The organism is Mycobacterium sp. NGS57 (assembly GCF_059812405.1).
Genome location: NZ_JCALCP010000001.1, coordinates 278997 through 332847 on the forward strand (window position 1 = coordinate 278997; position 53851 = coordinate 332847).

Annotated in this window: 60 protein-coding genes, 4 tRNA genes and 4 pseudogenes (2 of these 68 only partly in view); 37 read left to right on the forward strand and 31 right to left on the reverse strand. The window is 68.9% G+C overall.

Going from position 1 to position 53851, the window contains the following annotated elements:
- From AC5Y43_RS01425 to AC5Y43_RS01435, 3 genes are all read right to left on the reverse strand, one after another.
- Window positions 1–33 carry the 5' portion of an iron-dependent transcriptional repressor DtxR gene (locus tag AC5Y43_RS01425; RefSeq protein WP_499968547.1) on the reverse strand. It extends 663 nt beyond the left edge of the window, so the window shows 33 of its 696 coding nt (coding positions 1–33); its start codon is at window positions 31–33; its stop codon lies beyond the left edge, outside the window.
- A 133-nt stretch (window positions 34–166) separates the two neighbouring features.
- Window positions 167–1138 (reverse strand): sigma-70 family RNA polymerase sigma factor SigB, encoded by a 972-nt coding sequence (gene sigB / locus AC5Y43_RS01430; RefSeq protein ID WP_499968549.1) that lies wholly within the window; start codon window positions 1136–1138, stop codon window positions 167–169.
- A 150-nt stretch (window positions 1139–1288) separates the two neighbouring features.
- Window positions 1289–1726 (reverse strand): DUF3099 domain-containing protein, encoded by a 438-nt coding sequence (locus tag AC5Y43_RS01435; RefSeq protein ID WP_499968551.1) that lies wholly within the window; start codon window positions 1724–1726, stop codon window positions 1289–1291.
- 45 nt (window positions 1727–1771) lie between these two features.
- On the opposite strand from AC5Y43_RS01435, the gene AC5Y43_RS01440 reads away from it, so the two are divergent.
- Complete coding sequence (locus tag AC5Y43_RS01440; protein WP_499968553.1) at window positions 1772–2011, forward strand: DUF3039 domain-containing protein; 240 nt, start codon at window positions 1772–1774, stop codon at window positions 2009–2011.
- On the opposite strand, the gene AC5Y43_RS01445 is transcribed toward AC5Y43_RS01440, so the two are convergent.
- Window positions 2012–2962, reverse strand: coding sequence for a YihY/virulence factor BrkB family protein (locus tag AC5Y43_RS01445; RefSeq protein WP_499968555.1), 951 nt, complete (start codon window positions 2960–2962; stop codon window positions 2012–2014).
- A 64-nt stretch (window positions 2963–3026) separates the two neighbouring features.
- Window positions 3027–3212, reverse strand: a complete 186-nt coding sequence (locus AC5Y43_RS01450; protein ID WP_499968557.1) for a DUF7455 domain-containing protein — start codon at window positions 3210–3212, stop codon at window positions 3027–3029.
- A gap of 122 nt (window positions 3213–3334) precedes the next feature.
- On the opposite strand from AC5Y43_RS01450, the gene AC5Y43_RS01455 reads away from it, so the two are divergent.
- The gene (locus tag AC5Y43_RS01455; RefSeq protein WP_499968559.1) at window positions 3335–3712 is read left to right on the forward strand and encodes a DUF952 domain-containing protein; all 378 of its coding nucleotides are present in this window, start codon (window positions 3335–3337) and stop codon (window positions 3710–3712) included.
- Here the strand turns inward: AC5Y43_RS01455 and AC5Y43_RS01460 are convergent.
- From AC5Y43_RS01460 to AC5Y43_RS01475, 4 genes and pseudogenes are all read right to left on the reverse strand, one after another.
- Window positions 3652–4068, reverse strand: a complete 417-nt coding sequence (locus AC5Y43_RS01460; protein ID WP_499968561.1) for a RidA family protein — start codon at window positions 4066–4068, stop codon at window positions 3652–3654. The genes AC5Y43_RS01455 and AC5Y43_RS01460 overlap by 61 nt on opposite strands.
- A 137-nt stretch (window positions 4069–4205) precedes the next feature.
- The gene (locus tag AC5Y43_RS01465; protein ID WP_499968563.1) at window positions 4206–4499 is read right to left on the reverse strand and encodes a WhiB family transcriptional regulator; all 294 of its coding nucleotides are present in this window, start codon (window positions 4497–4499) and stop codon (window positions 4206–4208) included.
- A 269-nt stretch (window positions 4500–4768) separates the two neighbouring features.
- Window positions 4769–6006, reverse strand: a pseudogene (arsB, locus tag AC5Y43_RS01470) (ACR3 family arsenite efflux transporter); the annotation flags it as partial.
- Window positions 6003–6443: an ArsI/CadI family heavy metal resistance metalloenzyme gene (locus AC5Y43_RS01475; RefSeq protein ID WP_499968566.1), complete on the reverse strand. Its 441-nt coding sequence runs from the start codon at window positions 6441–6443 to the stop codon at window positions 6003–6005. The gene AC5Y43_RS01475 and the pseudogene arsB, both read right to left, overlap by 4 nt.
- 100 nt (window positions 6444–6543) lie before the next feature.
- Here AC5Y43_RS01475 and AC5Y43_RS01480 point away from each other — a divergent pair, with 100 nt between their 5' ends.
- Window positions 6544–6930: an Rv2640c family ArsR-like transcriptional regulator gene (locus AC5Y43_RS01480; protein WP_499968568.1), complete on the forward strand. Its 387-nt coding sequence runs from the start codon at window positions 6544–6546 to the stop codon at window positions 6928–6930.
- A gap of 27 nt (window positions 6931–6957) precedes the next feature.
- Here AC5Y43_RS01480 and AC5Y43_RS01485 read toward each other — a convergent pair whose 3' ends face one another.
- Window positions 6958–8505 (reverse strand): RNA polymerase sigma factor, encoded by a 1548-nt coding sequence (locus AC5Y43_RS01485; protein ID WP_499968571.1) that lies wholly within the window; start codon window positions 8503–8505, stop codon window positions 6958–6960.
- Window positions 8506–8682: 177 nt separating this feature from the next.
- Complete coding sequence (gene ppgK, locus AC5Y43_RS01490; RefSeq protein ID WP_499968573.1) at window positions 8683–9477, reverse strand: polyphosphate--glucose phosphotransferase; 795 nt, start codon at window positions 9475–9477, stop codon at window positions 8683–8685.
- Between the two features lie 65 nt (window positions 9478–9542).
- Here ppgK and AC5Y43_RS01495 point away from each other — a divergent pair, with 65 nt between their 5' ends.
- Complete coding sequence (locus AC5Y43_RS01495) at window positions 9543–10409, forward strand: inositol monophosphatase family protein (RefSeq protein WP_499968575.1); 867 nt, start codon at window positions 9543–9545, stop codon at window positions 10407–10409.
- A 5-nt stretch (window positions 10410–10414) separates the two neighbouring features.
- Here AC5Y43_RS01495 and cei read toward each other — a convergent pair whose 3' ends face one another.
- A complete protein-coding gene (gene cei, locus AC5Y43_RS01500; RefSeq protein WP_499968577.1) occupies window positions 10415–11092 on the reverse strand; it encodes an envelope integrity protein Cei in 678 nt (225 codons plus the stop codon).
- Window positions 11093–11273: 181 nt separating this feature from the next.
- Between cei and AC5Y43_RS01505 the strand changes: the two genes are divergently transcribed.
- The gene (locus AC5Y43_RS01505; protein ID WP_036468275.1) at window positions 11274–11576 is read left to right on the forward strand and encodes a DUF4193 domain-containing protein; all 303 of its coding nucleotides are present in this window, start codon (window positions 11274–11276) and stop codon (window positions 11574–11576) included.
- 4 nt (window positions 11577–11580) lie between these two features.
- Here AC5Y43_RS01505 and AC5Y43_RS01510 read toward each other — a convergent pair whose 3' ends face one another.
- A complete protein-coding gene (locus tag AC5Y43_RS01510) occupies window positions 11581–12057 on the reverse strand; it encodes a DUF3093 domain-containing protein (protein ID WP_499968580.1) in 477 nt (158 codons plus the stop codon).
- Window positions 12058–12082: 25 nt separating this feature from the next.
- Between AC5Y43_RS01510 and dut the strand changes: the two genes are divergently transcribed.
- The 3 genes and pseudogenes from dut to AC5Y43_RS01525 all read left to right on the forward strand — a co-directional run bounded on the left by dut (window position 12083) and on the right by AC5Y43_RS01525 (window position 13356).
- Window positions 12083–12559, forward strand: a complete 477-nt coding sequence (dut, locus tag AC5Y43_RS01515) for a dUTP diphosphatase (RefSeq protein WP_499968582.1) — start codon at window positions 12083–12085, stop codon at window positions 12557–12559.
- Window positions 12560–12561: 2 nt separating this feature from the next.
- Window positions 12562–12630: pseudogene (locus AC5Y43_RS01520) on the forward strand (16S rRNA (guanine(966)-N(2))-methyltransferase RsmD); the annotation flags it as partial.
- The gene (locus AC5Y43_RS01525) at window positions 12631–13356 is read left to right on the forward strand and encodes a DUF3710 domain-containing protein (protein WP_499969360.1); all 726 of its coding nucleotides are present in this window, start codon (window positions 12631–12633) and stop codon (window positions 13354–13356) included. It begins immediately after the preceding pseudogene.
- Between the two features lie 73 nt (window positions 13357–13429).
- Here AC5Y43_RS01525 and AC5Y43_RS01530 read toward each other — a convergent pair whose 3' ends face one another.
- Window positions 13430–14128 (reverse strand): alpha/beta hydrolase, encoded by a 699-nt coding sequence (locus AC5Y43_RS01530; protein ID WP_499968584.1) that lies wholly within the window; start codon window positions 14126–14128, stop codon window positions 13430–13432.
- Window positions 14129–14263: 135 nt separating this feature from the next.
- Here AC5Y43_RS01530 and AC5Y43_RS01535 point away from each other — a divergent pair, with 135 nt between their 5' ends.
- Window positions 14264–14632 carry an OB-fold nucleic acid binding domain-containing protein gene (locus AC5Y43_RS01535; RefSeq protein ID WP_499968586.1) on the forward strand — a complete coding sequence of 123 codons (369 nt, stop codon included), beginning with the start codon at window positions 14264–14266 and terminating at the stop codon, window positions 14630–14632.
- 10 nt (window positions 14633–14642) lie between these two features.
- A complete protein-coding gene (locus AC5Y43_RS01540) occupies window positions 14643–15275 on the forward strand; it encodes a DUF3159 domain-containing protein (protein WP_499968588.1) in 633 nt (210 codons plus the stop codon).
- On the opposite strand, the gene AC5Y43_RS01545 is transcribed toward AC5Y43_RS01540, so the two are convergent.
- A complete protein-coding gene (locus AC5Y43_RS01545; protein ID WP_499968590.1) occupies window positions 15272–15943 on the reverse strand; it encodes a potassium channel family protein in 672 nt (223 codons plus the stop codon). The genes AC5Y43_RS01540 and AC5Y43_RS01545 overlap by 4 nt on opposite strands.
- Window positions 15940–16626, reverse strand: a complete 687-nt coding sequence (locus tag AC5Y43_RS01550; protein ID WP_499968592.1) for a potassium channel family protein — start codon at window positions 16624–16626, stop codon at window positions 15940–15942. Before AC5Y43_RS01550 ends, AC5Y43_RS01545 begins: the two co-directional genes overlap by 4 nt.
- Window positions 16627–16753: 127 nt before the next feature.
- Here AC5Y43_RS01550 and AC5Y43_RS01555 point away from each other — a divergent pair, with 127 nt between their 5' ends.
- From AC5Y43_RS01555 to dxs, 4 genes are all read left to right on the forward strand, one after another.
- Window positions 16754–18748 (forward strand): APC family permease, encoded by a 1995-nt coding sequence (locus tag AC5Y43_RS01555; protein ID WP_499968594.1) that lies wholly within the window; start codon window positions 16754–16756, stop codon window positions 18746–18748.
- A complete protein-coding gene (locus tag AC5Y43_RS01560) occupies window positions 18745–19932 on the forward strand; it encodes a class I SAM-dependent RNA methyltransferase (protein ID WP_499968596.1) in 1188 nt (395 codons plus the stop codon). Before AC5Y43_RS01555 ends, AC5Y43_RS01560 begins: the two co-directional genes overlap by 4 nt.
- A gap of 63 nt (window positions 19933–19995) precedes the next feature.
- A complete protein-coding gene (locus tag AC5Y43_RS01565; RefSeq protein WP_499968599.1) occupies window positions 19996–21543 on the forward strand; it encodes a cation:proton antiporter domain-containing protein in 1548 nt (515 codons plus the stop codon).
- 57 nt (window positions 21544–21600) lie between these two features.
- A complete protein-coding gene (gene dxs, locus AC5Y43_RS01570) occupies window positions 21601–23523 on the forward strand; it encodes a 1-deoxy-D-xylulose-5-phosphate synthase (protein ID WP_499968601.1) in 1923 nt (640 codons plus the stop codon).
- A gap of 58 nt (window positions 23524–23581) precedes the next feature.
- On the opposite strand, the gene AC5Y43_RS01575 is transcribed toward dxs, so the two are convergent.
- The 3 genes from AC5Y43_RS01575 to AC5Y43_RS01585 all read right to left on the reverse strand — a co-directional run bounded on the left by AC5Y43_RS01575 (window position 23582) and on the right by AC5Y43_RS01585 (window position 26377).
- Entirely contained in the window at window positions 23582–24871 is a 1290-nt protein-coding gene (locus tag AC5Y43_RS01575; RefSeq protein ID WP_499968603.1) for a ribonuclease D, read from the reverse strand.
- 1 nt (window position 24872) lies between these two features.
- Entirely contained in the window at window positions 24873–25409 is a 537-nt protein-coding gene (locus AC5Y43_RS01580; protein WP_499969362.1) for a DUF3000 domain-containing protein, read from the reverse strand.
- A gap of 164 nt (window positions 25410–25573) precedes the next feature.
- Complete coding sequence (locus AC5Y43_RS01585; RefSeq protein ID WP_499969366.1) at window positions 25574–26377, reverse strand: enoyl-CoA hydratase/isomerase family protein; 804 nt, start codon at window positions 26375–26377, stop codon at window positions 25574–25576.
- 40 nt (window positions 26378–26417) lie between these two features.
- On the opposite strand from AC5Y43_RS01585, the gene hemE reads away from it, so the two are divergent.
- Genes hemE through AC5Y43_RS01605 form a run of 4 tightly spaced genes read left to right on the forward strand, consistent with a single transcriptional unit; the run spans window position 26418 to window position 30290 of the window.
- Complete coding sequence (hemE, locus tag AC5Y43_RS01590; RefSeq protein ID WP_499968605.1) at window positions 26418–27491, forward strand: uroporphyrinogen decarboxylase; 1074 nt, start codon at window positions 26418–26420, stop codon at window positions 27489–27491.
- On the forward strand, window positions 27488–28843 hold the full coding sequence (locus tag AC5Y43_RS01595) for a protoporphyrinogen oxidase (RefSeq protein ID WP_499968607.1): 1356 nt from the start codon (window positions 27488–27490) through the stop codon (window positions 28841–28843). The genes hemE and AC5Y43_RS01595 overlap by 4 nt, the downstream gene beginning before the upstream one ends.
- A 5-nt stretch (window positions 28844–28848) precedes the next feature.
- Window positions 28849–29544 carry a hydrogen peroxide-dependent heme synthase gene (hemQ, locus tag AC5Y43_RS01600; RefSeq protein WP_499968611.1) on the forward strand — a complete coding sequence of 232 codons (696 nt, stop codon included), beginning with the start codon at window positions 28849–28851 and terminating at the stop codon, window positions 29542–29544.
- The gene (locus AC5Y43_RS01605) at window positions 29541–30290 is read left to right on the forward strand and encodes a class I SAM-dependent methyltransferase (RefSeq protein WP_499968613.1); all 750 of its coding nucleotides are present in this window, start codon (window positions 29541–29543) and stop codon (window positions 30288–30290) included. The genes hemQ and AC5Y43_RS01605 overlap by 4 nt, the downstream gene beginning before the upstream one ends.
- A gap of 71 nt (window positions 30291–30361) precedes the next feature.
- Here the strand turns inward: AC5Y43_RS01605 and msrB are convergent, their stop codons facing one another.
- The 4 genes from msrB to AC5Y43_RS01625 form a co-directional block, all read right to left on the reverse strand.
- Complete coding sequence (gene msrB / locus AC5Y43_RS01610; RefSeq protein ID WP_499968615.1) at window positions 30362–30766, reverse strand: peptide-methionine (R)-S-oxide reductase MsrB; 405 nt, start codon at window positions 30764–30766, stop codon at window positions 30362–30364.
- 91 nt (window positions 30767–30857) lie between these two features.
- Window positions 30858–32180 carry an arabinofuranan 3-O-arabinosyltransferase gene (gene aftC / locus AC5Y43_RS01615; RefSeq protein WP_499968618.1) on the reverse strand — a complete coding sequence of 441 codons (1323 nt, stop codon included), beginning with the start codon at window positions 32178–32180 and terminating at the stop codon, window positions 30858–30860.
- Between the two features lie 22 nt (window positions 32181–32202).
- Window positions 32203–33774: an alpha/beta fold hydrolase gene (locus tag AC5Y43_RS01620; protein ID WP_499969369.1), complete on the reverse strand. Its 1572-nt coding sequence runs from the start codon at window positions 33772–33774 to the stop codon at window positions 32203–32205.
- Window positions 33771–34514 carry a pyrimidine reductase family protein gene (locus tag AC5Y43_RS01625; protein ID WP_499968620.1) on the reverse strand — a complete coding sequence of 248 codons (744 nt, stop codon included), beginning with the start codon at window positions 34512–34514 and terminating at the stop codon, window positions 33771–33773. Before AC5Y43_RS01625 ends, AC5Y43_RS01620 begins: the two co-directional genes overlap by 4 nt.
- Here AC5Y43_RS01625 and zapE point away from each other — a divergent pair.
- Window positions 34513–35590, forward strand: a pseudogene (zapE, locus tag AC5Y43_RS01630) (cell division protein ZapE). The gene AC5Y43_RS01625 and the pseudogene zapE overlap by 2 nt on opposite strands.
- Here zapE and AC5Y43_RS01635 read toward each other — a convergent pair.
- The 3 genes and pseudogenes from AC5Y43_RS01635 to AC5Y43_RS01645 all read right to left on the reverse strand — a co-directional run.
- Window positions 35574–36038 (reverse strand): annotated as a pseudogene (locus tag AC5Y43_RS01635) (GNAT family N-acetyltransferase); the annotation flags it as partial. The pseudogenes zapE and AC5Y43_RS01635 sit on opposite strands and share 17 nt — an antisense overlap.
- Window positions 36035–36562: a hypothetical protein gene (locus tag AC5Y43_RS01640; RefSeq protein WP_499968622.1), complete on the reverse strand. Its 528-nt coding sequence runs from the start codon at window positions 36560–36562 to the stop codon at window positions 36035–36037. The gene AC5Y43_RS01640 and the pseudogene AC5Y43_RS01635, both read right to left, overlap by 4 nt.
- Window positions 36563–36583: 21 nt before the next feature.
- Window positions 36584–37306, reverse strand: a complete 723-nt coding sequence (locus AC5Y43_RS01645; RefSeq protein WP_499968625.1) for a Clp protease N-terminal domain-containing protein — start codon at window positions 37304–37306, stop codon at window positions 36584–36586.
- Between the two features lie 98 nt (window positions 37307–37404).
- Between AC5Y43_RS01645 and AC5Y43_RS01650 the strand changes: the two genes are divergently transcribed.
- On the forward strand, window positions 37405–37716 hold the full coding sequence (locus tag AC5Y43_RS01650) for a DUF732 domain-containing protein (protein WP_499968627.1): 312 nt from the start codon (window positions 37405–37407) through the stop codon (window positions 37714–37716).
- A 68-nt stretch (window positions 37717–37784) separates the two neighbouring features.
- Here the strand turns inward: AC5Y43_RS01650 and AC5Y43_RS01655 are convergent, their stop codons facing one another.
- Window positions 37785–38720 (reverse strand): cation diffusion facilitator family transporter, encoded by a 936-nt coding sequence (locus AC5Y43_RS01655; protein ID WP_499968629.1) that lies wholly within the window; start codon window positions 38718–38720, stop codon window positions 37785–37787.
- Window positions 38721–38773: 53 nt separating this feature from the next.
- Here AC5Y43_RS01655 and AC5Y43_RS01660 point away from each other — a divergent pair, with 53 nt between their 5' ends.
- The 9 genes from AC5Y43_RS01660 to AC5Y43_RS01700 all read left to right on the forward strand — a co-directional run bounded on the left by AC5Y43_RS01660 (window position 38774) and on the right by AC5Y43_RS01700 (window position 45475).
- Window positions 38774–39943, forward strand: coding sequence for a glycosyltransferase (locus AC5Y43_RS01660; RefSeq protein ID WP_499968631.1), 1170 nt, complete (start codon window positions 38774–38776; stop codon window positions 39941–39943).
- 108 nt (window positions 39944–40051) lie between these two features.
- On the forward strand, window positions 40052–40546 hold the full coding sequence (locus AC5Y43_RS01665; protein ID WP_499968633.1) for an Rv2253 family sensor-like surface protein: 495 nt from the start codon (window positions 40052–40054) through the stop codon (window positions 40544–40546).
- A gap of 87 nt (window positions 40547–40633) precedes the next feature.
- Window positions 40634–40933, forward strand: a complete 300-nt coding sequence (locus tag AC5Y43_RS01670) for a hypothetical protein (protein ID WP_499968635.1) — start codon at window positions 40634–40636, stop codon at window positions 40931–40933.
- Window positions 40934–41065: 132 nt separating this feature from the next.
- Window positions 41066–41395 carry a hypothetical protein gene (locus AC5Y43_RS01675; RefSeq protein WP_499968637.1) on the forward strand — a complete coding sequence of 110 codons (330 nt, stop codon included), beginning with the start codon at window positions 41066–41068 and terminating at the stop codon, window positions 41393–41395.
- Window positions 41396–41606: 211 nt separating this feature from the next.
- Window positions 41607–41984 (forward strand): hypothetical protein, encoded by a 378-nt coding sequence (locus tag AC5Y43_RS01680; protein WP_499968639.1) that lies wholly within the window; start codon window positions 41607–41609, stop codon window positions 41982–41984.
- A gap of 516 nt (window positions 41985–42500) precedes the next feature.
- Window positions 42501–43625 carry a tyrosine-type recombinase/integrase gene (locus AC5Y43_RS01685; protein ID WP_499968641.1) on the forward strand — a complete coding sequence of 375 codons (1125 nt, stop codon included), beginning with the start codon at window positions 42501–42503 and terminating at the stop codon, window positions 43623–43625.
- A 49-nt stretch (window positions 43626–43674) separates the two neighbouring features.
- Window positions 43675–44127 carry a hypothetical protein gene (locus AC5Y43_RS01690; protein WP_499968643.1) on the forward strand — a complete coding sequence of 151 codons (453 nt, stop codon included), beginning with the start codon at window positions 43675–43677 and terminating at the stop codon, window positions 44125–44127.
- A gap of 116 nt (window positions 44128–44243) precedes the next feature.
- The gene (locus tag AC5Y43_RS01695; protein ID WP_499968645.1) at window positions 44244–45014 is read left to right on the forward strand and encodes an alpha/beta fold hydrolase; all 771 of its coding nucleotides are present in this window, start codon (window positions 44244–44246) and stop codon (window positions 45012–45014) included.
- 203 nt (window positions 45015–45217) lie between these two features.
- Window positions 45218–45475, forward strand: coding sequence for a hypothetical protein (locus AC5Y43_RS01700; RefSeq protein ID WP_499968647.1), 258 nt, complete (start codon window positions 45218–45220; stop codon window positions 45473–45475).
- Here AC5Y43_RS01700 and AC5Y43_RS01705 read toward each other — a convergent pair.
- From AC5Y43_RS01705 to AC5Y43_RS01715, 3 genes are all read right to left on the reverse strand, one after another.
- A tRNA-Val gene (locus AC5Y43_RS01705) sits at window positions 45454–45528 on the reverse strand. The two genes, AC5Y43_RS01700 and AC5Y43_RS01705, sit on opposite strands and share 22 nt — an antisense overlap.
- A gap of 16 nt (window positions 45529–45544) precedes the next feature.
- Window positions 45545–45618: transfer RNA gene (locus AC5Y43_RS01710), tRNA-Cys, on the reverse strand.
- Between the two features lie 29 nt (window positions 45619–45647).
- A tRNA-Gly gene (locus tag AC5Y43_RS01715) sits at window positions 45648–45720 on the reverse strand.
- 177 nt (window positions 45721–45897) lie between these two features.
- Between AC5Y43_RS01715 and AC5Y43_RS01720 the strand changes: the two genes are divergently transcribed.
- The 7 genes from AC5Y43_RS01720 to AC5Y43_RS01750 all read left to right on the forward strand — a co-directional run bounded on the left by AC5Y43_RS01720 (window position 45898) and on the right by AC5Y43_RS01750 (window position 52010).
- A tRNA-Val gene (locus AC5Y43_RS01720) sits at window positions 45898–45969 on the forward strand.
- 175 nt (window positions 45970–46144) lie between these two features.
- Complete coding sequence (locus AC5Y43_RS01725) at window positions 46145–46489, forward strand: hypothetical protein (RefSeq protein ID WP_499968649.1); 345 nt, start codon at window positions 46145–46147, stop codon at window positions 46487–46489.
- A 50-nt stretch (window positions 46490–46539) separates the two neighbouring features.
- A complete protein-coding gene (locus tag AC5Y43_RS01730; protein WP_499968652.1) occupies window positions 46540–47679 on the forward strand; it encodes a hypothetical protein in 1140 nt (379 codons plus the stop codon).
- Entirely contained in the window at window positions 47676–50042 is a 2367-nt protein-coding gene (locus tag AC5Y43_RS01735; RefSeq protein WP_499968654.1) for a lanthionine synthetase LanC family protein, read from the forward strand. The genes AC5Y43_RS01730 and AC5Y43_RS01735 overlap by 4 nt, the downstream gene beginning before the upstream one ends.
- 64 nt (window positions 50043–50106) lie before the next feature.
- Complete coding sequence (locus AC5Y43_RS01740) at window positions 50107–50826, forward strand: GNAT family N-acetyltransferase (protein ID WP_499968655.1); 720 nt, start codon at window positions 50107–50109, stop codon at window positions 50824–50826.
- A gap of 26 nt (window positions 50827–50852) precedes the next feature.
- Window positions 50853–51146, forward strand: coding sequence for a hypothetical protein (locus AC5Y43_RS01745; protein ID WP_499968658.1), 294 nt, complete (start codon window positions 50853–50855; stop codon window positions 51144–51146).
- A 36-nt stretch (window positions 51147–51182) separates the two neighbouring features.
- Window positions 51183–52010 (forward strand): enoyl-CoA hydratase/isomerase family protein, encoded by an 828-nt coding sequence (locus AC5Y43_RS01750; protein WP_499968662.1) that lies wholly within the window; start codon window positions 51183–51185, stop codon window positions 52008–52010.
- 3 nt (window positions 52011–52013) lie between these two features.
- Here the strand turns inward: AC5Y43_RS01750 and AC5Y43_RS01755 are convergent, their stop codons facing one another.
- A complete protein-coding gene (locus AC5Y43_RS01755) occupies window positions 52014–53540 on the reverse strand; it encodes an AMP-binding protein (protein ID WP_499968663.1) in 1527 nt (508 codons plus the stop codon).
- An 82-nt stretch (window positions 53541–53622) separates the two neighbouring features.
- Between AC5Y43_RS01755 and AC5Y43_RS01760 the strand changes: the two genes are divergently transcribed.
- Window positions 53623–53851: the start of an SDR family NAD(P)-dependent oxidoreductase gene (locus AC5Y43_RS01760; protein ID WP_499968664.1), read on the forward strand. Its footprint extends 569 nt past the window's final position; the window shows 229 of its 798 coding nt (coding positions 1–229); its start codon is at window positions 53623–53625; the stop codon falls past the right edge of the window.

The window sequence follows — 53851 nt, forward strand, 5'->3', positions numbered from 1 at the left end:
GTACATCTCGGTGGTATCAACCAGCTCGTTCATCCAGCACCCTCCATTGACGCTGAGTCTACTTGGCCAGCTGCGCGAATGGGTGTAACGGTTCCCAGGCATGCAGTATGCCCGCCGCAGTCGCGGCGGGCATACCGTCTTGTTACCTGGCTCTAGTTGACGGGCCTCAGCTGGCGTACGAGCGCAGCCGATCGGCCCGCTCGCCGTGGCGCAGCTTGGACATCACGTCCCGCTCGATCTGGCGGACCCGCTCGCGGGACAGGCCGAACAGCTTGCCGATCTGATCGAGGGTGCGCGGCTGGCCGTCGTCGAGCCCGAAGCGCAGCCGGATCACCTGGTGCTCACGCTCGTCGAGAGTGGCCAGCACACTGCGGATGTCGGTGTGCAGCAACTCAGCGATCACCGCGTTCTCCGCCGACATCGCCTCGGCGTCCTCGATGAAGTCACCCAGCGGCGCTTCTTCCTCCGACCCGACGGGCATGTCCAGGCTCACCGGGTCGCGGCTGTGCTCGAGCAGGTCGTTGATCTTCTCGACCGGGATGCCGGACTCGGTGGCCAGCTCCTCGTCGGTGGCTTCGCGCCCCAGGTTCTGGTGCATCTCCCGCTTGATCCGGGCCAGTTTGTTGACCTGCTCGACCAGGTGGACCGGCAGCCGGATGGTGCGGCTCTGGTCGGCCATGCCGCGGGTGATGGCCTGACGGATCCACCAGGTGGCGTAGGTCGAAAACTTGAATCCCTTTGTGTAGTCGAACTTCTCCATCGCGCGGATCAAACCGAGGTTGCCCTCCTGGATGAGATCCAGCAGCGGCATCCCGCGACCCGTGTAGCGCTTGGCCAGCGACACCACCAGGCGCAGGTTGGCCTCCAGCAGGTGGCGGCGCGCCGCCTGCCCATCGCGCACGACGGCCTGCAAATCGCGTTTGCGGTTCTCCCCGAGGCGTTTCCGCGTCGCCAGCAGATGCTCGGCATACAGTCCGGCTTCGATGCGCTTGGCCAGTTCGACTTCGCCCGCCGCGTTGAGCAGCGCCGTCTTGCCAATGCCATTGAGATATACGCGCACGAGGTCCGCTGCCGGGCTTTGGGCGTCTAGATCGCCGTCAAACCTGCTTGTGCTGGCCCTTGTGGTCGAGTCGGCCATGGCGCCCCTCCCGATCGGCTTTGTACTGTCATGTCGTTCAACGACGAATTCGACGGTTGAGTTCCCGCCCCTCGGCGATCTCACACGCCTTGACGTGCACAAATGTGCCGACGACCTGAGAATGTCCTGAGAAGAGCGGCGAGCGGGCGGTTACCGGGAACCGTCGTCGAGGTGGTCACGGCTTTGCGGGCCGGTCGGCGGTTGTGCGAGTCGCGGGGACTCCAGCGCCGGCTGCACGGCCCGCGGGAACAGCGGGGTGCGTTGCCGGGCGGCGTCGAAGCGGCGGGGCTCGTCGGAGCGGCGGGGCGGCCGGTCGTTGGCGATCAGCACGGCCATCCAGGGCAGCGGCACCGAGGCGGCCACGATCAGCAGCGAGATCAGGCCGTTGTGCCAGGCGCCATACGCGAGGGCGGCCAGGATCAGCGCCGGAACCCGAAACGCCATCAGGGTCAGGTACTTACGCACCCGGGCGCGATGCTCCTCCTCGTACGAGGGGGCGGCATTGGTGATCAGGACGGGGCGGCTGGTGTCGTCGAATCCGTCGAGCCCGGGCTCTTCGCCGCGCTTCATATCTCCACTGTCCCACACGGAATCGATTCCGGTACGGGCGAGTCAGGGGGCACAATGTCAGGCATGCAGACGCAGACGATCGAACGCACCGACACCGACGAACGCGTCGACGACGGGACCGGCAGCGATACCCCCAAGTACTTCCACTACGTCAAGAAGGACAAGATCGCCGAGAGCGCCGTGATGGGCAGCCACGTGGTGGCGTTGTGCGGCGAGGTGTTTCCCGTCACCCGTGCGGCGAAACCGGGCTCGCCGGTCTGTCCGGAGTGCAAGCGGATCTACGAGCACCTCAAGAGGGACTGATCAGGCTGGCGGTTCCGCGGCCGGCACCGCGGCCCGCCTGCGGGAGGTGTGCGCCAGCACCCAGTTGCGCAGCCGATGGGCGTGCGTCTTGGGGGCGGGAAATTCCTCCTGGATGGCAGCGTTGAGTTCGGCGCCGATCATGATCGCGAACCCCGCGAAGAACGCGAACAACAGGAACGCGATCGGGGTCGCCAGCGCGCCGTAGGTGTAGCCGGTGCTGGTAATCCAGCGCAGATAGAACCTCAGGCCCAGCGTGGCGATCACGAAAACCGCCGTCGCCAGCACCGCGCCGAAGATCAGCCGGTGCGACGGCAGCGGCACCGGCAGCGCCACCCGGTAGAGGATCATCACCCCGAGCATCAGGACGAGGATCAGCGCCGGGTAGTACCCGTAGCGCAGCACGTTGGACAGCCCGAGCGGGATGTGTTCGCCGATCTTGCGCGGCCCCACCACCACCAGCGGCGCGGTCGCGACCACGACGATCAGGCCCACCATGTATAGGAACAGCGCGAAGAACCGCTGCCGGACGGGGTGGCGCAGCGGGGTCTGGTCATGGGCCTCGACGACGGAATCGACGAACGCCGAGATCGCCGACGACCCCGCCCACAGCGAGATCAGGAAACCCAGCGACACCACCTCGCCGCGGGCGTGGCTGGCGATGTCGCTGATGGTGGGTTCGATGATCTCGTTGACGACGCTGGGGGAGAACACGCTGTGGGCCGTCGAAATCACCTGGTGCTGAATGCTGGGCAGCATGTCGGGGCCGAACAGCGGCGCCACGTAGGCCAGGACGCCCAGCATCCCCAGCAGCAGCGGCGGCAGCGAGAGCGCCGACCAGAACCCGGCCTGGGCCGACTCGGAGAAGATCGAGTCGTCCCAGCTTTTCGACAGGGTCCTCAGGCTGATTCGCCAGATGTGGTGGCGGGACGGCTTTGCGACCTGATCGCTCATACCCGTCCAGCATTACCGATGACTGCCCACACCGCCCACATTGGGAACGGGTGAGTTCGAACGGCTAGCTGCTGCTGAGCTCCAGCACGGCGTCCAGCTCGGACAGCTTCGCCTCGTGCTGGTTGGCGTGGTGCTGGCAGAAGAGAAGTTCAAGTCCAGAGGGCAGCGTGGCACGGACACGAGCGGCGGCACCGCAGCGATCGCAGCGGTCCGCTCTGGTGAGCTCGGGACTGGTCAGCGTTGCGTTCATGGCATCTCCGTTCTCGTACATTCACTCTCTCAGACGAATGGGGTTTTCGCCTTGTTCCCCGATCGTTCTCGGGTGTGTCGTTTCTCACCGGTTGCTCAGGTTTAACCGGTGCGCCTTTTAAGGTGGCCGACGTGGCCTCTGACCCCGGCGTTTTGGTGCACCTGTGCGGGCGAGGGGAGTGGTCACGCGCCCGCGCCCGCGGTGGGATCGAACCGGCCGCCGGGGTCGGGTTTGTTCACCTGTCAACGCCCGAGCAGGTGCACCTTCCCGCTAACCGGCTCTACCGCGGCCGCGACGACCTCGTCCTGCTGTGCGTCGACCCGGCCCTGCTGGACGCGCCGGTGCGCTGGGAGCCGGGGGTTCCAACGGATCCCGAGGCGATGCTGTTCCCGCACCTGTACGGCCCGCTGCCGGCGCGCGCCGTGATCCGGGTCACCGCCTACCCGCCGGGGCCCGACGGCACCTTCCCGCCGCTCGCGTCGCCGGACTCCGGCACATAGGCGTCGGCCTCGATCTCCACCAGCAGCTCGGGCGCGATCAGCGCGGAGACCTCGACCATCGTGGCGACCGGGCGGATCTCGCCGAACACCTCCGCGTGCACGGCGCCGACCTCGCGCCAGTGGGAGATGTCGATGACGTAGATGCGGGTGCGGACCACGTCGGTGAGCGCGGCGCCGGCCTCTCGGAGCGCGATCGCGATGCGGCGCAAGGCATCCCGGGTCTGCGTTGCGACGTCGGGCCCGGTGCCGGTCGTCCCGGCCACCGCCACGAGCGGGCCGGTGCGCACCGCGCGCGAATACCCGACCGCCGATTCGAATTCCGATCCGGAGGAGACGTTTGTGCGGATGGCTGACATTCGGTCACGGTACGACGGCGAACTCGCCTGGTGCAGCCCAATTCTTCCGAGGCGGCTTGCGCACCACCAGGCCGACAGGCTGTAACAATTCCGTAATGAGGAACCCGAAGGGCTCGGCCGGTGTCGCCGACCCCGTGTTATCCGACCGAGCGGATGTGGCGCGTCTCGAAAAACTCTGCCCAGGAAACGATTTCGGGGTGCTCTTTGAGCAATCGCCTGCGGTGCCGCTCGGTCATGCCACCCCAGACGCCGTACTCTACCTTGTTATCGAGAGCGTCCGCCGCGCACTGCTGCATCACGGGGCAGTGACGGCAGATGGCCGCGGCCTGGCGCTGTGCGGCCCCCCGCACAAACAGGTCGTCGGGATCGGTTTCCCTGCAGAGTGCCTTCGAGACCCAAGCGCGATCGCCCTCGGGCGCGTCGCTGGTCACGGGCACAAGACGTATTCCTGGCAACGAGCCGACCTTTCGTCTCCGGCCGCAAGGCTTGCGACCATCCCCCATGCTGGGATGTGCGCCACATCGTGCCCGCCCGTGTGACCTGAATCCCCCTGCCGTCAAAGTTAGCGGGTCGGTATCGATCCCGCAACGGTTTTCTGGCACATTCGTACCTTTTTTGAAAAGCGCGTGGAACCGTGCGCGGAAAGCGCCGAGCTTGTCGCCGTCGCACAAAGAACTGGCGAGTGGGGCGGGCGATGTCGGATGCCGAGTTCAGCCATCGCTCTGGATGGCGCCGGGATCACGTGGCCAGCGGGCTCGATTTCCGCGGGGAACGTACTTCGATGCGTTCACCGGCGGAGCGAGGGGCCCGCGTTGTGCACGCAGACGAGCAGGACGCTTGGTTTGCGGCTCATCGGTGGACTTTGCTTGATGACCTCCGCAGGAGGCGCGGGCGAAGCGCCAGGGAGACGTAGACCAGTGCGACGAGCACGGGCACCTCGATCAGCGGCCCCACCACGCCGGCCAGCGCTTGTCCGGATGCGGCGCCATAGGTGGCAATCGCCACCGCGATGGCCAGCTCGAAGTTGTTGCCCGCGGCGGTGAACGCCAGCGTGGTGGTGCGCTCATAGCCCAGACCGAGCACGGTGCCCATCAGGTAGCCGGCGCCCCACATGATCGCGAAGTAGGCCAAAAGTGGCAGCGCGATCCGCGCGACATCCCAAGGCCGGGTGGTGATTTGGTGGCCCTGTAGGGCGAACAGGATCACGATGGTGAACAGCAACCCGTAGAGCGCCCACGGTCCGGCCTTCGATAGGAACCGGTTCTCGTACCAGTCGCGGCCCTTTGCGCGTTCGCCGATCCGGCGCGACAGGTAACCCAGGACCAGGGGCGCGCCGAGGAAGATCAGCACCGACTTGGCGATCTGCCACGGCGAGACGCTGATTGAACTTTGATCCAGGCCGAGCCGGCCGGGCAGGACCGACAGGTAGAACCAGCCGAGCGTGGCGAACATGATCACCTGGAAGACCGAGTTGAGTGCGACCAGCACGGCGGCGGCTTCCCGGTCGCCGCACGCGAGGTCGTTCCAGATGATGACCATCGCGATGCACCGCGCGAGGCCGACGATGATCAGGCCGGTGCGGTACTCGGGCAGGTCGGGCAGCAGCAGCCACGCGAGCGCGAACATCAGCGCCGGGCCGATCACCCAATTGAGCATCAGCGACGCAGCCATGAGCTTGCGGTCGCCGGTCACGGTGCCGAGCCGGTCATAGCGGACCCTGGCCAGCACGGGATACATCATCACCAGCAGCCCGATGGCGATCGGCAGGCTGATGCCGTCGAGCTGGACCGCGCTCAGTCCCCGGTCGAGACCGGGGACTGAGCGGCCCAGCAGCAGCCCGCTGACCATCGCGGCGCCGATCCACAGCGGGAGGAATCGGTCGAGCTCGGACAGCTTGCCGACGACGGGGGTGTGGTCGGCGACAGCCGGTTGGCTCATCCGGCGTTCGTGCCGCAGTTGCACGCGCAGGCTTCGGCTTCCCCGGGAGCGGGCTCAGATGCGCCGAATGTCTCGGCATCGGCCAGCTTGGTGTAGACCTCCCACTTCTCGTCGTCCGGGGCGGTGACCCACACCTTGTCTTGGGTGGCATAGCAGCAGGTGGTGTTCATCTCCTCCGCAGTGAACAGGCCGGCTCCGCTCAGGCGGGCGATCTCCGCGCGCACCGTCTCGCTGGAGTCGACCTCGACGCCGAGGTGATTGAGCGAGCCACCCTTGCCGGGGTTCTCGATGAGGACCAGCTTGAGGGGTGGTTCAGCCACAGCGAAGTTGGCGTAGCCGACCTTGCGTTTGGCTGGCTCGGTGTTGAACAGCTTGGAGTAGAAGGTGATTGCCTCATCGAGATCATCGACGTTGAGAGCCAATTGAACGCGAGACATGTCGGCGAACCTCCGAGTTGTGAGACATATATCGAACTAGTGACGCGGCCCAGCATGCCACCTTTTCGATATATGTCAATCTTTGTGGCAGGATGGGGTAATGCCGAAAGCGTTGCCGGTGATCGACACGAGTGGGCCGGTCTGTTGCGCCCCGGTGGCCTCAGGTCCGATGAGCGACGAGGACGCGTTGCAGATCGCGTTGCGGCTCAAGGCCCTGGCAGATCCGGCCCGGGTCAAGATCGTGTCGTATCTGTTCAGTTCCTCCTCAGGCGAGGAGATCTCAGGTGAGCTCGCAGCGGCGTTGGGGCTTAGCGAATCCACGGTCAGCCATCACCTGAACCAGCTGCGTAAGGCAGGGCTGATAGCTTCGGATCGGCGCGGGATGAATGTGTTTCACCGGGTCCGTCCGGATGCGTTGCAGGCTTTGTGCACCGCTCTGGACCCAAACTGTTGCTCCTGGCACGACGCCGGTGCTGGGGCGCGTTAAACACCGGCCAGAAAGAGGTGCGAGCACTCAGTCCAGGTAGTCGCGCAGCACCTGAGAACGGCTGGGGTGGCGCAGCTTCGACATCGTCTTGGACTCGATCTGGCGGATGCGCTCGCGGGTCACCCCGTAGACCTGGCCGATCTCGTCGAGCGTGCGGGGCTGGCCGTCGGTGAGCCCGAAGCGCAGCCGCACGACGCCTGCCTCGCGCTCGGAGAGCGTCTCGAGCACCGACTGGAGCTGGTCCTGCAGCAGCGTGAACGACACGGCGTCGACGGCGACCACGGCTTCGCTGTCCTCGATGAAGTCGCCGAGTTGGCTGTCGCCCTCGTCGCCGATCGTCTGGTCCAACGAGATCGGCTCGCGCGCGTACTGCTGGATCTCGAGCACCTTCTCCGGCGTGATGTCCATCTCCTTGGCCAGCTCCTCGGGCGTGGGCTCGCGGCCCAGGTCCTGCAGCAGCTCGCGCTGGATGCGGCCCAGCTTGTTGATCACCTCGACCATGTGCACGGGGATGCGGATGGTGCGGGCCTGGTCGGCCATGGCGCGGGTGATGGCCTGGCGGATCCACCACGTGGCGTAGGTGGAGAACTTGTAACCCTTTGTGTAGTCGAACTTTTCGACCGCGCGGATCAGGCCCAGGTTGCCTTCCTGGATGAGGTCGAGGAACGCCATGCCGCGGCCGGTGTAGCGCTTGGCCAGCGACACCACCAGCCGCAGGTTGGCTTCCAGCAGATGGTTTTTCGCGCGGTCGCCGTCGCGGCAGATCCACATCATGTCGCGGCGCTGGGCGGCGGGCAGCTTGTCGCCGCGCTCGGCCATGTCGGTCATCAGCTGCGTGGCGTAGAGCCCGGCCTCGATCCGCTTGGCCAGCTCGACCTCTTCCTCCGCGTTGAGCAGCGCGACTTTGCCGATCTGCTTGAGGTACGCGCGCACCGAGTCCGCGGACGCGGTGAGCTCGGCGTCCTTGCGGGCCTGGCGCAGGGCCTCGGATTCGTCTTCGTCCCAGACGAAATCGCCGGAGGCCTTGTCCTTTTCGGACGGCTCGGCGATGTCCTCGTCCTCATCGGTGGCGGCCGCAGCCTTCGCGGCGGGCGCGGGCGCGGCCTCGCCGTCCTCGGTGTCGGTGGCCTCGAGTTCGGCGTCGCCGTCGGCGGCCACGTCGTCTTCGAGGTCGTCGAGGTTGAGGTCCTCGGCGTCGATTTCGAGATCCTCGACGGCCTCGCCTTCGAGGTCGGGTTCGGCGTCGAGGTCCTCGACGACACCGTCGGTGTCGAGAGCGTCGGGGCCGGCGTCGGCGTCCTCGGGGGTGGCCTTGGCCGCCTTGGTTCCGCGGGCGGTCTTCGCGGCGGCGCTCTTGGCCGGGGTGCGGGTCTTCTTGGTCGCCTCTTTGGGCTCTGCGGCGTCGTGGTCGCGCGTGGTCTTGGTGACCCGGGGTGCCGTCTTGGTGGCCCGCTTGGCCGGGGCGGAGCCGTTGGCGGCCTTCGCCGGCGATCGCTTGGGGGGCGCCGACGGGGACTTCGTGGCGGTGCGTTTCACCGGCTCATCGGTTGCCGCACGTGCCTTGGTCGCTGCCACTTACACCCCTTCGGTCGGACGCACTCTCGGTGGGTTTGGGCATGGTTAACCGAAAGTGTCTGCTATGTCGAATGTCGGCGTTTGATGTCGGCGTGTGTGTTCGCACGCATTGTTTGGGCGGTCGCCGAGGACCATTGTAACGACAGTGGGCGCTCGCACCCGCCGACCGGCCAAAATTCAGTGCGTCACATCGAAGGTCGCCGCCATCGCCGCGCCCACGATGCCGGCGGTGTTCTGCAGGGCGGCGGGCACCACCGGGGTGCGGTTTTGCAGCAGCGGCACCCATTTGTCGGCCTTGCGGCTGATGCCGCCCCCGGCGATGAACAGATCCGGCCAGATCGCGTTCTCGATGGCCACCAGCACCCGGGTGACCTGCTTGGCCCACTTTTCGAAGCTCCAGCCCTTGCGCTCCTTGACCGACGACGCCGCCCGCTTTTCGGCCTCTTTGCCGCCGACCTCGAGGTGGCCGAACTCGGTGTTGGGAATCAGCGTCCCGTTGTGGATGACCGCGGAGCCGATGCCCGTGCCGAACGTCAGCAGCACCACCAGGCCGGTCTGGTCCCGGCCCGCGCCGTAGCGCTCCTCGGCGAGCCCGGCTGCGTCGGCGTCGTTGAGGATCACGACGTCCTGGCCGTCGAGTTCGGCGCCGATGACGTCGCGGGCGTTGGTGCCGATCCACGCCTTGTCGACGTTGGCGGCCGTCTGGACGACGCCATGGGTGACGACGCCGGGATAGGTCACCCCGAGCGGACCGGTCCAGCCGAATCCGTCGACGACCTCGGCGATGGTTTTGGCGACGGCCGACGGCGTGGCCGGCTGCGGGGTCAGCAGCTTGATGCGTTCGCCGATCAACAGCCCGGTGTCCATGTCGACGATGCCGCCCTTGATGCCGCTGCCGCCGACGTCGATGCCGAACCCGCGACGCTGCGCCTGGCCGGGTGGCGTATCCGTGGTCGAGTCGCTGCTGGTCATCGGAACTCCTCGGCGAGACTTGGCCTGTCCGCCCACCTTAGCCGCGTTTGTGATGCGATGGACGGGTGACGCGTCCCGGCAACGAGCCCGCACGGCTGCGTTCGGTGGCCGAGAAGCTGGCCGCCGAGGCGGCCGGGTTCGTGCGGCGCCGGCGCGCAGAGGTTTTCGGGGCTTACGGCGGGCCGGCCGCGGGCAGCGGCGCGGTGCGGACGAAGTCCACGCCGACCGACCCGGTGACCGTCGTCGACACCGACACCGAGCGGCTCTTGCGGGATCGGCTGGCCCAACTGCGGCCCGGTGACCCGGTGCTCGGCGAGGAGGGCGGCGGGGAACCGGGGGCCGGCGACGCGATCACCTGGGTGCTCGACCCCATCGACGGCACGGTGAATTTCGTCTACGACATCCCGGCCTACGGGGTGTCGGTGGCCGCGCAGATCGACGGCGTGTCGGTGGCGGGTGCGGTCGCCGACGTCGTCGCCGGCCGGGTTTACTCGGCGGCGACCGGACTCGGCGCGCACGTCACCGACGACCAGGGGACGCGGCCGCTGCGGTGCACCGCGGTCGACGATCTGTCAATGGCGTTGCTGGGCACCGGATTTGGCTACTCGCGGCGGCGCCGCACCAGCCAGGCGGCGTTACTGGCGCGGATGCTGCCGCTGGTGCGCGACGTCCGTCGCATCGGGTCCGCGGCGCTGGACTTGTGCATGGTCGCGGCCGGCCGGCTGGACGCCTACTACGAGCACGGTCTGCAGGCGTGGGACCGCGCGGCCGGCGCGCTGATCGCCGCCGAAGCGGGGGCCCGGGTGGTGATCCCGATGCCCGACGACCCGTCCGCCGGCGCCGCATTGGTGGTGGCCGCCGCCCCCGGCATCGCCGATCAGCTGTTGGCGGCCCTACGGCACTGCGACGGGCTGGCGCCGCTGCCGTACTGAGCCGATCAGCAGCTGCTGGCGTGAATCTTTTGCAGCAGCAAGGGATCCGCCGGCTCGGCGGCGCCGGGCCGCAGTCCCGCCAGCACCGCGTCGATGTCGTCGTTGTGGGCCAGCGCGGTGAACTCCGTGCCCAGGGCGAGGTCGACGGAGTCGTCGGCGCGGCTGTCGTTGAACAGCTCGCTGCACGGCGCCACCAGCCACACCGCGGCCGCGGTCGCCTGTCCGGCCGTGCCGAACCGGATCTGGCCCTGGCAGTTGAGCCGGGTGCCGGCGTAGACGGGGTCGTTGGCGGCGGTGGGTTGGGCAAAGCCGAGGTCTTTCATCGCCCCCGCGACGTCGCCGGCCTGCCCGCCGCGACCGCTGGCGTTGAGCACGCGGACCTTGGTGTCGGCGAGCTTGGCCGGGCTCACGTCGGCCATGGCGCTGCGCGACACCTGCTCACCGAGCTGCGGCACAGCCGACCCGGTCGGCGCGATCGACGCGGTGGACCCGGCAGGCTGGGGCGGCGGGTTGCACATCACGGCCTCGTGCACCTTCGCCGGGCGTGTCAACGCCACGATCCACACCACCGCGGTGACCACCGCGAGGACCGCGACCACGAAGATGGCGGGCCGGGGGTTGCGTCGCCGAAAGGGCCTACCGTGCTTGTCAAAAGCGGTACCCTCGGTGATTTGTGCGACCACAGGTGCACTCTAAACGGACTGTTTAAGACTCGAGACGAGGGTCAATCCACCCGTGTGACGTAAATCACACCTTAATGGCGCGCGATACGGGCACGAATCGTTTGGTGGATGCGTTCGACGCTGGTACAAAGCGTTGCTTGGGTAAACGAGGCCTTTGAGGGGAATAGGGCAGGGGATAGATATGCCTACCGACTACGACGCTCCGCGGCGTACCGAGACGGACGACGTCTCGGAAGACTCGCTGGAGGAGCTCAAAGCGCGACGGAACGAAGCGGCTTCGGCCGTGGTCGACGTCGACGAATCCGAGTCCGCCGAAAATTTCGAGCTGCCCGGCGCCGACCTGTCCGGCGAGGAGCTGTCCGTCCGCGTCATCCCGAAGCAGGCCGACGAGTTCACCTGCTCGAGTTGCTTTCTGGTTCAACACCGCAGCCGTCTCGCCAGCGAGAAGAACGGCGTGATGATCTGTACCGACTGCGCAGCCTGATCGGTCAGCTGCGTAATGCCGACAGCACCCGCTCCGGGTGACGGCAGCTCACCAGCCAGTACGGCGTCGGGTCGTCTGGGTCATCGAGGATCACCAGAACCATCGGGCCGACCCATGCCCGGTGCAGCACATAGGCCGCCGGGTCGAGCTGGCGGCCCAGCGCTGCCGACTTCGCCGACGGCGCGATCTCGGCGGACCGGGTGATCACGTTGACCGGCAGGTGCGCTTCGGCGGCCCACAATTCCACCCCGGCCGGTCCGGCCGTGACGCGGATCTCGATGCGGCCCAACCACAACAGTGCACCCGCCGCCACCACGAACAGCGTTGCGTACGGCACCCAGTCGGGCAGGGAGCGCACACCCAGGTTGACTTCGAAGGCGATCAGACCCGCCAGCCCGAGGGCCAGCGGCCACCACCACCACGGCACCCACAGCCGTTCGCGATATCGCACGCTATGCGGCGCGACGCGCGTTGAAGACACGCGGTCAAGGGTAGTCTGTGGCCCCGTGTCGACCAGTCTGGCCTTTGAAGTCAAAGTAGTGCGCCTCGACCCCGGGCTTCCGCTGCCCAGCCGCGCCCACGAGGGCGACGCCGGGGTCGATCTCTACAGCGCCGAAGACGTCACGCTGGACCCGGGTCACCGGGCCCTGGTGCGAACCGGCGTCGCGGTCGCCATTCCGTTCGGCATGGTGGGCCTGGTTCATCCGCGCTCGGGATTGGCTGCGCGCGTGGGGCTTTCGATCGTCAACAGCCCCGGCACCATCGACGCGGGCTACCGCGGCGAGGTCAAGGTCGCGCTGATCAACCTCGACCCGGCCGATCCGATCGTGGTGCACCGCGGCGACCGCATCGCCCAATTGCTGGTGCAGCGGGTCGAGCTGGTCGAGCTGGTCGAGGTGTCGTCGTTCGACGAGGCCGGGCTGGCCGAAACATCCCGTGGCGACGGCGGTCACGGTTCTTCCGGAGGGCATGCGAGTTTGTGACCGCCGGCGACGATGCAGTGGGGGTACCACCCGCTTGCGGGGGAGGAAGCGATGAGGAGGAGCGGCGGCTCATGGCGGCATTGGGTAAAGGTTCAAGCAAGGACGACGAGGCCCCGGTCGAGCAGGACGACCCGGCCTCCTCGGATGAGCTCGAAGAGCTCGAGGGGCCGTTCGACATCGACGACTTCGACGACCCGGCGGTCGCCGAGCTGGCCCGCCTCGATCTGGGGTCGGTGCTCATCCCGATGCCGGAGGCCGGCCAACTGCAGGTCGAGTTGACCGAGACCGGGGTCCCCAGCGCGGTGTGGGTGGTCACGCCCAACGGGCGTTTCACGATCGCCGCCTACGCCGCGCCCAAGACGGCCGGCCTGTGGCGGGAGGTGGCCGCCGAGCTCGCCGAGTCGCTGCGCAAGGACTCCGCCCAGGTCAGCATCAAGGACGGCCCATGGGGCCGGGAGGTGGTCGGCACCGCGTCGGGCGCGGTGCGGTTCATCGGGGTCGACGGCTACCGGTGGATGATCCGCTGCGTCGTCAACGGCCCGCACGAGACCATCGAGGCGCTGGAGCAGGAGGCGCGAGCCGCGTTGGCGGACACCGTGGTTCGCCGCGGCGACACGCCGCTGCCGGTGCGCACGCCGTTGGCCGTGCAGCTGCCCGAGGCGATGGCCGAACAGCTGCGGGCGGCCGCGGCCGCGCAGCAGGAGGCCCAGGCGGGGCAGCCGCCGGCCGAGCCGGCGGCGCGCCGCAGCGCCGAGGGGTCGGCCATGCAGCAGCTGCGCACCACCACCGGCGGCTAGCCAAACCTTCGCCGAAACTGCGCTCAGCGCGCGTTCTCGTCGACCAACCGCGATCTGTGTGCAGGCTCGGCGGCTAAAGCGCGGCCAGCGCGGCCACGCAGGCCGCGCCCAGCGCGGCGGTGTCCGCGCCCATCTGGTCCAGCGTCACCGTCCGCAGCGCCGCGCGGGGAGCGGCGTCAACCCACTCGACCGCCACCTGCAGCGGGTGGATCGGATCGTCGACCGCGGCGACCACGGCCAGCGGGGCGGCCAGCCGGGCCAGCTCGGCGCGGCTGGGCGCGACGTAGGCAGCCGCCTCCTCCATGGCGTCGGGCAGCTGCGGCCACTGCGCGCGCCAGGACCGGGCCAGCTCGTCGCCGAGCCAGGGCGGGCTGGACGCGCGCATCTGCGTCGTCGTCGCCGCCAACCCGTTGGCGCGCAACTCGGATGCCGAATACCGCGCGGCCGCCGCCGCGGGCGCGGTCCCGGGGGCGCCGGCCCACGCCGGCAGCGCGGCCAGGATGGCGACCGCGCGATCGGGATGCGCCAGCGCCCAGGCGGCCGCCACGGCGGCACCGATCGAGACGCCGCCGACGGCAATGGCGCCCTCGCGCGCGGCGTCGTCCAGCGCGCACAGGTAGCCGGCGACCAACCGGTCCGGTCGGGGCGCGGGCGTCAGGAGTGTCGCGCCGGCCTCGCGCAACGGGGCGGAAAACGCCCGGTAGACGTAGTCGTCGTCGGATCCGGTTCCGGGCAGCAACACGGTCGTCACACCCCGCAAATCCACGGCCACCCCTCGATATTGCCCGCCCCCGGGGGTAGGTCCAACATCACGTTTGATTCGTATAGCGCCGGGGAACCAAGGGGTCTACGGTGTCCGTTGGCATTAGACAAGCCCGAGGCTTACCAAGCATCGTCAGGAGGGGCCATGGGGGCCCAAGGTTATTTGCGCCGGCTGACCCGTCGGTTGACGGAGGACCCGGAGCAGCTGGACTCCGAGGAGTTGTCCGACGAAGTCGCAAGCACCGGCGCGCAGCGCGCGATCGATTGCGAACGTGGCCAGGAGGTCACCATGATCGGCACCCTGCGCAGCGTGGAGACGAACGGCAAGGGGTGCTCCGGCGGGGTCCGCGCCGAACTGTTCGACGGCACCGACACCGTCACCCTGGTGTGGCTGGGCCAGCGTCGCATCCCGGGCATCGACTCGGGCCGCACGCTGCGGGTGCGCGGCCGGATGGGCAAGCTCGAGAACGGAACCAAGGCCATCTACAACCCCCACTACGAAATTGAGCGGTGACCGCTCGCCCGTGACCACCGAGCGCATCGGCCCCGAACGCCTGCTGGCGCAGGTCGGCGGGATCAGCGGCATCGCCTACTCGTCGCTGCCCGCGGTGGTCTTCGTGGTGGTCTCCGGCCTGTCCGGATTGTTGCCCGCGATCGCGGCCGCCCTGGGTGTCGCGGCGCTGGTCTTGCTGTGGCGGCTGATCCGGCGGGACTCGACCCAGCCGGCCGTGTCCGGGTTCATCGGTGTCGCGGTGTGCGCGCTGATCGCCTTCCTGGTGGGCCAGTCCAAGGGCTACTTCCTCATGGGCATCTGGATGTCGCTGCTGTGGGCGGTGGTGTTCGGGGTGTCGGTGCTGATCCGCCGGCCGCTGGTCGGCTACGCGTGGAGCTGGGCCGGCGGACACGATCGCCGTTGGCGCGAGGTGCCGCGGGCCGTCTACGCGTTCGACATCGCGACGCTGTGCTGGGTGGCGTTGTTCGGCGCCCGGTTCGTGGTGCAGCGGCTGCTCTACGACGCCGATCAGACCGGTTGGCTGGGGGTGGCGCGGATCGCGATGGGCTGGCCGCTGACCGCGCTGGCCGCGCTGGCGACCTACGTGGCGATCAAGGCCGCCCAGCGGGCGCTGCCCGCACCCGAGGAGCCCGGCACGGATTAGTCGGGCGAGGTGTCCGGCAGCAGCAGCTTGCGCAGGTCCTCCTCGGCCTCGGCGACCGCGACGAACAGCAGCTCGTCGCCGCCCTCCAGCGGCTCGTCGGCCTCGGGCACGATCACGCGCGGGCCGCGCAGGATCGTCACCAGCGACGCATCCCGCGGCAGCTGCAGGCGGCGCACCGGCTTGCCGCCCCACGGCGTGTCGTCGGGCAGGGTGATCTCCACCAGGTTGGCCTGGCCCCGACGGAATTCCATGAGCCGCACCAGATCTCCGACGGCGACGGCCTCCTCGATCAGCGAGGCCAGCATGCGCGGGGTGGACACCGCCACGTCGACCCCCCACGCGTCGGTGAACAGCCACTCGTTGCGGGGGTCGTTGACCCGGGCCACCACCCGCGGCACCGCGAACTCGGTCTTGGCCAACAGGCTGAGCACGACGTTGACCTTGTCGTCACCGGTCGCGGCGACCACCACGTCGAAGTCCTCCAGGTGCACCGACTGCAGCAGGGTCAGTTCGCAGGCGTCCCCGAGGCGCCAGTGCGCGGCCGGGATGGCGTCGACGTCGACGTGGTCGGGGTTGCGCTCGATCAGCGTCACGTCGTGGTCGTTGGCGACCAGCTCGCGGGTGACCGAGCGTCCGACGGCGCCCGCCCCGGCGACCGCTACTTTCATTTGCGCTGCTCTCCGGAATCGAGGTCCTCGCTGGGCGGCAGGGCCGCGATCGCCACGGCCTCGGCGGCGCGGCCGGATATCGCGGCGATGTAGACCTGGTCGCCGGCCTGGATCACGGTCTTCGGCTCGGGCAGCACCCCGGTGCCGAACCGGATCAAAAACGCCACCCGCGCGCCGGTGGCCTGCTCCAGATCGGTGGCCCGGCGCCCCACCCAGTCCTCGTGCAGCTCCAGCTCGGCGACCGCGACGGTGCCGGTCGGGTCGCGCCACTTGGCGGTTTCGCCCTCCCGGGTCAGCGCGTTGAGCAGGCGATCGGTGGTCCAGGGCACCGTGGCGATCGTGGGGATGCCGAGGCGCTCGTAGACCTCGGCGCGTTTGGCGTCGTAGATGCGGGCGACGACGCGCCCCACGCCGAAAGTCTCGCGGGCCAGCCGGGCCGCGATGATGTTGGAGTTGTCCCCGGAGGACACCGCAGCGAACGCGTCGGCCGCTTCGACGCCGGCCCTCAGCAACACGTCCCGGTCGAATCCCTGCCCCAGCACCCGCTCGCCCGCGAACTCGGGGCTCAGCCGGTTGAACGCGGCGCTGTCGCGGTCGATGACGGCCACATCGTGGCCGATCCGGGACAGCCCGTCGGCCAGTGAGGAGCCCACCCGGCCGCAACCCATCACCACCACGCGCACTGAGGTCCTCCCGGCTGGGTCCTGCGCTGTTCATCGGCAACCCGGGCTGGCCAGCCGATTCGGTTCGTCCGCAACATTCTCGCCTACGGAACGCTATCAAGCCCGCGTGGGCTTACCCTTGGCTCTCGTGTCCAAACTTTCGACCGCTGCGCGCCGGTTGCTCATCGGCCGGCCGTTTCGCAGCGACCGGCTGAGTCACACCCTGCTGCCCAAGCGGATCGCGCTGCCGGTGTTCGCCTCGGACGCGTTGTCCTCGGTGGCGTACGCGCCCGAGGAAGTCTTTCTGATGCTCTCGGTCGCCGGGGTCACCGCGTACGCGCTGACACCGTGGATCGGGCTCGCCGTGGCCGGGGTCATGCTCGTCGTGGTGGCCAGCTATCGGCAGAACGTGCATGCCTACCCGTCGGGCGGCGGCGACTTCGAGGTGGTCACCACCAACCTCGGAGACACGGCCGGCCTCGTCGTCGCGAGCGCCCTGATGGTGGATTACGTTCTCACCGTTGCGGTTTCGACGGCGTCGGCGATGTCGAACATCGGCTCGGCGATCCCGGTCGTGGCCCAGCACAAGGTGTTGTTCTGCGTGGGCGCAATCCTTGTGGTGATGGCGCTGAACCTGCGCGGGGTCCGCGAGTCCGGGGTGGCGTTCGCGATCCCCACCTACGCGTTCATCGTCGGGGTGCTGGTCATGATCGGCTGGGGGTTGTTCCGCATCTTCGTGCTGGGCGACCCGCTGCGGGCGGAGTCCGCCGGCTTCCAGATGCACGCCGCGCACGGCCAGGTCGTCGGCTTCGCGTTGGCGTTTTTGGTGGCGCGGTCCTTCTCGTCGGGGTGCGCGGCGCTGACCGGTGTCGAGGCGATCAGCAACGGGGTGCCGGCGTTCGAAAAACCCAAGTCCCGCAACGCCGCGACGACGCTGCTGATGCTGGGCGGCATCGCGGTGACGCTGCTGATGGGGATCATCGTGCTGGCCGAGAAGATCGGGGTGCAGCTTGTCGAGGACCCGGCGACGCAACTGACCGGCGCGCCGGCCGACTACTACCAGAAGACGCTGGTCGCGCAGCTGGCCGAGACCGTGTTCGGCAGCTTTCACATCGGATTCCTGCTGATCGCGACGGTGACCGCGCTGATCCTGGTGCTGGCGGCCAACACCGCGTTCAACGGCTTCCCGGTGCTGGGCTCGGTCCTGGCGCAGCACAGCTACCTGCCGCGCCAGTTGCACACGCGCGGAGACCGATTGGCGTTCTCCAACGGGATCCTGTTCCTGTCGGCGGCGGCCCTGCTGGCGATCATCGCGTTCCGCGCCGAGGTCACCGCGCTGATCCAGCTGTACATCGTCGGGGTGTTCATCTCGTTCACCCTCAGCCAGATCGGTATGGTGCGGCACTGGACGCGGCTGCTGCGCACCGAGACCGACCCGCAGGCGCGGCGCAAGATGATGCGCTCGCGGGTGGTCAACACGGTCGGGCTGCTGTCCACGGGCGCGGTGCTGCTGGTCGTGTTGATCACCAAGTTCGCCGCGGGGGCGTGGATCGCGCTGTTCGCGATGAGCCTGCTGTTCGGGATCATGAAGATGATCCACCGGCACTACCGCACCGTCAGCCAAGAACTGGAGGAGCAGGAGGCCGCCCAGCACGACGTGGTGCTGCCCAGCCGCAATCACGCGCTGGTGCTGGTGTCCAAGCTGCACCTGCCGACCCTGCGGGCGCTGGCCTACGCGCGTGCCACCCGCCCGGACGCGCTCGAGGCGCTGACGGTCAGCGTCGACGACGCCGAAACCCGCGACCTGGTGCACAAGTGGGAGGAAAGCGATATCAGTGTGCCGCTCAAGGTCATTGCGTCGCCGTACCGTGAGGTCACCCGCCCCGTCCTCGACTACGTCAAGCGGGTCAGCAAGGAGTCGCCGCGCACCGTGGTGACGGTGTTCATCCCCGAGTACGTGGTGGGCCATTGGTGGGAGCAGGTTTTGCACAACCAGAGCGCGCTGCGGCTCAAGGGACGGCTGCTGTTCATGCCCAACGTGATGGTCACTTCCGTTCCCTGGCAGTTGAATTCGTCGGAGCGACTCAAGGCGTTCCAACCGCACGCGGCGCCCGGCGATGCCCGTCGGGGCATCTTCGATTGAGCACCGAGCTGACACTGGTCACCGGAGCCCCCGCCAACGGGGGCAGCTGCGTGGCCCACCACGAGGGCCGCGTCGTGTTCGTCCGCTACGCGCTGCCCGGCGAGCGGGTGCGGGCGCGCGTCACCGCGCAGCGCGAATCCTATTGGCACGCCGAGGTTGTCGAGGTCATCGAGCCCTCGGGCGATCGCGTCGCTCCCCTGTGCCCGATCGCCGGGCCCGACGGCGCCGGGTGTTGCGACCTGGCGTTCGCGGCCCCACCGGCCGCGGGGGCGCTGAAGGCGCAGGTCGTGGCCAACCAGCTGCAGCGCCTCGGCGGGCAGCACTGGCTGGGCGAGGCCGAGCCGTTGTCGCCGGATGTCACCGGGTGGCGCACCCGGGTGCGGCTGGACGTGGGCGCCGACGGCGCGCCGGGTTTTCACCGCTACCACAGCGACGAGTTGGTCACCGACCTGCGCTGCGCGCAGTTACCGCCGGGAATGCTGGACCGGCTGGCCGGCACCGAGTGGGCGCCCGGCGCGCACCTGCACGTGGCGATCGACGACGACGATCAGCGCCACATCGTGTGCACTCAACGGCAGGGCCGGCGGACCGTGACGACGGTGATCGAAGGCGGCTACGAGGCGGTGCAGCGGGTGCGCGGGCGCGACTGGCGGGTGCCCGTCACGGCGTTCTGGCAGGCGCATCGCGACGCGGCCGGCGTGTACAGCGGGCTGGTCGCCGACTGGGCGCAGCCCGGCGCGGGCGCGACCGTGTGGGATCTCTACGGCGGCGCCGGCGTTTTCGCGGCCGCACTGGGTGACGCGGTGGGGGAGTCGGGGCGGGTGCTGACCGTGGATACCTCGCGCTCGTCGACGCGCGCCGCCCGGGCCGCGCTCGCGGACCTGCCGCAGGTCAGCGTCGTCACCGACTCGGTGCGCCGCGCGCTCAGCGCGCAGCGCGCGAACGGCGCACGCGCAGACGTCGCGGTGCTGGACCCGCCGCGGGCCGGCGCCGGGCGCGAGGTCGTCGAGCTGGTCGCCGCCGCCGAGGTCCCGCGCGTGGTCCACATCGGCTGCGAGGCAGCGTCATTCGCGCGCGACGTCGGCCTGTACCGCGGCCACGGCTACACCGTCGCGGAGATCAGGGTGTTCGACGCGTTCCCGCTGACCCATCACAGCGAATCCGTCGCGCTGTTGACCCGTTAGGTCATTTTTCTTGCCGAGGCTGCGCGGAGATTTTCCCCCGGAGCGGCTAGACTCCGTCGCGGTGTGCCGGGAAGTCTGGTCGGCGATGTCTGGCGTATCACTGTCGACCGACCGAAAGGCTTGGGTGGCTATGCGATTGCAGCCATCGTGAACGAAACCCTTCGTTACGCGCTGGTCATTTTGTTCTCCAGCGCAGTCGGTCTGGTCGCGGTGCTGGCTAACCGTCTCACCGAGCGGGTGAAGGTCCCGGTGCCCTTGCTGGTGCTGGTCGGGGCCGCCGTGGCAGTGCACGCGGTGCCGGCGGTGCAGCCACCGTCCGAGCGGACCGTGGAGCGGGTGATCACCATCGCGTTGGTGTTGGTGTTGTTCGACGGCGGCATGCACATCGGGCCGTCGCGCTTCCGCGCCGCGGCCGTCCCGATCCTGTCGGTGGGCGTCGTGGGAACCGCCCTCACCGCCGTCGGGGCCGCATTGACGGTGCACTACGTGGGTGGAATCAGCTGGTTCCCGGCCGTGCTAGTGGCCACGGCCGTGGCGCCCACCGATCCGGCCGTGGTCTTCTCCGTTTTGGGCAAACGGGAGATCAGGGGTCGCAGCAGTACCATCCTGGAGGGCGAGTCCGGTGCCAATGATCCGGTCGGCATCTCCTTGATGTCCAGCCTGATTGCCGCCGGTGGTCTCAGCGCCGCCGGATTCGCCAGCGTGGGAACCCAATTCGTTTTGCAGATGGCGATCGGCCTCGCCGTCGGGGTGGTCGGTGGCCGTACTCTGCTCGCCTTCATGCGCCGCGTGGCCTTACCGAGCGAAGGCCTGTATTCGCTACGAACGCTGGCATCCTGTCTGATGTTGTACGGCATTGCCACGCTTGCGCACGGCTCGGGGTTTCTGGCGGTGTTCGTCGCCGGCATCGTGATCGGCGACGCTCGCGCGCCCTACAAGCCGGAGATCAAGCGATTCCACGCTGCCCTGGCCGGTCTGGCGGAGATCGTTGCGTTTGCCGTGCTGGGTTTGACCGTCGACCTCAATGTGCTTGCCCATCCCGATGTCTGGATCCCCGGGCTCATCCTCGGCGTGGCCCTGACATTGGTGATTCGTCCGCTGGCGGTGGGCTCGTGCCTGGCTCCGATCCGGCTGCAGCGAAACGAACGGGTCTTCGTTCTTTTCGCCGGGCTCAAGGGCGCGGTGCCGATATTGCTCGGCGAATTCCTCCGGGCCGCCCACGTGGCCGACGCCGAACGCCTGTACGGCATCGTGGTCGTGGTCGTCATATTCTCCGTGCTGGTGCAGGGCGGCTCGGTGCCTGGCGTCGCAAGGCTGTTGCGGCTGCCCATGCGCACCGTGGAGACCCAGCCATGGGAGATAGGTGTCCGCCTCGCGGACGAACCAGAGGGGGTCCATCGCTTCAGTGTTGCGCCGGGGTCCGCTACCGAGGGATGCACAGTGGAGGGCCTCGGTGACCGTGTCGGTGACATTTGGGTGAGCATCGTGGTCCGGACCACCGGCCTGGTGCCCGTGCGGGGCGACACCGAACTTCAGGCCGGCGACGAAGTCGTCGTCCTGGCGGATCCCGAACTGCATGACACCCTGGCCGAACTATTCGGCGCGTCGTAAGCCGGCCATCCCCGGCGCTGCACTGCTGTTCCCGCGGCCGCTGCGTAGACTGTCGGGATGCTGGAACAGATCCGCGGGCCCGCAGATCTGCAGCACCTTTCCCAACATCAGCTTCGCGAGCTGGCCGCCGAGATTCGCGAGTTCCTGATTCACAAGGTTGCTGCCACCGGGGGGCACCTGGGACCCAATCTCGGCGTGGTCGAGTTGACGCTGGCCCTGCACCGGGTGTTCGACTCCCCGCACGACCCGATCGTCTTCGACACCGGGCATCAGGCCTACGTCCACAAGATGCTGACGGGGCGCGCTCACGACTTCGAAAGCCTGCGCAAAAAGGGTGGGCTGTCGGGGTATCCGTCGCGCGCGGAGAGCGAGCACGACTGGGTCGAGTCCAGCCATGCCAGCGCGTCGTTGTCCTACGCCGACGGTCTGGCGAAGGCGTTCGAGCTGACCGGGCACCGCAACCGGCACGTCGTCGCGGTGGTGGGCGACGGCGCGCTCACCGGCGGTATGTGCTGGGAAGCGCTGAACAACATCGCCGCCTCGCGCCGCCCGGTGATCATCGTCGTCAACGACAACGGCCGCAGCTACGCGCCCACCATCGGCGGTGTCGCCGACCGCCTGGCCACGCTGCGACTGCAGCCGGCCTACGAGCAGGCCCTGGAGCGGGGCCGCGACGTGGTGCGCTCGCTGCCGCTGTTCGGCCAGATCGCCTACCGCTTCATGCACAGCGTCAAGGCCGGCATCAAGGACTCGCTGTCACCGCAGTTGCTGTTCACCGATCTCGGGCTGAAGTACGTCGGGCCGGTCGACGGCCACGACGAGCGCGCGGTGGAGGCCGCGCTGCGCCACGCGCGCGGCTTCGGGCGCCCGGTGGTCGTGCACGTCGTCACGCGCAAGGGCATGGGCTACGGGCCGGCCGAGGACGACGAGGCCGAGCAGATGCACTCCTGCGGCGTGATCGATCCGGCCACCGGGCTGGCCACCAAGATCGCCGGCCCCAGTTGGACGGCGACCTTCTCCGACGCCCTGATCGCCTGCGCGAGGGTGCGCCGCGACGTCGTGGCCATCACCGCGGCCATGCCCGGGCCGACCGGGCTGACGGCGTTCGGGCAGCAGTTCCCGGACCGCCTATTCGACGTCGGCATCGCCGAGCAGCACGCGATGACGTCGGCGGCCGGTCTGGCGATGGGCGGCATGCACCCGGTGGTCGCCATCTATTCGACGTTCCTCAACCGGGCCTTCGACCAGATCATGATGGACGTCGCGCTGCACAAGCTGCCCGTCACGATGGTGCTCGACCGGGCCGGGGTCACCGGTTCCGACGGCGCCAGCCACAACGGGGTGTGGGACCTGTCGATGCTCAACATCGTGCCCGGCATCCGGGTCGCCGCGCCCCGCGACGCCACCCGGCTGCGCGAGGAGCTCGGCGAGGCGCTGGACGTCGATGACGGCCCGACGGTGCTGCGTTTCCCCAAAGGCGATGTGGGGGAAGACATTCCGGCCCTAGAGCGGGTTTCGGGTGTCGACGTGCTCGCGGTGCCGGCCGCGGGCAGCAACCACGACGTGCTGCTGGTGGCCGTCGGCGCGTTCGTCCCGATGGCGCTCCAGGTGGCCAAGCGGCTGCACACCCAGGGCATCGGGGTGACCGTGGTCGACCCGCGCTGGGTGTTGCCGGTGCCCGACGGCGTCGTGCAGATGGCCGCGCAGCACAAGCTGGTCGTCACGTGCGAGGACAACGGCGTCAACGGCGGCGTCGGGTCGGCGGTGTCGGCGGCGCTGCGGCGCGCGGAGATCGACACGCCCTGCCGCGACGTCGGGTTGCCCCAGCAGTTCTACGAGCACGCCTCGCGCGGTGAGGTGCTGGCCGATCAGGGGCTGACCGACCAGGACATCGCGCGGCGCGTCACCGGGTGGGTCGCCGCGCTGGGCGCCAAGGTCACCGACGCCACCGAGTCCGAATTCCGGCAGCACCTCGACTAGCCGTTGACTCTGCGCCTACGGCGCAAAAGTGCGAGAAGGCCGCGCCCTCAGCGCAGAGTCAAGTCGAATCAGTCAGCGCCCGCGCCAGTGCGGGGTCGACGAGCTCGCGCTGCCACGCCCGCGCCTGCCCGGCCCGCAGGAACTCGTCGATGGCCGCCAACGGCTCCGGTGCCGGCTCCCAGTCCCAGCACAGCCGTCGCACCAGGTCGGGCGAGATCAGGTTCTCAGTGGGGACATGCACGCGTTCCGAGACTTCCCCCAGCGCCGCGCGGGCGGCCTCGAGTCGGGCTGCGGCCTCGGGCTTGCGCCTGCTCCACCGCGCCGGCGGCGGCGGGCCGTTGGGCGGCTCGGCGTCCTCCGGCGGGTCCTGGCTGTGCCGGGCCGCCTTGAGCGCCGCCAGCCAGACCTCGGCGCTGCGGCGCTGGTTGCGCCCGCCGAACACCGGCAGGGCGACGAGCTCCTCGACCGTCTTCGGGTCGGCGACCGCGGCGTCGATGATGGCCGAATCCGGCAGCACGCGGCGCGGGGCGATGTCGCGGCGCTGGGCGATGCGGTCGCGCGCCAGCCACAGCTCGCGCACCGCGGCGAGGCCGCGGCGGTCGCGCACCCGGTGAATCCCCGACGTCCGCCGCCAGCGGTCCCGCCGCGCGGCCGCGGCGGCGTCGCCGTCGCCCGTCTTGAAGTCGCGCAGGTAGTCGAATTCCTCGGCGGCCCAACCGGTTTTGCCCTGCTCGGCCAGCACGCCCGAGATCGCCGCGCGCAGCTCGATGAGCAACTCCACATCCAGGGCCGCATAGTTGAGCCACGCGTCGGGCAGCGGCCGCTTGGACCAGTCGGCCGCGCCGTGGCCCTTGGCCAGCCCGAAGCCCAGCAGCCGCTCGACCATGGTCGCCAGGTTCACCCGGTCGAACCCGGCCAGCCGCCCGGCGAGCTCGGTGTCGTAGAGGGCCGGCGGCCGCATGCCGACCTCGGCGAGGCACGGCAGGTCCTGGTCGGCGGAGTGCAGGATCCATTCGTCGGTGCCGAGCACCTCGGCGACCGGCCGCAGCGCCGTCAGCGGGTCGGCGCCGTGGCTGACGGGGTCGACGAGCACCGTGCCGGCCCCCGCGCGCCGGATCTGGATCAGGTAGGCCCGGTTGGAGTAGCGGAAACCCGACGCCCGCTCGGCGTCCACCGCGAACGGCCCGTGCCCGCGGTCCAGCAGCCGCGCGGCGTCCTCGATCTCGCGGACCGACACGGCAAGGTCGGGAACGCCGTCGGCCGGGTGCGGCAGCGGGGTGGGTTCAGGGGTGCCTTCGGTGCTTTCGGGCGCGGTGCTGTCGGGCCCGCAGGCCCCCGGTTCGCCCATGTCAGGCGCGTGACCGCGAGCTCAGGTCGGTGACTCCGGTCGGCGGCAGGCCAGCCGCGTGCTCCAGCACCTCGCAGAACGCCTCGACGTGGGCCCCGACGTCGGGCGTGGTCGCCGTCCACGACGCGCGCAGCTCCAGCTGGTGGGCGCGGGGAGGTCCGGAGATGTCGCCGTAGCGCACCGAGGTGGTGGCGGTGACGGTGCCGCCCAGGGCGGTGGTCTGCTCGAGGCGCGACTGCAGCGCGTCGACCAGCCAGCTCCACGCCACCTCCGGCAGCAGGGGGTCGACGGCCTCGCTGGGGTCGAGGTCGGCCTGGATGTAGGCGACCAGACGGATGGTGCCGTCCCAGGCGTCGGCGCCGTCCGGGTCGTACAGCAGGATCAGCCGGCCGAACGCGTCGCCCTCGGAGCGCTCCGGGACGATCTCCAGGTCGGGGTGCTTGACCTCGGCACCCAGCGCGTAGCTGTAGGGGGCCAGCCGCTGCGGTGGCCGGATCGGGCCCAGCTCGATCTCCGGCCGCACGGAGACGGCGTTCATCGCCGCCACCGCCTCGCGGAATGGGGCCGGTTCAGTCGAGGTCACAGCGTTCGACGGTAGACCTCCAGGCCGACGCGCCGAAACAGGCGCGCCGAATTCCGCGCCCCTCGCGACCAACCCGTTACCTGCGCGCAGCGCCGCCCCGGTGAGGGCATAATCGCTGGTCAGGTGACGGAGCCGCCGGTGAAGCGGGCGGGGCGCTTCTCGCGGTGGGCGGCCAGCCCCTCCCGCACGTCGGGGCCGCTGAAACTGAGGAATTCCAGGCCCACCGACGTCTCGAAGGTGGGGCCCATCATGCGGTACCAGTGATTCAGGCTGCGCTTGGTCCACTGGATTGCGTGCTGCGCGCCCTGCGCCAGGTTCTCGGCGATGCGGGCGGCCGTCGGGAGCACGTCGTCGTCGTCGACGCAGGTGGAGACCAGGCCGATGCGCTCGGCCTCCTCGCCCAGCAGGGTCTCGCAGGTCAGCAGGTAGTACTTGGCCTTGGCCATGCCGACCAGCAGCGGCCAGCAGATCGCGGCGTGGTCGCCCGCGGCGACCCCGAGCTTGGTGTGCCCGTCGATGAGCTTGGCGGTGCGGCCGGCCACCGAGATGTCGGCGAGCAGGGCCACCACCAGGCCCGCGCCGACCGCCGGCCCCCGGATCGCCGAGACGACGGGGGTGTCGCAGTTGATCATGTTGTGCACCAGGTCGCGGGCCTCGCGCATGATGCGGACCCGGCCCTCGTAGTCGCCGATGGTCTCGTCGATCAGGTCGAAGCTTCCGCCGGAGGAGAAGGCCTTGCCCTCGCCGCGGACCAGGACGGCGCACACCGCCGGATCGCGGTCGAGCACCGGCCACACGTCGGCGAGGTCGCGGTGCATCTGCGGGCCCACCGAATTCAGGCCGGGGGAGTCCAGAACCAGCGTCAGCACGCCGTTCTCGCCGGCTTCGAAGCGCAGGCTGGGGAACTCGTCGTAACTCGGCATATTCGGGTCGCTCCTGAACGTCATGGCAGCATTGACTTCGATGAGTACTCGTCGCGACCTTACCGATTCGCCGTACCTGGCCGCCGTGGCCGGGCGCAAGCCCAGCCGGGTGCCGGTGTGGTTCATGCGGCAGGCCGGCCGCTCGCTGCCGGAATACCGCGCGCTGCGCGAACGGCACAGCATGCTGGCGGCCTGCTTCGAGCCCGAGGTGGCCTGCGAGATCACGCTGCAGCCGATCCGCCGCCACGGCGTGGACGCGGCGATCCTGTTCTCAGACATCGTGGTGCCGCTGCGCGCCGCGGGCATCGACTTGGACATCGTCCCCGACGTCGGGCCGGTCATCGCCCACCCGGTGCGCACCGACGCCGACGTCGACGCCATGAAACCCCTTGACCCGCAAGCGGTTCGGCCGGTGTCGGACGCGGTGTCGCTGCTCGTCGGCGCGCTGGGCGAGGTGCCGCTGATCGGGTTCGCCGGGGCGCCGTTCACGCTGGCGTCCTACCTGGTCGAGGGCGGCCCCAGCCGCAACCACGCCCGCACCAAGGCCATGATGCTGGCCGAGCCGCACAGCTGGCATGCGCTGATGGAGAAGCTGACCGACCTGACCATCGCGTTCCTGCGCGCCCAGATCGAGGCCGGGGTGGACGCCATCCAGGTGTTCGACTCGTGGGCGGGGACACTGTCGCTGTCCGACTACCGCCAGAGCGTGCTGCCGCACAGCTCGCGGGTGTTCGCCACGCTGTCCGAGCACGGCGTGCCGATGACGCACTTCGGGGTCGGCACCGCCGAGCTGCTGGGCGCGATGTCGGGGGCGCTGAAGTGCGGCATGAAACCCGGGCAGGCCACCGTCGTCGGCGTGGACTGGCGCACCTCGCTCGTCGATGCCGCCGCCCGCGTCGAACCCGGCACCGCGCTGCAGGGCAACCTCGACCCGGTGATGCTGCTGGCGGGCTGGCCGGTGACCGAGCGCGCCGCGCGGGCCGTCATCGACGACGGCCGCCGTGCCGTCGACGCCGGGGCGGCCGGCCACGTCTTCAACCTCGGGCACGGCGTGCTGCCCGACACCGACCCCGGCGTGCTGACCGAGCTGGTCGCGCTGGTCCATTCGCTATGACGCGTTCGTATTGCTCTCCTTCCTATTGCGTTGTGGGCGGCGGGATCTCGGGGCTCACGGCGGCATACCGGCTGCGCGCGGCGGCCGGTGACGACGCGACGATCACGCTGTTCGAGCCCGGGGAGCTCGGCGGTGTGCTGCGCACCGGGCGCGTCGCCGGGCGGCCGACGGACCTGGGCGCGGAGGCGTTCGTGCTGCGCCGGCCCGAAATGCCGGCGCTGCTGGCCGAGCTCGGCCTGGCGGGCCGGCAGCTGGCCACCACCGGCGCCCGGCCCCTGATCTACAGCGGCCGCGACCTGTACCCGCTGCCGGCCGGCACGGTCGCCGGGATCCCGTCGTCGGGGGCGTCGGTCGCGGGCTTGGTCGACGAGGCGACGGTGGGGCGCATCGATGCCGAGTCTTCGCGGCCGCTGGAGTGGCGCCCCGGCAGCGACCCCGCGGTGGCCGCCCTGGTGGGCGACCGGTTCGGCGAGCAGGTGGTGGCCCGGTCGGTGGACCCGCTGCTGAGCGGGGTGTACGCGGGCTCGGCGGCGACGATCGGCCTGCGCGCGGCGGCCCCCGGCGTCGCGGCGGCCCTGGATCGCGGCGCGGCCAGCCTGACCGACGCGGTGCGCCAGGCGTTGCCGCCGGCCACCGGGGCGCCGGTGTTCGGCGCGCTGGACGGCGGCTACCGGACGCTGATCGACGCGCTCGTCGAGCGCGCCCGGGTGCGCTGGGTGCGCGCGGGGGTCGCGCGGCTGGAACCGGGCTGGGAGTTGCACGACGACGCCGGCGCCCGCTGGCGCGCCGACGCGGTGATCCTGGCGGTCCCGGCCCCGCGGCTGGCGGCCCTGGTGCGCGAGGTGGCGCCGCGGACGTCGGCGGCCGCGGGCCGCATCGAGAGCGCGTCGTCGGTGGTGGTGGCGCTCGCGGTGCCGGGCGACACGCCGTTTCCCGAGTGCTCCGGCGTGCTGGTGGCCGGCGGTGAACCGTTGCGCGCCAAGGCGATTACGCTGTCGTCACGCAAGTGGGGCATCGGCGGCGACGTGCAATTCCTGCGGCTGTCGTTCGGGCGTTTCGGTGACCGGGTGGCTCGTAGCGCCGCCGACGACGAGCTGCTGGGCTGGGCGTTGAGCGACCTCGTCGACGTGTTCGGGCTCGCCGTCGACCCGCTCGACGCCCGCGTGCAGCGCTGGGTCGACGCGATGCCGCAGTACGGCCCCGGCCACGCGGATCTGGTCGCCGAGGTGCGCGCCGGTCTGCCCCCGACGCTCGCCGTGGCCGGCAGCTACCTGGACGGCATCGGGGTGCCGGCCTGCATCGGGGCCGCCGGACGCGCGGTCGAGGCGCTGCACGCGGAAATGGCACGATAGGTCTCATGGCAAAACTCGATTACGACGCGCTCAACTCGCAGCTTCGCTACCTGATGTTCTCGGTGTTCTCGGTGCGGCCCGGTGAACTCGGTGACGACCGCGCCGCCGTCATCGACGACGCCGCCACCTTTTTCAAGCAGCAGGAGGAGCGCGGCGTCGTGGTGCGCGGCCTCTACGACGTGGCGGGCCTGCGCGCCGACGCCGACTTCATGATCTGGACGCACGCCGAACGCGTCGAACCGCTGCAGGCGACCTACGCCGACTTCCGGCGCGCCACCCTGCTGGGCCGGGCCTGCTCGCCGGTGTGGAGCAGCGTCGCGCTGCACCGGCCGGCCGAGTTCAACAAGAGCCATGTCCCGGCCTTCATCGCCGGCGAGGAGCCGGGCGCCTACGTCTGCGTCTATCCGTTCGTGCGGTCCTACGAGTGGTACCTGCTGCCCGACGAGGAACGCCGCCGCATGCTGTCCGAGCACGGCATGGCCGCCCGCGGCTACAAGGACGTCCGCGCCAACACCGTGCCGGCGTTCGCGCTGGGCGACTACGAATGGATCCTGGCGTTCGAGGCCCCCGAGTTGGACCGCATCGTCGACCTGATGCGCGATCTGCGCGCCACCGACGCCCGCCGCCACACCCGCGCCGAGACGCCGTTCTTCACCGGGCCGCGGGTGGGCGTCGAGCAGTTGGTGGGTGCGCTGCCATGACCGCCCCCGACCCGACCGATCCGACCCGCTTCGAGGAGATGTACCGCGACGACCGGATGTCGCACGGGTTGCCCGCGGCCACGCCGTGGGACATCGGCGGCCCGCAGCCGGTGGTGCAGCGGCTGGTCGCGCTGGGCGCGGTCAAGGGCGAGGTGCTCGACCCGGGCACCGGGCCGGGCCACCACGCGATTTACTATGCGTCCCAGGGTTTTTCGGCGACCGGCATCGACGGGTCGGCGACTGCGCTGGAGCGGGCGCGGGAGAACGCGCGCCGCGCCGGGGTGTCGGTGAATTTCGAGCTGGCCGACGCCACGAAGCTCGACGGGTTCGACGACCGGTTCGACACCGTCGTCGACTGCGCCTTCTACCACACCTTCAGCACCGATCCCGACCTGCAGCACGCCTACGTGCGGGCGCTGCACCGGGCGACGAAGCCGGGGGCCCGGCTGTACATGTTCGAGTTCGGCGAGCACGACGTCAACGGCTTCAAGATGCTGCGGTCGCTGTCCGAGGACGACTTCAGCCAGGTGCTGCCCGGCGGCGGGTGGGAGATCACCTACCTGGGCCCGACGACCTATCTGGTCAACCTGAGCACCCAGACGATCGAGATGATGGCCGCGCGCAACCCCGACATGGCCGACCAGCTGCAGTCGCTGATGGACCGGTTCCGCGCGATGGAGCCGTGGCTGAACAACGGCCGGGTGCACGCCCCGTTCTGGGAAGTCCACGCCACCCGGGTGGATTGACGGGTCGCGAGAGTGCAACTAGCGACGTGGCTTCTCGAGAAACGCGTCGATACTTGCGCTCTCGCGAACGCTCAGGACGGCACTAGCTTCAGGCAGATCGAGTTGATGCAGTAGCGCTGGTCGGTCGGCGTGGGATAACCCTCGCCGGTGAACACGTGGCCCAGGTGGCTGTGGCAGTTGGCGCACAGCACCTCGGTGCGCGTGGTCCCCAGCGAGTAGTCGGCGCGCAGGAACACCGCGCTGGAGTTTGCCGGGTCGAAGAACGACGGCCAGCCGCAGTGCGACTCGAATTTCTCGGTGCTGCGGAACAATTCGGCGCCGCACGCCCGGCATTGGTAGACGCCCTGGGTTTTGGTGTCGGTGTACTCGCCGGTGAACGGCCGCTCGGTGCCGGCCTGGCGCAGTACCTGAAACTCTTCCGGGGTGAGTTTCTCGCGCCACTCGTCGTCGGTCAGCCGAAGCTTCGGGCTACTCATAGTGCGCCACTCTCCCCCGCAAGCTGGAGGTGCGCCCACCTCATCGCTTCGCTCTGCATCGTCGATGGCGCGTCATGCATCCACGCTAGCCTCAATTGCGCTGACCCGCTGCGCCCGGCTCCGCCGCGCTTGCGATCACCGCGTCGCGCCGCCGCTCAGCCGTCAGCCACGCCGGGTCGATCCCGTCCTCCAGCCGCCTCTCGGCCTTCGCATCCAGATACCGGAACAACAGCACGGTGAACGCCACGATCAGCAGCAGCGACCAGCCGTAGGTGATCTTGAGGTAGTGCAGCGCGCGACCGTATCTCATCCACCGGTAGATCAGCCAGTCGTCGAGCGCCATGAAGCCGTACACCGCCAGCCACGCCGGCCAGTTGCGGATCAGCGAGTTGCGCAGCACGACCGTCATCAGGAACGGGAACAGCATCATCGAGTAGTAGCCCTGGGCCAGCGGCAGCACCAGCCACGACCACAGCAGCAGCACGCCCGACGAGCTGGTGTACCAGAACAGCGGATCGCGGGTGCGGTAGTAGCGGTACAGCAGCCACACGGCCCCGATGGCCAGCACCGTGAACAGCAGCCGCAGGAACACGATCAGCCAGGTGGGCAGGCCGAAGTACACGCCGTTGCCCTCGATCGAGCTGTTGAAGTAGTCCCGCACGCCCCCGATGTAGGGCAGGGTTTTGGTGACGAAGTCCATCGGATCGCTGACCAGGGGCCAGGCGGCGACGTTGACGACGACGGGAACGACGAACGCGGGCACCAGTGCCCGCCACTGGCGGTTGAGCAGTGGCAGCAACAGCAGCGGCCCCAGCACGGGTTTCAGCGTGAGTGTCAGGCCGATCACGAGCCCGGCCCACCATTGGTGGGCGACCTTCCCGTCCAGCAGCCACCGCAAAAACAGCACCTCGGCCAGCAGGACACACCCGTTGATGTTGGTGAACACCAGCGTGCTGGTCACGCTTTCCGTGCAGAACATGGCCAGCAGCAGGGCGGGGGCGGCCACCGAGGAGAGCGTGTAGTTGAACAGCCGCAGCAACAGGTACCAGGCGATCAGGATGGCCACGGTGTTGATCGAGATGAACAGGTATCGCGACGGCGTAAACGACAGGTAGCCGAAGGGCGCCATCAGCAGGGTGCCGCCGGGCGGATACAGGTAGTGCGGGTCGACGTAGTCGAAGTGCTCGTTGTAGATGTCCCAGCCGCGCCGGAAGTTCAGCACCGCCCGGTAGACCGGTTTGAAATCGTCGGTGATGTTGCCGTTGAGGGTGAGCACGATGCTGCGGTGCAACACCGACAGGATGGCCAGCGGCCACAGCGCCGACCGTAATATCGTCGCGGCGTTCGGTGCGCCGGTGCGGGGACGAAACGCGGCCAGGATCGAGTCAGCTGCCGTCACCAGCGCACCGTACACCGGGGCACAGCACCACGAACTGTCAGGCGGGACAGTAGGTGTCGGTCCCCGGCAGCTTGCCGCTGTTGAGGTAGCCGATCAGCGGCGGGACCGCGCACGGCGAATAGATGCTCGCGCCGTGACCGATGCCCTGCCACATCACCCGCTTGCTGGCCGCGTTGGCGTTGATGATGGTGGCCGCCGTCTGGGCCACGCCCTCGCTGCCGACGATCGGGTCGTTCTGCACGCCGGCCAGCAGGACGTCGATCTTGAGGTTCTTCGGCGGCGCCGGCGGCGGAATCGTCGGCCAGTGCACGCATTTCACCAAGTTGAGCGCGGCGACGGTTCCGAATTGGGGGTAGAGCTTGGCCCACGCCACCACCAGCTCGCGCACCCGGTCCGGGGTGGGCCGGTTGATGGCGTCGCTGCAGGAGCTGACGAACTGGCCGTCGGAATCGTCGGCGGCATAGGCGTGGTTGACGAGGTTGTTCAGCTGGTTGACGTCACCGGAACGGGCGGCCGCCAGCGCGTTGGCCAGGTTCGTCGTGGCGCCGACGCGCCCCCCGGCGGGGAAGCCCAGCGCGACGGTGATGGCGTTGGCCACCGCCGCGACCGACGCCCCACCGGGACCATGTCCGGCGCGGGCGTCGGACAACAACGCGTCGACGGCGCCCTTCGGATCGGAGCCCAGCGCGCAATTGACCGCGACGCACTGCGCGGCGAACGCGTCGAGCGCGGCCTGCTGGCCCTTGGCCTGTTGCTCGGCGGCCCCTTCGGCGCTGACGCCGAGCGCGACCGGGGAGTCGAGGATCAGCCGGGCGACCCGGTCGGGCCGCGACGCGGCATACGCCAACGCCAGCTGGGCGCCGTTGCCGACCCCGATCAGGGCGACCGCGGGGACGTCCCACAGCGTGCGCAGCCGCTCGATGTCGGAGGCGGCGTGCGAATTGTCGTAGGCCGACGCGCCCGGCGACAGGGCGTCGGTGCAGTTCGTGGTGGCGGTGTTGGAGATGTCGGAAAGGTTGGCGACCGGGTCGTCGCCGGTCTGGAATTGCGCCTGGTCGCGCATCGCCTGACGGTCCAGCTGGTCGCGGCAGTCGATCGGGCTGGACATGCCCGTGCCGCGCCGGTCGACGGCGACGATGGGGTGCGTCTGCAGCACGTCGGCGCCCGCCCGGGCGAGCCACGCCGGCAACTGCGTCGACGACGGCAGGTCGGAGCCCGTGGTGAACACGAGCGGGCCCGCGTCGTGCGGGGTCTTGTCCGAGCGGGCGCGCACCACGCCGATGGTCAGCGTGCCCGACCCGCCGTTGACCGGGTCGAGGTCGGCGTCGTAATTCGCGCAGTCGAGCTGCACTCCCGGCGTCGCGGGCACGGCCGCGTCGGTGAAGACCTTCGACGTGCAGTCGCGCCAGGACAGGTCGTTCTTGGGCGCGGCGATCGGCGGCGGTCCGCCCGGCGGCGGCTTGGCGGGCGGCACGCCCTGGGGCCGGGCGCCGGAGTTGGTGGCGAAGCGCGGGTCGGCGGCCAGGCCCGGAACGCAGCCGGCCAGTGTCGCGGCGACCGCGAGCAGGACCATCGCGATGCGCCGACTCATGCCGACCACCCTAGCTATCGCTTGACGTAGCGGGTGTAAAGGTAGCCGCCGTCGTCGGTCAGGACGTGCGCGCAGCGCATGCGGGTCAGCAGCTCGCCCGGGCCCGCCGCGATGCGCCGGGCGAGCCCGCCGACGAGGTAGGGCGCGATCGTCAGGCACAGCTCGTCGAGCAGGTCGCGCTGCATGAACGTGCCGAGCAGCGTCGGGCCGCCCTCGGTGAGGACGCGGCGCAGCCCGCGCGCCGCGAGGGCCTGCAGCAGTGCGACCTCGTCGACCGTGGCGGGATCGCCGCCGGAGCAGTCGATCACCTCGCACAGGTCGCCGATCAGGCGTCGGGTCTGGTCGGCGGCCGCGGTGCAGGTGAGCACCAGCGGCGGCACCTCGGTGCGGGTGAACACCGGCATGTCGCGATCGAGGCGGCCGGACTTGGTGACGATCGCGATCGGCGGGAGCTCGCCTTGCCCGCGGGCCTGGCGGCCCTGGCGCTCGGCGACGCCCAGCTGCGCGCCGGAATATCCCTCGATCCGCACGGTGCCCGCCCCGACCACGATCACGTCGGCCAGCTCGCGCAGCAGGTTGAAGACGTGCCGGTCGCCGGGCCCGCCCATGCCGCCGCTGCTGCCGCCGGCGGTGGCGCCGCCGTCCACGCTGGCGATGAAGTTCGCCCGCACCCACGTGGTGTCGCCGTCGGGGTAGGCGTACAGCGCGGGCAGGTCGGCGTCGTCGAGGTCCCGTGTCGAGCCGAGCAGCGTCAGCATGAGCTCGATTGCAGCACGCCGCTACAGTTCGGTGCATGCACGGGTCGGCTTCGCACCGGGTGGCCCGCCTGGTGGATCGGCATCCGAGCGTGTCGCCGCAGCGGCTGATCGCCCAATTGCGCCCGCCCCCAACGTTCGCCGACGTCAGCTTCGCCACGTACCGGCCGGACCCCGGGGAGCCGACGCAGGCCGCGGCCGTCGCGGCCTGTCAGGACTTCTGCCGCCAGGCCGTGGAGCGCCGCGCCGGCCGCCAAAAACTGTTGGGGCGCCGGGTCGTGTTGCCCGGCGTGGGCCTCTACCTCGACGGCGGCTTCGGCGTGGGCAAGACCCACCTGCTGGCCTCGGCCTACTACCGGTTGCCGGGTGATGGGCCTGAACCGCCAAGTCCCAAGGCGTTCGCCACCTTTGGTGAGCTCACCCAGCTCGCCGGGGTGTTCGGCTTCGCCGAGTGCATCGAGATGCTGGCCGGCTACACCGCGGTGTGCATCGACGAGTTCGAGCTCGACGACCCCGGCAACACCACGCTGATCTCGCGGCTGCTCTCCTCGCTGGTCGAGCGGGGCGTGTCGGTGGCCGCCACCTCCAACACCCTGCCCGAGCAGCTCGGCGAGGGCCGCTTCGCCGCCCAGGACTTTCTGCGCGAAATCAACACGCTGGCAAGCATTTTCACCACCGTGCGCATCGAGGGTCCCGACTACCGGCACCGCGGCCTGCCGCCCGCGCCGCAGCCGTTGACGGACGCCGAGGTGACCGCGCGCGCCTGTCGGGTCGGGGGCGCGACGCTGGACGACTTCGACGCGCTGTGCGCGCATCTGGCCACCATGCATCCGTCGCGGTATCTGAGGTTGATCGAGGGCGTGACGGCGGTGTTCGTGACCGGCGTGCATCCCGTCGACGACCAGAATGTCGCGCTGCGGCTGGTGTCGCTGACCGACCGCCTTTACGACGCCGGCATTCCGGTGGTGGCGTCCGGGGCGAAGCTGGACGCCATCTTCAGCGAGGAGATGCTGGCCGGCGGGTATCGGAAGAAGTACCTGCGGGCGACGTCGCGGCTGCTGGCACTGACCGCGCCATGACGTAGTCGTTTTCGGTGCGGGCGCCCACCTGAAAGGTCCTGGTGCCGTCGATCGTGAAGCCGCGCTTGGCGTAGAAGCGTTGGGCGCGTTCGTTTTTCTCGTTGACGCCGAGCCACACGCGGCTTGCGCCCCATTCTGCGGCGGCGGCCAGCGCGCGGTCCATCAACTCTGTCGCCGCCCCGCCGCCGTGGTGGCCGGGCAACACGTAGATCTTCGACAGTTCGGCCGTGTCATGGCCATCGCGAACGAGCATGGCGTAACCGATGATTCGGCCGCCGCGCTCGGCGGTCAGGACCGCGCGGCGCGGGTCGGCGAGGTACTCGCTGAAGCGTTCGGCTGACAGGTTGGCGGCGACGAACGCCGCGATGTCGTCCGGGGCGGTCGCCGGGGGACAGGCCAGCGGAAAGGTGCGCGCGGCAACGTCGGCCAACTCCGTCGCGAGTGTCAGAGATTCCACTGCGCGAGGTGATACCCGGTCTTGCGGTCCAGCAACACCACCGTCGAGACCGGGTCGCGGTAGGCGTCCCAATACACCCCGCCGCGCACGATCGCCCCGTTCGGCGCGTTGCCGAGCACGGTGTCCAGCGCGTCGGGCGCATCCGAGGCGCGCGGCTTGTAGGCGTCGGCGAACGGGGTCACGCCGTCGAAGCTGAAGTCGGTCGCCATGACGTACGGGTTGGGCACCCGCACCGCGCGGACCGTCACGTCGGCGCGGGTGGGGGTGCTGCCGGGGAAGCTTTTGATCGGAACGCCGCTGCGCGTGTAGCCGAATCCCGGCGGCGGGTCGCAGGGTGCCACGCTGCTGACGGTGACGTCGGCGACGTAGGTGCCGGTGTCGACGCGCAGGGTGTCGCCGATGTGGCCGATCGGCGCGTCGCCGGCCCGCGCTTTCGGCGCTGACACCGCGCCGGCGGCGGTGACGCTCGCGGCGGCGACGAGCACGGCGGACAGGGCGATCAGCCAGCGGCGCATCTTCGCATGATCGCACACGGGCTACGGCGAAGGGGAGGGGTTCTTGCCCCCGGCCAGCGCTTCGAGCGCGTCGAGGAGGTCCACCTCGAGGCGCTCCTTGTCGACGCCGGCCCGGTGCAGCGGCCCGGCGCCGTCCTCGAGTTCCAGCAGCGCCAGCAGCACGTGCTCGGTGCCGATGTAGTTGTGCCCGAGGCGAAGTGCCTCGCGGAACGTCAGTTCCAGTGCCTTGCGCGCCGGGCCGCTGAACGGGATGAGTTCCGGTGTTTCGGCGCAGGCGGGCGGCAGCGTCACGTCGGCACGCAGCGCGTCGACGTCGATCTGTTTGCGCAGGAGCTGCGTGGCCAGCGCCGCCGGATCGCTGAGGACGCCCAGCAGCAGATGCTCGGGCGTGATCTCGCGATTGGCGGCCTCGTGCGCGGCGTTCTGGGCGGCGACCACGGCGTTGCGGGCCCGGGGCGTGAACCGTCCGAAGCCCTGTTCGGGGTCCAGCGTGGTGGCCTCGGCCCGCGGCACGAACCGCTTCTGGGCGGCCTGCTTGGTGACGCCCATGCTCTTGCCGATGTCGGTCCACGACGCCCCGGAGCGGCGGGCCTGGTCGACGAAGTGCCCGATCAGGTGATCGGCGACCTCGCCCAGGTGCTCGGCCGCCAGCACGGCGTCGGCGAGCTGGTCGAGCACGTCGGGGTGGACGTTTTTGATGGCACTGATCAGCTCGTCGAGGCGGACGGGGTAGGCGATCGGCATGCCGTCAACGGTAGGTTGACGCTGGTCGTGTGTCAACCTTGGGTTGACGCGGGTGTGGGATGGCGCGCGGGCCGCCGCTCTGCGACGATCGGGGGATCGTGAAGTCACTGCTGCTGACCCTGGGGGGCCTTGCCGCGCTGCTCGGCATGGCGGGGCCCGCGCGCGCCGACGGCAACGACGACGCGTTTTTGGCCTCGCTGCGGGCGGCCGGCATCACCTACCCGGACCCCGGACGGGCGATCGGGGCCGGCAAGTGGGTGTGCGATGAGGTGGGCAAAGGGACGCAGATGGTGGACGTCGTCAAGGCGATCCAGGCCCAGAATTCCGGGCTGCACGGCGACAACGCCGCCCGGTTCACCGCGATCGCGGCGCATGTCTATTGCCCGCAGGCGCTGTCGCCCGGCGGCTGATGCGTCACCCCTGTTGACTCTGCGTCTATGGCGCAAAAGTGCGAGTAGGGGCCGCCACCAGCGCAGAGTCAGCGCGAGATCGGGTCCGCCGCGCGCGCCGTCCAGGTGAAGCTGTGCATGTCCGGGATCCGGGGCGCCAGCTGGGCGGCCACACCGCGGCCGATCTGATCCGCTTGTGCCAGTGGGGTTTCCGGTTGCAGGAAGCCTTCCACCTCGACGCGCAGGGTCCGCCCGGTCCAGCGGGCCCGGGCGTGGGCGTGCATGACGCCGGGGACCGTCGTGGCCGCGGACTCGGCCGTCGCGATGATGTCGGGGTCGACGCCGTCGAGCAGGCGGTGCGCGATGTCGGCGGTCACCTCCCAGCCGACGTGGCAGATGAACGCGGTGACGACGATTCCGGCGACCGCGTCGGCCCAGGGCCAGCCGAGCGCCACGCCGATCAGCCCCAGCATCGCCCCGGCCGAGGACAGCGCGTCGAGCCAGGAATGCTTGGCGTCGGCCACCATCGTCGCCGAGCGAATCCGCCGCCCCACCACCAGCTTGTAGCGGGCCACCAGCTGGTTGCCCACGATGCCCACCGCCGCGGCGGCGATGCCCCAGCCCAAATGCGCGGTGCCGCCGTGGCGCAGCAGCTTGCTGATGCTTTCGAATCCGGCGACGGCGGCGCTGCCCCAAATCACCAGGGCCACACCGATTCCGGCGAGGTCTTCGGCGCGTTCGTAGCCGTAGGGATAACGCTCGGTGGGGACCTTGCGGGAGGCGCGGAACCCGACGAACACCACCGCGCTGGTCGATACGTCCGACAGGTTGTGCAGCGCGTCGCCGAGCAGCGCCACCGACCCGGACACCAGCGCGATGGCCAGTTCGAGCAGCCCGGTCAGCGCCAAGCCGACCGCGCTGACGGCCACGGCCCGGTTTGCCTGGCGGCGTTCGCTCGCGTCGTCGGCCGTGGTGTCGATCGGGAAGCTCGCCGCGGGGTCGCGCACCCCATTGATGACATGCATCAGCCAAATATGCTCGCCTGCGCGGTGTCGCTCAACTGGATTAGGTTCCGCCGGTGAGGTTCGTGCTGGCCTGCTACGGAAGCCGCGGCGACGTCGAGCCCTGCGCCGCGGCCGGTCGGGAGCTGCGCCGGCGGGGGCACGACGTCCGCATTGCGGTCTCGCCCGACATGGTCGGCTTCGTCTCGGCGGTGGACATCGCCGCGGTCGCCTATGGGCCGGACATGCGGGAGCAGATGGGCGCGGCCGCGGGCTTCGTCGGCGGCGTCGCGAACCCGATCGGCGCGCTGGGCGAGGTGATGGAACGTCTCACCCGGGTCTGGACGGACAAGACCGCGACGCTCACGTCGCTGGCGGCCGGGGCCGACCTGCTGGTGGCGGGCATCAACGAGCAGGAGCTGGCCGCCAACGTCGCCGAGTACTGCGGCATCCCGGCGGCCGCGCTGCATTTCTTTCCCGCGCGGTTGTTGTCCACCGGGGCGCTGTATTCGAGCATGACGGCGGACGTTGCGGCGGCGCAGCGTCGCGCGCTCGGCCTGCCGGAGACGGGTGCGTTGGGCTGTTGTCTGGAGATTCAGGCCTACGACGAGTTGTGCCTGCCCGGGCCCGATTGGGTGGATTCGGGTGGGCCGTTCGTCGGGGCGCTGACGCTCTCGGTGCCTGTTGATGGCGACGCCGACGTGCTGTCGTGGGTCGGCGCGGGGACACCGCCGATCTGCTTCGGGCTGGGCAGCACGCCGGTCGCGTCGCCGGGCGACTTGGTGGGCATGATCGGCGCGGCCTGCGCGCGGCTGGGGGAGCGGGCGCTGATCTGCAGCGGCCCCAACGACTTCGCCGGCGCGCCGTCGTTCGACCACGTCAGGGTTGTCGACGCGGTGAACCACGCCGCAGTCCTCCCGGCGTGCCGCGCGGTCGTCCACCACGGCGGCGCCGGCACCACGGCCGCGGGGCTGCGCGCCGGGATCCCGGCGTTGGTGCTGTGGCTGTGGCTCGATCAGCCGGTCTGGGCGGCCGGCGTCGAACGGCTGGGTGTCGGTGCGGGGCGCCCGTTCGTCTCCACGACTGTGGAGTCTTTGGCCGCGGATTTGCGGTCGATCCTGGTTTCGGACTGCGCCGCGCGCGCCCGCGCCGTGGCTTCGCGGATGACTCCGGCTGCCGAAAGCGCCACCCGCGCAGCCGATCTCCTTGAGGACTTGGCCGGACGCTCGTCGTCGCGCCGAGCGTGACGCCACGGCGACGCCACGGCGAAATCGGCGCGATTTTTCGACCTGACGTCACGCTCGGCGCACGGTCGGGGGCTTGTCGCCGGCGGCGCGGCGGAACAGGATGTAGTGATGGCTCCATACGGTTTGAGCGGTGTTGCCGGCGTGTGCGCGTTGGCGGTCGCCGTGTCGCTTGCCCCGAGTGCGGCCGCCGATACCGCGTCGTGGAACGGCGAGTACGCGATCACGTTCATGGTGGGCCCGAAGTCCGGGACGAGCATGGCGGTCGGTGACCCCGAGGTGCAGCACACCGCTACCTACGGGTTCCGCTCGAGCTGTTCGGGCGGGACGTGCGTGGCGACGATCGTCAGCGGGCCGCCGCCCAGCAACCCGACGGTTCCGCAACCGGTGCAGTTCACCTGGGATGGGTCGTCGTGGAAGCAGGTCAGCGATTTCCAGTGGGATTGCATGATGCCCGACACCTCGATCGAGTGGAATCCGGCGCATGCCGAGGTGCGCTACACGCCCCAGCCCGACGGGTCGCTCGCCGGTGTCATGCACACCGACATCTGGAGCGGCGCGTGCCAGGGCACCATCGACATGGACATGCGGGCCGACCGCGTGTGAAAAGCATTGCATGGCAATGCGATTCCATTTGCGCATCGGGTCCTGAAAAGTCCTTTGCCTGCGGCATACCCGGCGATATCATGGAGCATGCGTTTCACCAATGTCGCCGCGGCGGCCGCCGCGGCTTTGTCTGTCACCTCGGGCGTGCTGATTGCGGCGCCGTCCGCGCACGCCGACCTCAGCGGTTACCGCCGTTGCGTGGGTACCGTCAAAAACGTCCCGATCAACAATCACGACCCCACCAATACGCAGCTGGCAGGAACTGTCGCGATGGATCTCAAGTCTGGTGTTTCCCCGAGCGCGGAAGCGCAGAAGCTTTCGCAGCAGGGATTCGAGCCGGCCCTCGCCAACGCGATTGTGCAGTGCGTGATCGAGGAGAACCCGTAGGACTCTTCGACTTCGTGCGTGACGAACATCCAAATTGAGGTAGCGCGGCCGGCTCGAAATGGGTAACCAACGCCGCATCGGCGTCGGGCGCGCCAGGTCTGGATGAGGTCACTAGTCGGAAGGCGGCAGCGGATGGCTGGGCACGAGGGGGGCCGGTGGGACGTCGGCGCCAAGGGCAACGCGGTTTACGTCGAGCGCATCTCCGAGGACGACAAACAGGTGTTCGACGATTTATTGGAACCCGACGAGGCGCGGGAACTGGCCGAGCTCTTGGTGAAGTACGCGGACAAGGCTGAGGCGTACGAGGACTCCGACGATTACGTCGACGCTGAGGAGTCCGACGACGAGGACGACTCTGATGAGTCCGATGACGACGGCGATGATGACGATGGTGATGACGACGATGACGGCGATGACGAGGACGGCGACGATGAGGATGATGACGACGATGACGACGACTAGGAATCGGCCTTAACCACCTGACATGCCGACTGGCCCGTCGGTCCCAGTCACACCAAGTGGGGCCATGGCTGGCCGGTTATTGAAGCGGCCTCATCGGTTTGAAATTCCCGCGCCGGACCTGAGGATGAGGAGATAGCTTCGTCGGTGTTCCGGCGTCACAACAGAAGTCATTATGATTGCAACTGCGCAATAAGTGTCTTACACTTTTACGGTGCGGATCGAGTACCGGCCGACCGCCTGGCGACACAACATCACAGGCGATGAGATCCGCGCGATTATCACGTATCCGCTTCTGCGGTATGCGATCACCACCGCCTACCCGGACGCGGATGCCTACGTGTTCATCGGAAGGATCGAGAACGAGCCGTGGATCGAAGTTGGCGCCGAGGATGAGGACGGCGAAACGTGGGTGGTTTTTCACGCGATGCTGCTCACCCGAGGTAGGGCGCGAGACGTTTTCGACCTGTCTGGCGGCCTAATCGACCTGCGGGACGTAATCCGTTCCGCAACGCCAGTTCATCGGACCGCAGTACGGAAAGGAGTGCTGACGAAATGGCAAAGAGACGCGCAGAAGACTATGCGGCGATGAGCGACGCGGTGGAAAGCGGCGAGTACACCGTGAGTGGCCCTTTGGAGATGGGGTCGTCGCTGCAGATGGGGCGCCCGGTCGGCGGCGAGCGTCGCGGCGTTAGCCCAACACGAACGGTGCGGCTGTCCGCGGAACTCGATGGACGCCTGGAGGCATTCGCGGTCACCCATCAGACAAGTCCTAGCGAAGTGCTCCGGCGGGCGTTGGACGAATACCTGAATCGGCACGTCTCTCGCGGTCGGAACGGTTAGGGCTGTGGTGTGGCCTCACGCGTGCCTAATACCGCCCCTGACCTGCGGAAAACTCGGTGCGCGATACTGGAATTGAACTAGCTCAGAGCGTTTGCTGATGAGTATGGTCTGACCTCGCGTTTTGTGCCTCTAACTGCGATTTCATGGCACAGTGTAGCGTGAACCAGACGGAACCATACGGAAGCAAAAGTTGCTGGATGAGTTCACGGCCAGTTCACGTGAACTCATCCAGTGAACAACGATCTATCGCGCTGGGGGTCCTCGGGTGGCACGCAAGAACGCGAAATCGGGCACGTTCGGATCCGTCGACCAACTGCCCAGCGGTCGCTACCGGGCGCAGTATTACGGGCCCGACGGGCGCCGTCACAAGGCGCCGACGACATTCGTCGCGAAGCGGGATGCCCGGGCGTGGCTGTCGCTGCGGCAGGCCGAAATCATCTCGAAGGCGTGGCAACCACCCGATGCTGTCCAAGCGCCCAAGATCACCTTCGGCGAGTACGTAGAGACGTGGCTGGCGACTCGACAGGTCGGTGGTCGGCCGCTCAAGGACCGCACCCGCGAGCACTACCGCAAGTTGCTCGACGACCACCTGGCCGACACGTTTGGGGCATTGCCGATCGCGTCCATCACGGCCGAGGACGTTCGGGAATGGTACGGAGCGACACTGACAGACAAGCCGACAATGCGCGCCCACGCTTACGGGCTGCTGCGGACCGTCATGGCGACGGCCGCGAGCGACGGCCTGATCGGTCAGAATCCGTGTCAGATCCGCGGGGCCGGGACCACCAAGCGGGTCCACAAGGTGCGGCCGGCGACCGTCGCCGAGATTGGCGTGATTGCCGACGAGATGCCGGCGCAGTGGTCGCTGATGGTGCTGTTCGCCGCGTGGCTGGCGATGCGGTTCGGGGAGCTGACCGAGCTGCGGCGCAGGGACATTGATCTACGCGACGAAGTGGTGCGGGTGCGGCGCGCGGTGGTGCGCACCGATGACGGATTCAAGGTCACCACACCGAACTCCGACGCGGGTATCCGCGACGTGGCGATACCGCCGCACCTGATTCCGGCGATCGAGGCGCACCTTTCCAAGCACGTCGGCGCCAAGCCTGACGCGCTGCTGTTCCCGGCGGTCGGCGGTGGGCACCTGGCGCCGGCGACGCTGTACCGCCGGTTCTACACGGCGCGGGCGAAGGCGGGACGAGATGACTTGCGCTGGCATGACTTACGGCATTCTGGCGCTGTCCTCGCGGCGGCGACCGGCGCCAGCTTGGCGGAACGTATGGCGCGCCTTGGACATTCGACGCCGGCCGCTGCGATGCGTTACCAGCACGCCGCGCAGGGCCGCGACCGTGAGATTGCGGCGCTGCTGTCCAAGCTGGCCGCGAACGGGTAACTCGCCCGCGGGCCATGAGTTTCAGCTGAGAATCCTCAACTGGCGCCGCGTGCTGACGGATCTGATCGAAGAGATTCGGCAGGACCGCGCGGACAACCTGCCAGCGATCAGCGCCCGGATACGTGAGACTGAAAGTGCATACGCGGCAGCAATTTTTGGATTGCGTCGCGCGTTCGAGGTTGGCTCGCTAGCTGTGGTCGACGTGCGTTGCTGGCAGGAAATGATCGTGGTGGGTGCCGCTTTCTCTCGGTTCGACGACGGGCCGAACGTCGGAGAGATGTCGAGCGCCGAAGAGGCGGAGCAGTTCATCGCTGGGCTCGGGGAGCGTGCCGGCCAGCTGCGAGCAGCCATGTCCGCACTGGTGAAAACGGCAAACGAACGCGTCACTCCTGCGGAGTCGCGCCGGAGCCGGCGCCAGCGTCGTAACGCACAACGTCAGCTGGCCGAGTCCCTACGCGGCGGAGCCGATCAGACGCCCGAACGCCGGCCAGACGACGCCTAGAGCGCAGACAACGCCGCGGCCCGAATCTCGTCGTTGTCGACCGCGGTATACCGCTCCGTCGTGGCAACGCTTTACGATGCGGTCCTGGGCTCACGACGCTGAAGGAGGACCTGGCGATGGGATTGCCCGCATTGGTTCTCGTGCACGGAGGCGGGTTCACCGCTGATTGTTGGGAGGCCACCATCGACGTGCTCCGCATCCTGGAGCCAGAACTAAAGGTGCTCACCGTTGATTTGCCGGGTCGGGGAAATAAAGGCGGTGACCTCATCACGGCTTGTATCGATGGGTGGGTCGATTCGGTGGTGTCGGACATCGAGAATGCTGCGCTCGACGACCTCGTGATCGTCGGCCATTCGCTGGCGGGGGTGATCGTCCCCGGTGTTGTCACCAAGCTTGGCTCGGCGCGCGTGCGGGAGATGATCTTGGCCACCGCGCAAGTACCAGCCAACGGCAGCGCCCTGGTGGACACGTTACCCGGGGCGCTGAGCTGGTACGCACGTCGCACCGCGAAACGTAATGTGCAGAAATCCCGTTCACTACGCCCTGGAGGTTTGCCTACTGCGTTGGCGGGGTTTGTATTCTGCAACGGAATGACTCCCGCACAGCGCAGGTTCACGCTGGCTGGGTCCTGTCAGGAATCACCTTCAATAATGATTGAAAAAGTTGACCGCAGTGGTATGCCCGACGGGGTGCCACGTACGTGGATACTCACTCGGCGTGATCGCGCCGTCTCGATGAAGATTCAACGCGAGTGCATCGCCGCGCTTGGCGGAGTGCAGACCCTCATTGAGATCGACACCTGCCACATACTGATGGTGAGCGAACCTGAACGGCTGGCAGAGATCCTCATCGGGCGTTGCCGTTTGTACGAACAGCCCAGGCCCTGAGGACCTGTCGTGGCATCAGCCGGACGCGTGAATCCGCGCCGGCGATCGCCGCCGACCAAACCGCGTCGGGTGCCGCGCCTCGACCGCGAGATAGGCGTCGACCAGGCCGGCCCACGCCGGCGAGAACGATCGCGGCGCGGGCCCGCTCACATCACGTCCAGTGCCGCGCAGTCACGTCGGCCAACACCCGGTCAACGTCGTTGATGAGGGCGCCGACCAACTGGCGGCGACTGTCGATTCCCTTGCTGCACAACATCGCGGTGGGACTCAACGACGGCGACATAGGCGTGCAGAAGATGCTTACGGGCGTCGTGCAGGTGGTCGCTCAGCCCCGTATCGGTGGCGGTAGTGGACATGGCGAAACCTTTCGGGTTTGCGCCGAGCAGTTCACATTGAGTTCACGCGGGCCGATTTTGCGGATGAAACCGCAGGTAGAACCTGGTGCGCGATACTGGGATTGAACCAGTGACCTCTTCCGTGTCAGGGAAGCGCTCTCCCGCTGAGCTAATCGCGCCTTGGGGGGTCAACTCTGGAGGTGGAGACGGGAATCGAACCCGTGTGCACGGCTTTGCAGGCCGTTGCCTCACCACTCGGCCACTCCACCGCTGGGGATTGATGCCACTTGCACCTTCGAGCGGATGACGGGATTCGAACCCGCGACCCTCACCTTGGCAAGGTGATGCGCTACCAACTGCGCTACATCCGCGCGCAACGGCCGAGATCGTCGCCCGTTGCGAAGGACGACGATAGTCCACCTCAGCGGGCCCGCACAAATCTCTTGGTCGTGTTGCCGCTCTAGGCTAGCGCGCCCCGCGACGCACGTGGCGCGTTCGGCGATGTCGGCGTCATGCTAGTGTTCGACACCGTTCGCCCCTCGGCGCCGGGTCCCGTGGCTCAGTGGAAGAGCGTCCGCTTCACACGCGGAAGGTCGCTGGTTCGATCCCAGCCGGGACCACCCCTCTGAACTGCATGAATACGGCCCACGGGTGTCCGGTTCATGTCCGCCGGCCGCCGTATCGGCCCCAGAGTGTGGCGACTTTGTCGAGCTCATTTGAGCAGTCCATGGAGTAAAGTGCTGTTCGCTGGGAGCATGAAGCCTGGATCATTTTGTGACTAGGGAGGCGACCCCGATGGCATTCGAAGCGCGTGCTCTTAGAGTCCAGCTGCCATGCGAAACGATAACGGTGGTCGCCGCGGCAGAGGCAGAAGAACAAGACCTCCATGTCCATGCCCATCGCTACTGGCAGGCCGTCACGCTGGGAATCGAGGATGGCATCGGCTTCGGCGAGGGACACTGCGAGGAGTGCAGCGGGAATCCGTCGGAGCCTCTCTGCGACAACTTCAGCGAGAAGCCCAACCTGCACACCATGGTCGACATCAGGGTGCTGCCCATCTTGCGCCGGCAACTCGAGGCGCGCCTGCAGGAGATAACACGGGCTGAAGAGGCGGTCGCGCAGGCGACCCGCGAGGGTTAGACGAGCGGGAAAGCGCCGGGGCCCTTGGGAAGTCCTGCCGAACCGGCGTGATGACTCCACTTCTCGAAAGGCGATTCCGCGCCAACCCAAGCTACGAGCTTCGCCTGGGCGAGCAATGCCCGGATGGTGCGACGCGGCCGACCTTGCCGTCCAATGAGGCCCTCTACGGCTACCTCGAACCGGCGCCATCGTCACAGCTGCCATGCCGCGCGATATCGCCGGAGACCGCATTGCTGTTTCTGACGCTCCGGAACGCTGGGCCGGTGCCGCGCTATTTCCGTTCCCTTTTCGGCGACCGGACCCCCGATGTCCTGGCCCGTCTGGTTCTCGACGGAGTTGTCGAGGTGGAGCACGACAACAAATTCGTCTCGGGCCCGAACGCGAGACCGACGGTCATCGGTGACGAGATCTATTCCGGTGCAGGGCCCCTCGCCAAGCTTTCCATCGAGGCGCTGCGCTACGGCGAAGCGCTGGGTGGCCTCACGCTCCCAGAAATGACAGGTCGACTTTACGGCTTCGGCCGGCGACCGCTGACGCCTGCGCTGAAGCGCAAGTTTCATCGCGGCGAGATCGCCGGCTGGGACGGGTCGCTGGCAGGCGTGCCGCCGTCTGTCGAGAGATATTGGACGCTGGCGTCGTCGGCCAGCGCGCATTGGGTCATGTGGCGTCCGACGAGCAACAACGCCGACAACGACCGGGCACGGTTCAAGCTCTACGTCAGCCCGGGATGCAGCCACCTCGCCGAAGTATTTGCCGCGTCGGCCGAAATCTTGGGGCAGAACGTGGGTGTCAGAGGGCTCAAGCTGGGGCGGGGTCTTCCCGGGCTCACCCGCCCCGACAAGCTGGTCGCCTATTTCTCGCGGTTCGACGATCTGCAGCAGGCCGGCGCGGACCTGTGCCGCAGCCTGGAAGGCTATCCCGTCCACGGTGTTCCGTTCACCGCCGAACTGTCGCCGGACGGCCTCCTGTCCTGGGGTGCCGACCGGCCTCGTACGGTGCCCGGCCGGCCGGAGAGCTGGCGCTTCTGGGTCGCGTCCAAGCTCGCCGCACATCTCGAGACGGCAAGAAAGGCAGGGGTTCCCGGGCCATTGTGGCGGTTTGTGCTCGACCGGCTTCGCCTCGACGGCGTGAACCCCCACGCCTGGGCGCCCACTGACGATTTCTGGTCGTCGCTTCCCGCGCCGACATGATCGAAGGCCTGTTCACGCTGCCCGAGGACGTTCGGCTCGAACCCATCGAGTCGCTGTCCGAAGCCGTTCTCACCGGCGTCGAATACAACCCGGGAGACGTCGCGGTGACCCGGCCACGGTCGCGCACGCACACGCACATCGTGAACGATGCGACCGCAAAGCTCCTGCAGCACTTTCGCGACCCCACCACGATCGCCGACGCGGTCATACGGTTCAGTCGCACCGAGCAGGCCGATCCCGCGGCGATCCTCGACGACGCATTTCCTGCGCTTCGGACCCTCATCGAAGCGGGGATGCTGCTACCACCCGACTCGGAGCTGGCCGCGCCGGTGGCGTTCCTCATGGGACGGGGAGACATGATCGGCGATTGCGTCGTGGACCAGCCCGTCGCCCTTGTGGTCGATACCGAGGTCTACCGGGCGCGCACACCTGACGGCGCATGGGCGGCGATCAAGATCGCCCGGCCGGGCTCGGAGCAACGTGTGGGCGCCGCGCTGCGGCACGAGGCGAAGATGCTCGAGCTGCTCGATGGTTCCTGCGGCCCAGTACTTTTCGCGCACGACCAGCACGCGGGCCGGCCCTTCATCGCCATGGAATGGTGCAACGGGGTTGATGCTCTCGCCGCCGCCGAGCTCATTCGCGGCCGTGCGCCCGTCGATCGGCGTGAACTCAGCGCGCTCGTCCTCGCGATCGTCGAAGCCTATGTCAGGCTTCACGACCGTGGCGTCGTCCATGGCGATGTGCATCCACGTAACGTTCTCATCGGCAGCTCCGGGCGGGCGACGATCATCGACTTCGGGCAGGCCCACAGCATCATCGAGGGCCGGCCGAGCGAGCGACCGGGCCGTGGCGTGGTCGATCTGTACATGGAACCCGAGCTGGCCCAGGCGCGGTTGGCCGGCGACAAGGCGCCGCCGCCGACAGCGGCCGGCGAACAGTATTCGATCGCCGCGCTTGTGTACCTTCTGGTCTCGGGGATGCACACGCACGACTTCGTCCTCGAAGAACGGCAGATGCTGAGCCAACTCATCGGCGATCCGCCGAAAACCTTTGCCGAGCGCGGAATCCCGGGCTTCGCGCACACCGAGCGCACGCTGAGCCGGGCGCTCGAAAAACGCCCTGACGCACGATTCGCGTCGGTCGGGGAATTCAGGGCCGCGCTGCGCGAGGCCTTCGATCGCGACGGCGATGAGGGGCGGCCAAGTCGGGGCGGCAAGACCAAGGGCGGGTCCCTACTCGACGAGCTGATCGCGCGGTCGGCTCTCGGCGGGCGGCTGATGCGCGACGGGATGGAAGCGCCGTCGGCGTCGGTCAATTTCGGCTCGGCCGGGCTCGCGCTGGCGCTGTTACGGATCGCGCAGCAGCGCGACGACGGCTCCCTGCTTGCCGTCGCCGACATCTGGAGCCAGGCTGCATTGCGCGAGCTGCCGTCGCGGGATGCGTTCACCGCTCCCGACCTGGAGATGAGTTTGGATGTCGTAGGACGTGTATCGCTGTACCACTCCGACCCCGGCGTGCTGTGCGCGGCGGCCCTCGTCGCCGACGCTCAAGCGGACGACGTTCGACGCAAGCATGCCATCGAGCGATTCGTGGCCGCTGCGGCGGCCGACGAACAGCGGGTCGAGTTGGTGTTCGGGTGGGCCGGTCTTCTCCTGGGATGCGGCATTCTCCTGGATGCCATCGGCCCGTCCACCGGTGAGGAACAGCGCACACTCACATCGCTGGGCAACGACCTGAGTGCGCGGCTGTTGGACCGGCTTGCCCACCTGCCTCCCCTCGAGGACGCCACGGGTTCGGGCAGTCTCGGCGTAGCCCACGGCCACTCGGGCATTCTCTATGGGCTGCTTCAGTGGGCCAAGGTCTCGAAAGCCGCTGTCGCCGAAGACCTTCAGCGGCATCTCGACCAGCTGGCCGATCTGGCTCAGCCATCGGGACGGGGCCTGGGGTGGCCCGTGTCGGCACGCGGTCGCAGGGCTTTGGACGCAATGCGGGCTACGTGGTGCAACGGCGCGGCCGGCCATCTGCACCTGTGGCTGCTCGCACACGAGCTGATGGCCGACCCTCGTCATCTGAGCCTGGCGGCCGGCGCGGCGTGGACGTCCTATGAGGCACCAAGTGCCGGGGGCGATCTGTGTTGCGGTTCGGCCGGCAGGGCGTACGCTCTCCTGCGTTTTTTCAGGCATACGGGGGATCGGATCTGGCTGAACCGGGCACGCGAGTTGGCCGAACACGCGGCGGTCGCCATTCGCAAACAACATCTGCGACGGAACAGCCTTTATCGGGGAGAAGTGGGCGTCTGCTTGCTGGCGGCAGACCTCGACGACCCCGGTCAGGCACGCATGCCGTTGTTCGAGTTGAGCTAGCCGCGGCGCCCTGATGCGGCCCCGAGCGACGGCATGGCCGACGAGGCAATGGCAGCATCGGGGGATGGCCATCGAGGTCCGCGACATGCGCTCCGAGGTGAGCGCCGACGTCGTCGAGGGCATCTATCGCGGCATCCTCGCGCCGTCGTTCGGGCCGGACGAGCTCGATCCGCTGCCCACGATCCTTAAAGGGCTGGCCCAGGGCGGCGCGGGAAGGGGACTGTGCGCGTTCGACGGCCACACGCCCGTCGGCTGCATCGTGGGACATCTGTATCGGCGCGTGCTGCTGATCGGCTACCTCGCGGTCAGGCCCGGCTGTCGCGGCGGCGGCATCGGTGACGTGCTGATGGACGCCGCCGAGCGGAGCTGGTTCGACGATCCCGACATCGCGCTGGTGCTGGCCGAGGTCGAAGACCCGCGCCGGCACCCCGTCGTCGGCGACATTGACCCGAAGCGGCGGGCGGCGTTCTATGCGGCGCGCGGCGCGCGGGTCGTGGTCGGCCCTTACTTTCAGCCGCAAATCGACCGGGGAACGAAGCGCGTGCACGACATTTTCTTGACCGTCCTGAATGCCAGCAACGACGAAAACTCCATTCGGACAGCACAACTCACCACCTTCCTCCTCGACTACTTCAGGGACACCGCAGAAGGCGCCGATTTTCCCCGCGCCGACGACGAGGAAGGGCAGCGCCTCGTCGCCTGGTACCGCGACCGGGAAACGGTCCCATTGCATCCGATCGGCGACTACACACGGATCGAGATTCCGAGGCTCGGCGAATTATGAGCACAACCAGCAAAGGACGGTGAACGATGGTCGGCAACCAAGAAGGCATCGGCGTGCTGAAACTCGAATGCCCGCAACACCATCCCGTCGGCCGCATCCTCAAGGAAGCGCCGCACCAGGCGGTCCAGTACGACCCCGGCGCCGCCGTGGGCCCGCGCCGCTTCTGGCCGGACGAGCACGAGCAGCCGCAGTTCACCATCCACTGCCGCTTCTGCGACAAGCCGGTCGGCGAGGCGACGGCCACCCTGCAGGACAGGCTGGCCGCCGTGATCGCCGACGCTGCGCAAACCACCGAGACAGCGCCGCTGCAGTATCGGTAGACGGACTCGCCTACCGAAAGAGTTACAGTAGCGACCGTGACGACACCGCAGAGCGCCCCCCGCCCGCCCGAGGGCGATTGGCTGGGCACGCCGTATTTGACCTTCGAACGCCAGGGACCGATCGCGGTCTGCACGATCGACCGCCCCGAGGCGCGCAACGCCCTCACACCCGCGATGTACTTCGGAATCCGTTGCGCCGTAGGCCGAGTCGCCGAGGACCCCGACCTGGCCGGGCTGCTGATCACCGGAACCGGCGATGTCTTCGCGCCCGGCGGCGACATGGGCGGCGGGGGAGCCACCGACAACTGGATCACCTTCGGCTCGGCGCTGGGCATGGACGTCACCCCGTTCGACGCGGTGCGCACCTCGGCCAAACCGATCGTCTCCGCGGTCAACGGCCTGTGCCAGGGCGGCGGCATGCAGATCGCCCTGTGCAGCGACGTGTCGGTGGTCAGCGAGCGGGCGACCTTCCGGGTTCCCGAGCTGTTCCGCGGCTACGCCGACACCTACTACAGCCAGATGCTGGTACGGCTCATCGGGCCGGTGCGCACCCGCGACCTGATGTTCACCGGCCGGGTGCTCACCGCCGCCGAGGCCCTCGGCTGGGGTCTGGTCACCCGGGTGGTGCCCCACGACAGCCTGCTCCAAGAGGCGAAAGACGTTCTCGCGCAGGCTTGCCGGACGGCGCCGCGCGCCCGCGGCGTCATCAAGTCCAGCATCGACAGCTACCTGGGCCTCTACGACCGCATCGGGATGAGCGCCAGCCTGAGCGACGCCGAGGCTCGGGAAGGCTTCCGCGCGTTCAAGGAACGCCGCTCACCGGACTGGGTGCACCCCGAGCTGCGCGCCGAGGGACGGCTGTAACCGTCAAACCTTGCGCGCGCGGTCACGCCAATACGGTTCGCGCAGCGCGGTTTTGAGGATCTTACCGCTCGGGTTGCGCGGCAGCGACTCCACGAACTCCACGCTGCGCGGGCACTTGTAGCCGGCCAGATGCCCGCGGCAGAACTCGATGATGTCGCCGGCGTCGACCTCGCCGGTGGCGACGACGATCGCCTTGACCGACTCGCCCCAGTAGTCGTCGGGAACGCCGATGATCGCGGCGTCGGCCACGGCGGGATGCTCGATCAGCACGCTTTCCACCTCCGGCCCGTAGACGTTCTCGCCGCCGGTGATGATCATGTCCTTGAGCCGGTCCTCGATGTAGACGTAGCCGTCGGCGTCCAGGCGCCCGATGTCGCCGGTGCGCACCCAATCGTCGGCGGTGATCGTCTCGGCGGTCGCCTCCGGCCGGTTCAGGTAGCCGGTCATGTTCTGGTTGCTGCGCACCCAGATCTCGCCGGCCTCCCCGGCGGGCACCACCCCGCCGGTTTCGGCGTCGACGACGCGAATCTCGCAGCCCAGCACGGCCTTTCCGGCTGACAACTGCAGGTCCGGTCGCTGAAAATCCCGGTGGTCGGCGTCGCTGAGCGCGGTGACCGCGCCGCACAGCTCGGTCTGCCCGTACACCTGGACGAAGCCGGTGTCGGGCCACGTGTCGAGCGCCCGGTGCAGCAACGGCAACGGCATGGGCGCGGCCCCGTACACGATGTAGCGCAGATTCGAAATCGCCGGTTCACCCGCCTCCACAAACCGCGCGATCACCGGCGGCACGAAGAACGCGTGGGTCGCGCCCGCGCGCACCGCCGCGACCACCGTCGCGGTGTCGGCGTCGCGGGTGATGATCGTCGGCGCGCCCGCCCGGATGCCGAACAGCCCGTACCCGATCCCGCCAACGTGAAAAAGGGGCATGCACACCAAGTTCGCGTCCCCGTCGGCGAACGGGAACGCCGGCGCCAGGTTCGCCGCGTGGTTGGCCAGCGCGCGCTGGCTCAGCAGCACACCCTTCGGCCGCCCGGTGGTGCCCGAGCTGTAGATGATCAGCGCGGTTTCGTTCTCGTCGACCTCGGCGGGTGGCACGGGAGTCGCTGCGGCGAGCAAAGATTCGTATTCGTCGCCGACGGTCACGATGCGCTCCATGCCGGCGGGGATAGCGTCGCGCAGCTCGGCGCCGACGAAGAGCAGACGCGGGCTGCTGTCGTCGAGCACGTGGGCGAGCTCGTCGCCGGTGAGCCGCCAGTTGACGACGGTGGTCACCGCCCCGATCGACGCGGCGGCGAACAGGATCTCCAGGCAGGCCGGGTGATTCTTGTCCAGGAACGCCACGCACTGGCCGCGCTGTACGCCGGCTTCCCGCAGCGCCCCGGCCGCGTGCCGGATCCGCGACGCCCACTGCGCCCACGTCCACTGTCGATCGCCGAAGCGGATCGCGATGCCGTCGGGCCGCTGCCGGGCGTGGCGCTCGACGAACCCGGCGAGCGTTTCCGTCGTGCTGGACGTGGTCTCGGCTGGCATAGCCCCTCCGCTGCGGTGCGTGTGTTCCCTCCGAGTCTGCCCTGGGGGCTTTGAGCGTGAGCCGGAGCCTCGGTGTGCCACCATGTCTGCCATGGTGAACGCTGATCGCGCCCGGTCCCGCACCTTCGTCGTGACGGGCGCGGCGTCGGGTATCGGGCTGGCCACCGCGAAGCGCCTGCTCGCCGAGGGCGGCTGCGTCATCGGCGCCGACGTGGCCTCCCCGCCCGATCTCGGCCCCGACTTCCACTTCGTGACCGCCGACATCACCGACGAGGACGCCATCGCCGCGGTGCTGGCCGCCGTGCCCGATC

What these genes read in the sequence shown, in the direction of transcription:
- sigB (WP_499968549.1), bottom strand. Translation starts at nt 1,138, where the DNA reads ATGGCCGACTCGACCACAAGGGCCAGCACAAGCAGGTTTGACGGCGAT.
- AC5Y43_RS01440 (WP_499968553.1), top strand. Translation starts at nt 1,772, where the DNA reads ATGCAGACGCAGACGATCGAACGCACCGACACCGACGAACGCGTCGAC.
- AC5Y43_RS01445 (WP_499968555.1), bottom strand. Translation starts at nt 2,962, where the DNA reads ATGAGCGATCAGGTCGCAAAGCCGTCCCGCCACCACATCTGGCGAATC.
- AC5Y43_RS01450 (WP_499968557.1), bottom strand. Translation starts at nt 3,212, where the DNA reads ATGAACGCAACGCTGACCAGTCCCGAGCTCACCAGAGCGGACCGCTGC.
- AC5Y43_RS01460 (WP_499968561.1), bottom strand. Translation starts at nt 4,068, where the DNA reads ATGTCAGCCATCCGCACAAACGTCTCCTCCGGATCGGAATTCGAATCG.
- AC5Y43_RS01475 (WP_499968566.1), bottom strand. Translation starts at nt 6,443, where the DNA reads ATGTCTCGCGTTCAATTGGCTCTCAACGTCGATGATCTCGATGAGGCA.
- AC5Y43_RS01480 (WP_499968568.1), top strand. Translation starts at nt 6,544, where the DNA reads ATGCCGAAAGCGTTGCCGGTGATCGACACGAGTGGGCCGGTCTGTTGC.
- ppgK (WP_499968573.1), bottom strand. Translation starts at nt 9,477, where the DNA reads ATGACCAGCAGCGACTCGACCACGGATACGCCACCCGGCCAGGCGCAG.
- AC5Y43_RS01505 (WP_036468275.1), top strand. Translation starts at nt 11,274, where the DNA reads ATGCCTACCGACTACGACGCTCCGCGGCGTACCGAGACGGACGACGTC.
- AC5Y43_RS01525 (WP_499969360.1), top strand. Translation starts at nt 12,631, where the DNA reads ATGGCGGCATTGGGTAAAGGTTCAAGCAAGGACGACGAGGCCCCGGTC.
- AC5Y43_RS01535 (WP_499968586.1), top strand. Translation starts at nt 14,264, where the DNA reads ATGGGGGCCCAAGGTTATTTGCGCCGGCTGACCCGTCGGTTGACGGAG.
- AC5Y43_RS01545 (WP_499968590.1), bottom strand. Translation starts at nt 15,943, where the DNA reads ATGAAAGTAGCGGTCGCCGGGGCGGGCGCCGTCGGACGCTCGGTCACC.
- dxs (WP_499968601.1), top strand. Translation starts at nt 21,601, where the DNA reads ATGCTGGAACAGATCCGCGGGCCCGCAGATCTGCAGCACCTTTCCCAA.
- AC5Y43_RS01575 (WP_499968603.1), bottom strand. Translation starts at nt 24,871, where the DNA reads ATGGGCGAACCGGGGGCCTGCGGGCCCGACAGCACCGCGCCCGAAAGC.
- AC5Y43_RS01580 (WP_499969362.1), bottom strand. Translation starts at nt 25,409, where the DNA reads ATGAACGCCGTCTCCGTGCGGCCGGAGATCGAGCTGGGCCCGATCCGG.
- AC5Y43_RS01585 (WP_499969366.1), bottom strand. Translation starts at nt 26,377, where the DNA reads ATGCCGAGTTACGACGAGTTCCCCAGCCTGCGCTTCGAAGCCGGCGAG.
- hemE (WP_499968605.1), top strand. Translation starts at nt 26,418, where the DNA reads ATGAGTACTCGTCGCGACCTTACCGATTCGCCGTACCTGGCCGCCGTG.
- AC5Y43_RS01595 (WP_499968607.1), top strand. Translation starts at nt 27,488, where the DNA reads ATGACGCGTTCGTATTGCTCTCCTTCCTATTGCGTTGTGGGCGGCGGG.
- hemQ (WP_499968611.1), top strand. Translation starts at nt 28,849, where the DNA reads ATGGCAAAACTCGATTACGACGCGCTCAACTCGCAGCTTCGCTACCTG.
- AC5Y43_RS01605 (WP_499968613.1), top strand. Translation starts at nt 29,541, where the DNA reads ATGACCGCCCCCGACCCGACCGATCCGACCCGCTTCGAGGAGATGTAC.
- msrB (WP_499968615.1), bottom strand. Translation starts at nt 30,766, where the DNA reads ATGAGTAGCCCGAAGCTTCGGCTGACCGACGACGAGTGGCGCGAGAAA.
- AC5Y43_RS01625 (WP_499968620.1), bottom strand. Translation starts at nt 34,514, where the DNA reads ATGCTGACGCTGCTCGGCTCGACACGGGACCTCGACGACGCCGACCTG.
- AC5Y43_RS01640 (WP_499968622.1), bottom strand. Translation starts at nt 36,562, where the DNA reads ATGCGCCGCTGGCTGATCGCCCTGTCCGCCGTGCTCGTCGCCGCCGCG.
- AC5Y43_RS01645 (WP_499968625.1), bottom strand. Translation starts at nt 37,306, where the DNA reads ATGCCGATCGCCTACCCCGTCCGCCTCGACGAGCTGATCAGTGCCATC.
- AC5Y43_RS01655 (WP_499968629.1), bottom strand. Translation starts at nt 38,720, where the DNA reads ATGCATGTCATCAATGGGGTGCGCGACCCCGCGGCGAGCTTCCCGATC.
- AC5Y43_RS01665 (WP_499968633.1), top strand. Translation starts at nt 40,052, where the DNA reads ATGGCTCCATACGGTTTGAGCGGTGTTGCCGGCGTGTGCGCGTTGGCG.
- AC5Y43_RS01670 (WP_499968635.1), top strand. Translation starts at nt 40,634, where the DNA reads ATGCGTTTCACCAATGTCGCCGCGGCGGCCGCCGCGGCTTTGTCTGTC.
- AC5Y43_RS01675 (WP_499968637.1), top strand. Translation starts at nt 41,066, where the DNA reads ATGGCTGGGCACGAGGGGGGCCGGTGGGACGTCGGCGCCAAGGGCAAC.
- AC5Y43_RS01695 (WP_499968645.1), top strand. Translation starts at nt 44,244, where the DNA reads ATGGGATTGCCCGCATTGGTTCTCGTGCACGGAGGCGGGTTCACCGCT.
- AC5Y43_RS01700 (WP_499968647.1), top strand. Translation starts at nt 45,218, where the DNA reads ATGAGGGCGCCGACCAACTGGCGGCGACTGTCGATTCCCTTGCTGCAC.
- AC5Y43_RS01725 (WP_499968649.1), top strand. Translation starts at nt 46,145, where the DNA reads ATGGCATTCGAAGCGCGTGCTCTTAGAGTCCAGCTGCCATGCGAAACG.
- AC5Y43_RS01730 (WP_499968652.1), top strand. Translation starts at nt 46,540, where the DNA reads ATGACTCCACTTCTCGAAAGGCGATTCCGCGCCAACCCAAGCTACGAG.
- AC5Y43_RS01735 (WP_499968654.1), top strand. Translation starts at nt 47,676, where the DNA reads ATGATCGAAGGCCTGTTCACGCTGCCCGAGGACGTTCGGCTCGAACCC.
- AC5Y43_RS01740 (WP_499968655.1), top strand. Translation starts at nt 50,107, where the DNA reads ATGGCCATCGAGGTCCGCGACATGCGCTCCGAGGTGAGCGCCGACGTC.
- AC5Y43_RS01745 (WP_499968658.1), top strand. Translation starts at nt 50,853, where the DNA reads ATGGTCGGCAACCAAGAAGGCATCGGCGTGCTGAAACTCGAATGCCCG.
- AC5Y43_RS01755 (WP_499968663.1), bottom strand. Translation starts at nt 53,540, where the DNA reads ATGCCAGCCGAGACCACGTCCAGCACGACGGAAACGCTCGCCGGGTTC.